The following is a 56,457-nucleotide window of genomic DNA, read 5'->3' as shown; positions in this document are numbered from 1 at the left end:
AAATATGAACACCCGCTTAAGGGGTTCCGGCTCCAGAAGTTTTAAAGTAAACTGTCCCAGCTGCCTGGATGCATCCCATTTTGATTCCCGCTCAATCGCAATTCCATCGTTGGGGTACACATAGTAGAACAGGGGTTTCTGGCTATCGTAGTCAATCCTGAGCTCGCGGAGGTTGGGTTTAGCGAACAGGGTTGTTACCAACTCGTTGGTCCGGATTAGGAACTCCATCCTTGTTGATGCGCTTAAATGGCAATGTAGTTCGATGCTGCGGACATCGTATATAGGATTAGCCAGATCAACCAGTATTCCATGACGGTTTGGGTAACTGATGGTGAGGGCATTCTTTACTTTTGGTAGACCGAATAATCCCTTCGCTTGGCTAACGGTGATACCCAAGCTGGATAGATCGATGCTGTCGATGTAGTAGCGTATCATAGTCCCTTTCCTCTTGTGTCTGAATCAAGTTTTTTGCTTACCTCATCGAATTTTTGCTGTATTGCATTGTGCATGACTGTTAGCATACGTACCGTGTTAAGCGTGTTCTGGGCGGTTTGCGCCTGGTGAATAAGGGCCTGTCTTGCAACGCTGAGGTGCTCTGCAGAGTTAATGCGTAGGGCGTTGAACTGACCGGCAAGAATGGATGCCGTTTCCTCGCTCATCCCCTTGATGGCCCCGCTTAACGAGTTGGCATCGTCGGCCAGTTCGCCAAAGTTGATGCCTGTTATACTTTTAAGCTCTTCAAATGCCTTTGCGGCGCTGCCGGCAATGGTCAAGTAGGCCTCGCGCAACCTTGCTACCTCATCTGCGGTTAGCCCACCCTCCGATAGCTTTGCAAACTCCTTATACCACGCATCGAGAGGTCCTTTAAGGTACTGTATCTTTAGTGCATTGATCACTGCCTGTTTCATGATGTCCTCAAAGGTTTTGGCAAACTCCTCCGCGCTGTACACGCCATCGTCGAATGCCGCAGCGAGTGCATCTACAACACCCTCATAGGTATTACCGGTGAGTATCTCAGCCTGCTTAGCAGCAAGCGCCTCAGCTTGTCGGAGCAGCTCCTCGTACTGAGCCAGCTGCTCCTCCAGGGCCTTGGTATCGCCCCCAATGATACCATCGCCAATCAGCTTCCTAATTCTGGCTATCTCGTCGTAAACCTTTTTGATACTACCGTAGTCAGGTGCCTGCAGCGCTTCCCCCATCAGCTGGTAGAACGAGCTGAAATTGTACTCGCGGTATTTTTTTACCCGTTCTAGCGCATATATATGACCATTTTTAAACCAGCTCGACTCCCAGGTGTAGTAGCTGTTATTTTTGTCGTAGAGCTTCAGCTTCTCGGTGGCTTTTATGTACTCCGTTAAAGTATTTTTGAGCTGCTCTTCTGATTGTGCAAGACCAGCATATATATTGACACCACGTATTTTATCGAGAAGCTCGAGCTGCTTGGTAAGCAGGTCGTTAGCTTCGCGCAGCATCCGGTTGCTGGCTTCCTGCCTTTTTTGGGCTGCCTCCTGCTCCTTTCGGGCGCGCCGATCCTCAATATACTTATTAAGCTGTAATAGCGATGTGGCGAGCTGTATGCCGCCCTGTACGTAGTTACCGGCGGCAAGGCTGGCAAAGGCACTGGCAAGGTTAGAGGCCAGATCGACCGCAACGGCCAGCTCTTCGCTTAGGTACCCGGCAATCTCCCTGGCTTCTCCCAACCGGGCTGCCACATTACCAAACATATTCTCCAGTGCCTGAGCCCTGCGGTACTCGGCATCCCGCATCTCGGTTTCGAGCTTAACGCGCTCGGCCTCGTCCTTTGCCTGCTTGATACGATTCTTAAGTTGGGCAATCCTCTGATTGAGATGGTTAATAGCTATTAATGGTGCCCGAGCAATAAGTGCTTCCTCGGCATCGCTGAGCGCCCTAAGTGCATCAGCCTGTACCTGATCCGATAGGTTGCTATCCTGTATCGTCTCCCTAATTCGGTTGATACGGTCCCTGAGCATTTGGATTGTCATGCTTGTTATGCTATCGTACAGGTAACGGTAGCGCTCAACGTACCTGCCGTAGTGCCGGTCGAGCTCTTCGAGTTCTTGTTGGTGCATCCTGCGCAGCTCATCGAGGTTATCCTCTGTGGTCCTGTTATCGCCTTTCAGCATGGCCAATTTTTGCTGGTACTGGAACTCCAGTGCCATGCGCTTCTGCTGGTACGATTGGGTTTCGCTAAGCAACTCGTCGAGGTACTCGCGGCGCTTGTCGGGCTGCTCCTTTTCCTGGTCAATTTTATACTTTTCCAACTCTTTCCGCTTAGCCAATATTAGCTGGCGTAAGCGGTTCAGCTCCTTATGGTCGTTTATATCGGTTGCCTCCTTGTAGCGGCGCTCCAGCTCCGCAATCTCATCCTCGAGGTTTTTAATGGTACGCATGGCCACTTCAGCCTCAGCAGCTGATGAGGAGGTTAGCTTGAGCAGAGATACCTGGGAGCTTACAATCTCCTCATTAATGGCATCAATGGCCTTACGCGTTGCGCTCAGGGATTCCTCGGCACGCTTTTTCCGGTTCTCGAGCTGCTCTAGATCGGTGTACATGGCAGCCCTACCGGCCAATCCGGACTCACCGCCCGTTACAAGGCCCTCGCTGAGCGCCCTGTTCTGGCCCTCGTAGAGCTTTCGCCTCTTGTTAAGTTCCTGCTCCGCTGCGGCGAGCTCCCTTAACTGGTTGCGCTCGGTTTCGTAGAGAGCGGTGAGCTCCTTTTCAGCAGCCTGCATTTTTATCTTTATCTCGAGCTGCTTTATGTAGCTGGTAATGGCAGCCGTATTCTCGTTTATGAGTTTACCCTCTCTGCTCAGCTCGGCATTGTAGCCGGGCATTATTTCTTTAAGCTTTTTAATGGCATCGGTACGGTCTCGAATTGATAGCTTTTCGTTAGCTGCGGTTGATCGCAGCATTTCAATTTTGGCACGCTGCTCGGCAATGCCTTTTGTTACTTCATCGTTTATACGGGAGAGGGCCTCTTGCTCAATTTTTGCCTCATTGGCTCGGGTACTCATCAGCGCAAGCCCCGAAACAATGGCAGCAATACCAGCGGCAGCCCATGCATAGGGATTTTTGAGTATGGTGGCGTTAAGTATGCGCTGAGCCTTCTCAACTGTAACCAACCAGGTGTAGTGCAGCGATTCGGCTATGGTTAATCCATTTTTGGCTATCGCAGTGGCTGCCAACGCAGCGCGGTAAGTGCCATAGCTGATGGCTAATACCTTTAGCGCATCGATAACCCTTTGGTAGTTCTCTATCAGGTGGGTAATTGCGCTAATACCACCGGCCAACAGGCCCTCGTTGCTCTGGCCTATATCGTTAAGCATCCTATCCCAGGCATCGCCCAGGTTGCTAACCATACCGGTGAGCGACTTACTCTGCTTCTCCATGAGATTATAGAACATGCCGCCTTCATTGGTGAGCCGCTCAATTACTTGTCGTACGTCGTTAAACCCTACCTTACCGGATGATACCATCTCGGATATCCTGTTCTCGGCAACGCCAAACTGCTTGGCAAGCTCGGCTATCAATGGAATTCCCGCTTCGGTAAACTGCTTCAGGTCGTCTCCCATAAGGCGCCCCTTTGCCTTAACTTGACCGTACGCCATGATCAGCCTGCCAATGGGTACACCAACACCCGATGCAACATCGCCCAGGCGCTTCATGGTATCGATAACGGTATCCTGGCTCTCCTGGTAGGCGAGTAGCTGCTTAACCCCCTGGCTCACCTCCTGGAGCGAGAAGGGGGTTCTGGCTGCAACGGCAATTATTTGCTCCTGCAGCTTGGTGGCCTTTTCCTTGCTGCCGAGCATGGTCTCCAGTGCGATGCCCAACTGCTGGAACTCTCCACGCACCCTAACTATATCGCTCGTGAGGCTCTTAAGTGCGGTAATTGAAAAGTAGGTCCCAATTGCACCTGCCAGGGAGCGTAGCGCACGGTTGGTTTCATCAACAGATGATTGCGCTTGGGTAGCAATACCTTTAATCTCAGCTTTTATGCGCTGCGTTTCGTGGCTGATGTTTACCCCCTTAAGCACGAATTCAATATCAACGGGGCCCAATTTATCGCTCATAGCTTTAGAAATTTTCTGGCGTCGTCAAGGGTAACCAGATCCTTATTCTTCCTCTTTGTGATGTATCTAGGGGCATCGGCCATCATCAGCTGTAGGGTTGCCCAGCTGATACCCCAAAGTATATGATCAAAGCTCCAACCCGTTTGGGTGGCAATGCTCCATATCACCCCGAACGGGCTATGCAGGCCATCTACATGTCCTGTTAACTCCCGCTCTCTTTCTGGCTCAGAATCGTAGCCCTCATCACGTTCGTCTGGCTCACGAATCTGATAGTACTCAAAAAATCCTGTACGCCCGACAGCACAACTACTAAGGAGAACACCTCTGCCAGCCTGTCGGGGCTAATGCCCCAGGCTATTCGACGGGCTAGACTAACCGCATGGCGCTCAATGGCATGTCTGTTGTTAAGTAACGCTACGGCAATAAATTCCGCAACCCTATCGCCATGTTCGGCAACCACCCTGTATGCCTCCTGAATATTACCTTCGTCCAGCTTGTCGAAATCAACATCTATTCCTGATGCTATTCGGCTCATGGCAATAAGCGTACCCAGTTTTGGGCGGCGTAGTATGTAGCTTTTATGCCTTACGCCGACGATACGGTACCAAAAAGGGGCGGGGAGTTTAACCCTCACGCCCCTATCCAGTAGTACATCGGCAGCGCGCTGCTGTACTTCCGGTTCAACCATACGCTACACCTCCGAGATCATGATGGGCGATACCCCTGCCTTGGTGGGCGTGAGTATCTTCGCGGTGATGTCAACGAGTGCAACTCCGTTCTTGACGATCTTGGCGTTAAGCTTGGCCATGATCTTGGCCCTGGGGATCTCGAACTTCACCCCGCTCTTGCTCACCAGCTCAATCGACTTCTCGATCGATGGGGATGAGGTAGGGGCATTCCACACGTAGGGGCTCAGTTCGGTGCCTGACCCCGTTACCGTTCCGCCCAGCACCTTCACAAGCGTTTGCGGGTTGTAGTCCATGATCGACCACTTCAGGGTTCTAGCTCCCAGGGTCTCGATGCTCTCCACCGGGTCGTCGGATTCCTCGCATTCAATGTCAGTAACCTGTGGGTCTTCCTGGATAAGCTCGCAGCTGTCCTTATAGGTAGATCCCAGCGATGCCAGGGTAGTTCCCATTCCCCCATCGGTCGCAATTTCGCCTATTTTTAGGCTTGCCAGTCCAATGCTTCTCTTTTCTGCCATAATTCTATAATTTATTGGTTAGTGCTTTAATTACTTGAATAAATCTGTATCGTATTATTATGTATAGTAATGCAAGGGGTAACAGCACCAGTAATGTTACCTTGCCCGCTCGCATGTATAATTGTTGAAGGTATGTAAGCTTTTTATCCACATACCGGTATTCTACCCTTGACGTGGTTGTATTGCGATGCTCAAAGCGTTCCTGCCTGCTTGATTTAGCCTTAACGCTTACACTCTTACCGCGTTGCTCAAACTGTAACGATAGCAGTTTGCCTTGCAGCATGGTAACCTCTGAGAGGTACACCCTACCAAGGCTATCGCAGGTAATGTATGCTTGCAGCGATGCTGAATCAATGGCAACCACGGTGTCGCGAATTAATACCAGTGAGTCCTTTTTTTCCACCCGGATTTCATGGGTTGGCACAGCCTGACGGTTACAGGCCATTATTAGGGCTAGTAATAGTATACTAATCAATGCTTTCATTTCCAATATCTTTCTTTAGTTGATTTACAACCATTTCGGCATTATCGGCGTTAATCTTATCGAGTGCACGCAATATCTTATTATTGATAAGCCTTAGCTTACCCACCTCGCACTTCAAGGCCTTATTATCATCGCTTAGGCGTTGAACTTCCTTCTTGAGATCCTCGGCTAGCTCGCGCCATATCTTAATGGCATCTTCAATCACATCAAGTTCACTTGCCTTGGCCTCGGCTTCGGCCTTGCGGGCATCGGCAATGTTTTTTCGGCGGGCTAACAGCCATGTAACCGATGCGGTTATTATGTTAGATGCTAACGAGATGGCAACCTCAATCATGGCAGGTATATGTTCTTTGGTTCGATACCTACGCTTATGAGCCATTCGGGGACGTTGAACGATGGACAGGTTTTAGCGGGGTTAAATTGGTAATGGCCGGCCACCTTGATGTCGGGGAAACGCTTAACCATATCGCGCACATATGCCAGCATGGCTCCTTTTTGTGCAAGCGTTCGGGTGTCGCCACCCTTACCGCCAACATATACGATATGGCGGCTAATAGCATTAATACCTGCTACACCGTTTGTGATTTCCCAGGGGTCAACCCACTCATCATCGTTATTATTAACAAGCCGCTCCACCCTCCCGTCGAGGTGTATCATATCGGTATAGCCTACCTGCTTCCAACCGCGCTCAACAGTATGCCAGTAACGTATCATCTGCGAGGTTATAGGCCTGCCAGCCGGTGTATCGGTACAGTGTATTACCAGGTATTGGAGCTTCTGCCTCATCGTTATTGTTATTACCCGGGGCCGTGGCTAGCCCCGGGAAAGTGTTAGTACTAGGTGGTGGCTGCCTGAACAAGAGCAATTACACCCTTGGCATCGTTGCGGCGAATTCTTCCGCCTGCCCTTACCAGTGCGCTGTAGATACTGCCATAGTAGGTGGGATCCTTCTCGTTTTCAAAGAACTCGTGATCTCCCATTGCCCTGATTACCGAGTTTCGATGCCAAATTAGGCCGCCGGCATTGTAGCTGTCCTGAATGGTAGACCCTGGATCAACGGGCGCAGGGGTGGCATCGTTGGTGTATATGAGCACCGATGTGCGAGGAGCCAGGAAGGTGAAGCCAAAGAGCTGCCCCACAACACCCCTTGATGCATCGTAAGCCTGCGAGAAATCGCGGTACTGCGATGCGGTTAGCTCATCGGTGAACTGGTCGTACAGGTCGGCGTCAAGGGCGATGACCCTACCATCGGCTGGCACTCCCATACGGTCAAGCAGGAGCTTGGCCCTTTTAACATCGGCAACGGTTAGCTTCTTGCGGTTGCCGGTACCCACATGAGCCGCTACCGCATCTCCGGTTGTCCTGATAATGTTTTCTGCCGTAGCTGGTGCCCAGTAGCGGAACATCCACGTTCCAACAAGCTCGCTTAGCGCCTCGCTCTGCTCGCCAATCACACTGGCACGCTTGTCGTAGCTAAGCTCGTAATCATCCGCATTGGGGATGAGTATAGGATCGGTGGTGAACTCATCCAGCGCAAAGGTGATGTCTGCATCACCACGCTGTGTCACCGATGCAGGCAACGATGAGCGATTCCTTTTCACACTGGGTTTGGACCCGGCGTTAGGGATATGCACCACCTTGCCCTGGAGGACAAACTCATCGGCATTTACTGCAAAACCCAAATGGGGGTTGCTGTCAAATAGGTTGGCTACAATATCGTTGAGCCAAATCTCTTTCTGTATAGCCATTTCTTATACGGTTTTATTGGTTTTTACAACATTTACTAGCTTTTGGGTTGCCTGCCAAACTTTTCCTCGAATTTCTGGGCGTAGAGCTCGGGGTAATCCGCTTTGAGCTCACGGAGCTTGCCCTTTCGGTCGAGCTCATCCCAGGTCATGGAGGCGTACCTATCGGCCCTGCTACTGGCATCCTTTGTAAGTGTATCCCTAACGCTTTGGCGCTTGGGCAGAGCAAGTATAGCCTGCTCTGCAACCTCGTAGCTGGTGTCAAACATCATCTCCCAGGCCTGTCGGGCATCGGCATTGATTCGCCCTGTACGGATAGCCTCATCAATCAGCTTCGCTGAGCGTTCCTTGCGCTGCTGCCTCTCACGCTCGGCGTACTGGTTCACCTGCTGCTCCAGCTCAGCATTCCGTTTAAGAAGCTCCTGCACCCTATCTGCCATGGTGCGCTCATCGGCTTCGTCCGATAGATTGAGTAGTTTTGCGATTTCTTTCATACTATACGTTGGTTTTGGTGATTGCACAAGGTTAACGGGGCAGTTGCCATTGCCTGTATTCAGCTCAATGGGATTGCCGTCGTTATCATAGAATGCCAGCGAGATGGCATTATCGTTGGCTCCAATATCTACTAGGGATGCCTCCCTCAACCTCCACTTGGTTACGGTTTCACGGGTCTGCCCTGGCTTAAGGTTTTCGGGTGCGCTGCTGGTTTCCAATACGGTAATTCCAACTGATGCCATGCGGATTATGCCCTTGTCCACCTTTCGCGCTATTGCTGCAGCAAACTCATCATCGGTGTCAATAGCCGCATCGGCGAGTAGCTTGCCATTCTCAATCCGGATGTTATCCCATGTACCAATAGGGAGCACCTCATCGCGGGTGCCACGCCATGATCTGGAGTGCATCCAGAGCATTATGGGGTTACGTCGGAATTGTTCAATATCGGCGCCATCGAGCTTGAGCCAAAACCCATAAGCGTTGACACTCTCATCTGTAAGAAGAAATGTTTTGTTGGCCATTGGACTGTGGATTTTCGTAACAAATCTAAGCCTGTGTCATGGCAAATTGTGTAGGCAATATCTATGATAGGTAGTACTACGAGCTATTATAGGGCAATATACCTGCTATAATGGATCAAGCACACCTCTATGAGCCCTTGTTAATGGTAGATTTGTAGGAGCAATTAATCAGCGAGCATGAAGGCGGATCAACGTAAGGAATTGGCAAAGCTGCTGTATGTGAACGAGCAGCTAACACAACGCGAAATAGCCCAACGGGTTGGCGTTTCCGAGAAAACGTTCTCGCGCTGGGTTAATGAGGGGCAATGGCGTAAGCTGCGCCAGAGCTTACTGGTTACCAAGGAGGAGCAGCTCAGACGCATTTACGATCAGATAGATGAGCTTAATACTGCGATAGCATCGCGCGAGCCGGGTCAGCGCTATGCCAACACGAGGGATGCAGATACCCTGAGCAAGCTAACGTCGGCAGCCAAGAATCTTGAATCGGAGGCTAGCATCTCCGATATTGTGTCGGTGGCAAAGCGCTTTCTGAACTGGCTAAGACCCCTTGACATTGATAAGGCCAAGGAGCTATCATCGCTAATTGATGCATTTATTAAGGATCAACTTAAACGCTAGTGATGAAGTTCACCGACAGGCAGTCGCTACAGCAGTGGGAGGAGTACCGCCAGAACCTCATCCGGTCAACTGCAGTAGACGCAAACGAGTCAGAGGTCGATCGTGCTAGGCGGATAGCGAAGCTGGAAAAAAATCCAGAAATGTGGTTCGCCTACTACTTCCCAAACTACTACAAAAGCAAACCCGCAAAATTTCACATAGACGCTACCCGGAGGCTGCTAAACAATGATCGCTGGTACGAGGTGCGTGCATGGAGCCGTGAGCTTGCAAAATCAGCAAGGTCAATGTTCGAAGTTATCTACCTTGCCCTTACTGGTAAAATACGCAACGTGCTACTTGTTAGTAATAGCGAGGATAATGCCATCAGGTTGCTCACGCCATTTCGTTTAAACCTGGAAAGCAACCAGCGAATAATCAACGATTACGGCAACCAGCAAGCGGTTGGTCAATGGGAGGAGGGGGAATTTGTAACGCGTAACGGGGTATCGTTCCGCGCACTGGGAGCTGGACAATCGCCGCGCGGTACACGCAACGAGGAGAGCAGGGTAGACTTTATCTTGGTCGATGATATAGATACGGATGTAGAATGTCGAAACAAGCGAATAATTGACCAGAAGTGGCAGTGGGTGGAGCAGGCGCTTATGCCCACCGTATCCATAAGCAACAGTTATAGAATACTGTTCAACGGCAACATTATAGCAAAGGATTGCTGCATCACCAGAGCTATGAAAAAAGCCAACCATGTCGACGTGGTTAACATCCGCGACAAATATGGTAGGTCAACATGGCCGGAAAAGAACTCGGAATCAGATATCGATACTTTTCTAAGCATGGTTAGCTACTCATCCGCTCAAAAAGAATTTTTCAACAATCCCATCGTTGAGGGCTCGGTATTTAAGGAACTGATATGGGATAAGGTGCCTCCGCTGAGTAGGTTCCGCTACCTTGTCGCTTATGGCGATCCTTCGCCCAGCAATAATAAGCTGAGCCAAAGCAGCTATAAGTGCGTTGTTCTTGTGGGTGTGCTTGAGGGCACATTCTATATAATAAAATGCTTTTTGGACCATGTAACCAACTCTCAATTCATAGAATGGTTTTACGACATACATGATTACGTGGGTGGCTATACACATCTTTACTGTTTTATTGAAAGCAACTCGCTTCAATCTCCATTTTTTGAACAGGTGCTTTCTCCTTTATCGGTCGAGATAGGTAAGATACGTAAACACTTCCTTTTCATTTCGCCCGATGAGCGCAAAAAGCCCGATAAGTTTACAAGAATAGAGGGTACGCTGGAACCTTTAAATAGGGCAGGGAGGCTGGTATTCAATATAAATGAGCGCTCCAATCCCCACATGCAGCGGCTGGAGGAGCAGTTCAAAGCTGTTGAACCGCAGCTAGGCGCAAGTTTAGATGGCCCCGATGCGGTTGAGGGTGCGGTTTGGATTGCTAACACCAAACAGCTGTCGTCGGCTACCATTCGTATTGGAAAAAAAATTGTGAACCCAAAACGTTATTAAAATATGTTCATAACAAAGTCAGAGCTTAGTAGCCACATGCATATCGAAACGGTTGATGTAATCACCGGTAGCGATGATGCCATTGTTGATGCGGCCATAGATGCCGCTATCAGCGAGGCTAAGGGATACCTTACCGAATTTGACACGGAACATATATTTGGTGCTACCGGGGGCGACCGGCATCCCCTACTGGTGACATTCGTCAAGGATATTGCCGTTTGGCACCTTGTGGTCCTTAGCAACTACAATGCGGATATTGAGCTGCGCGAGAAGCGCTACAACAGGGCAATCGACTGGCTTAAATCTGTTCAGAAGGGTTTGGTGGTTCCCGACCTTCCTCGCCCCGCAGATGATGTGCCAAAAACAATAATTCATGGAAGTAATCCTAAACGAACCCAACACTTTTAGCTATGGCAACCCGAAAAGAAAGGAAACAGCTGGTGGTGAACTCCATCGTTATTAAGCCAAATAGCCGCGGCGTGCTCGACGTGGGGCAGTGGCGCATGGCGCTAAAGCAAGCCGATAGGGGGAAACGGGCTAAGCTGTACGACCTGTACGATGATATAATGCTCGATCCGGTGCTCGGCAACGCAATTGAAAAGCGCATTATGGCCATTACCAACGCCGATCTGGTTTTTAAGGGGAAAAACGAGCAGAGCGTTCCGGAGCTTGACGACCTTATTGACTCGCCCGCCTTTGAATACCTTCTCAAGGAGGTCATGCTCTCCATTTTCTACGGGAAATCTGTCATAGAGCTCGATTTTAGCAATGGATTCAATGCGTATAGCATACCCCGTCAGCATATAAACACCGTAAATGGTGTTATTACACCAAACCCGGGTGACACGACGGGCATCCCCTACACCAACGATGATTTCCTACTCGACGTGGGGCGTAACGATAACCTGGGGCTGCTCCTGAGGGCAGCACCGCTTGCCATTTACAAGCGTGGGGGCTTTGGCGACTGGAGCCAGTTTGTGGAGCTGTTCGGAATGCCCCGCCGCATAGGCAAGTACAGCAGCCACGACGAGGAGTCACGCAAGCTACTTGAAGAGGCCCTTGAGGCAGCCGGTAGCGCATCGTGGATGGTTATCCCGAAGGAAACTGAAGTGGAGACACACGAGGCATCAGCATCGCATTCAAGCTCATCCATCTACAACGAGTTTCGCCAGGCATGCAACGAGGAGCTGCTTATTACAATATTAGGTCAGACAATGACCACACAAAACGGCAGCTCACGTTCACAGAGCGAAACGCATAAGGAGGTGGAGGAGTCCATCAATAAGGCCGACCGCCGCTTTGTGCAGCGTGTGCTTAACACCCAGCTATTGCCTCGTCTGGCCAAACGTGGCTACCCGGTTGACGGTGGCTACTTCTACTTTGCCGAGGCTGGCGAGAGCCTAAGCCTCAAGGATCAGCTCGATATGGACGTGCGGCTGGTTAACGAGCTGGGGATAGCCCTCGACGATGACTACTTCTATGAGACTTACGGCAGGCCTAAGCCAAAATCGACCAAAAAACCTGTGGCTGGCGTAACGGATCAGGCCGACTCAACGGAGAACTGGTGGACGCGTTTGGTACGTTTTTTCGTGGGAGCCCCCGAAACGGGGGCAATTCACAACCGTCAAATCTGCCGGGATTGTGGTGGCACCCACCATATTAACCTTGCCGATATTGGCGAGTTTGATACCGATGCGCTTCTGCATCGTATAGCCAATGGTGATAGCCCTTATTTCGATGCGGAGCTCTTTCGCTACACCTCGGACGCCCTTATTCGGGCACTCCATGCTGGCTTTGCTACCCAAAACTTTGCCGATTTTGAGTACGGCTTTGAGCCAGACGCACTAAAAACGGCCATGGAAACCAACCTCTACCATTTTAGCGCCGCTAAAACGCTAAAGGAGGTGCAGGTTCTAAACCAGCTATTCAGGGATTCGTCTGGCTTTGATGATTTCCGCAAGCGTGCCGAAAGCGTTACAAACGTGTTTAACCGTACCTGGCTCAGAACCGAGTTCGATACGGCATATCATGTTGCCGAATCAAGCGCAACCTACTACCGTTTACTTGCTAATGTCGAATTATTTCCATTCTGGGAGTACCGTACCATTGGTGATGATAAGGTCAGGGAGGAACATGCCAGGTTACATGGTACAGTGTTCCCTGTCTTTGAGAGAGGGTCATCGGTATGGGATAATATCTACCCGCCAAATGGGTGGAACTGTCGTTGCTACGTAGTTCCCAGAATGAAGCATGAGGTAAGCAGAGAACAGATTGATGCGAGCCGCAAGCGCCTGAATGTATTTTTAAAATCAACAGAATGGCAGCGTAACGTTAAACAGGGGTTTGGCATTAACAGAGCAAAAGAAGGTTTAGTTTTCTCCGCCAATCAATCGTATATAAACAAATATTATGGTAATGAAAGCAAGTATCTAAATAAAATATATTACTTAGATTATGGACTTGAGCCAGCCGCCGGGATTGTTGCCACGCAAGCTAATGTATTAATGCCCTACAACGGTTCTGCTGTTGATTGGGCTAATATGCATCGGGTTAATACCTCAATTACCCTTTACGATTTTAGAAATCGTGCAGTAACTATTGAAGATGATAATTTCAATTTCCATACCACCAGGAAAAAATCGAATAGGACACTATTGCTTAATGCACTTGAGGAAGCGATAAAAACCCCTGATGAGGTCTGGATTAACGATTATAATGCAAGAGCAAACAAATTTGATAATTATATTCTAATAAAGTATTACAAGGATACCGTATTTGTAGCAGTAAGTCAGCTTATCGCCGGGAAATTAATGCTTAAATCATGGTTCACGTTGAATTCACTCGACCTGGAAAATATCTACAGACGGGGCCTGCTAATAAAAAAGTAGCACTTACGTGCTACTCTGGCGTATCGAGCTGGCTCGCGCTGGAGTATTCCTCAGGCACCGCTGCGGGCGCTACGCCTGCGTGGCATTGGCTTATCCGCGGCCAGCACTTAAAGCAAATATAATAAATAAAATGGCAACATTCAACGATTTATATAAATTTTTCGACCGGCTCGACCAGAATTTTTTACAGGTTGTGGTACCCCGCATTATTGCCGAAAAGGCAACGGAGTTCTACAAGCAGCGCTTCACGGTTAAGGCCGATGTAAATAATCGTCCCTGGCCACCGGCAAAGAATCCCCCTACCCGCGGATCGTTGCTGGTGCGCAGCGGCAACCTAATGGCGAGCGTTAGGCCCTCAAGGGTTACGCCACAACGTGTGGTTATATCGGCAGGTAGCCAGCAGGTACCCTATGCAGCTGTGCACAATGAGGGGGCTACCCTTACTGTGCCGGTAACCAGAGACATGCGCAAGTTCGCATGGGCCATGAAGTATAAAACCGGCGACGACCGCTGGAAAGGGCTTGCGCTAACAAAGAAAAGGTACCTGAGAATTAACATCCCCAAGCGGCAATTCATGGGACATTCAATAGTGCTAAGAAAGCTGCTTATCGATTCAATCAGGGCGGCCTATTCGAATTTCATCAAACATTAAATACAGTTTAAATAGCCATGAAAGAGCTTTACAACACCGTTTTGGCACGCCTGACCGACCGGGTTCCGGCGATACGTATGATAGATTTTGATATGGGGCAACTAGAGGCCTTGGCCAGCGACCTTAGGCCCGCCGTGGCGTTCCCATGCTGCCTTATAGACATGGAGCTGTCGTGCGAGGATAACGACCTTAACGGCCAGCTGGTTACCGCGCGGGTAATCCTGACGTTGGCATTTGAGCAGCCCCTGCCCACCGATAGCCTATCGCCGGCCATCAAGCGCAACCAGGCGCTACAACTATTCGATGTGATAGATCAGGTGCACGTTGCCATGCAGGGCTACTCAACGAACATGTTCTCGGCGTTCAGCCGGCGATCGCTCTCTCCCGATAGGCGATTTGCGGGCATACGGGTGTACAGCTGCGTATACGAGACCACCTTTACCGACGATGTGTAGCTACCAGGTATAAAATGGGTAGGCGCGCCTTAGGCGCGTAGCCGTAGGCCGACTCGCAAACAGCTCATCGACGAGTTGCTGGTTGGCGCGTAGCCTGTCCACCACCACTCGCTCGCACAAATCGAACTCCTCCGATAGCACCTTAAGGGTGTCGCTGTAGCTTAGCCCCCGGAGCTGGGCGTGGTAGTAGAACCGGTAGGCCAGCTTCTGGTCGCGCCGCTGCAGCAGGTCGGGGTTGCGCCCCTTCTGCCCGGTTCTGGTGTTCTGCTTGCTGCTAAAGTACTTCTGTAGGCTCATGTGCACAATATATGCGCTGTTTTTAAAAAAAAACTCCCCCGAAGGGGAGTTTTTTCAACACGGGCGGTTAATTATGGTATTTAATTACCTCGTGTATCTCAAGGGTATCGCGCCCGTGAAACGTCTTGATGGACTTATACCGGCTGAACACTTCAACGTGTACGCTGTCGCCAATCGCAATCAGGTCCAGCTGCCAGTCGGAGCTGTACTCGTTGTAAATGCCAAATCCGTTCCGAACGGTTACCGTGTCGCGCCATACGCCCTTGTTATCGCGGTAGCTCACCTTGTAGGTCTCCTGGTTGCCCGTAATGATTACCGAAAAGGTATGATTCCCCTCGTAGCAGGAGGTTAATACCAGGGCCATCAGCAAACTAATTAGTACTATTTTTTTCATTGCGTTTAAAATTTTACTGTTCAAATATAGTTAACTAAAATGGGATTTCATACAGCATCCCGTTATGAATTGCGTATAGGGTGCATCGCCTGCCCCTTTTCAGGCTTGTTTTAATGTAGAAGTTCAGGTCGTGACGTGTGGCTGCGTATATGGGTTTACGACCCGGAGAGGTTAACAGGTAGCCATCGCTGAGCCCCATAACGGAAAATGGGAGCATACGCCCCACGATGTACGTTCCTATTACCCCTAGCAGTACGATCAGGCATACCGCCAAGATGAGATTAATAACTGATATGTACTCCTCCATAGGTTAATGTGTTTAGGATTGCAATACCTTTTCATACATGTTTAGCTCTACCGGCTGCCCCTGTCGGATCATCTCGGCGAGCTTTATAATCTCTGCATCGCGCTGGTTTGTAGAGCGCTTTTTGGTGGCCAGCCAGGCCTCGTAGAGTATGCTGTTGCGAAGCATGATTTTTGATACCCGTTCCAGGTAACCGTTACGCTCGCGCAACGCATCGACTTCGCTTTGTAACGTGCTGCATTCAGCAGCGATACGTTTCGATTCGCTTTGATTCTGCTCCATAACGGCAAGCTTTCGGGTTGATTCAATTAGCTTCTGATGCGTATCGGCAAGGATACGCTCCGTTTCGTCAATCTTACGCGTAAGTTCGTTGTGCCTAACCTGCAGCTCCGTGTAGGACTGCTCGCGGCGGTGCAGCTTATCAATCAGCTCGTTGATACGCTGCTGCGCCTGCCGCTCAGCCTGGCTATCGTGCTGCTCCGCATTGATCTGACCGAGAGAGTACGTAATAAGACCGGTAAATAGAGCTAGGAACACTGTGAGCCAAAACCTTACGGGATTATCGAGCAGCTCATCGGCATAGCGTAAATTAAATCCACATAGCACGAGCGCCACATCGAACAGGGGGAAAACCACCTTGAGCCAGCCCCGCCTGCTGAGCCGCATGATGAGCACCGTTACCATGCTAAAGGCCACCGCACCGATAACCCCGAACAGCATATCGATAACGGCAAGCCCCTGCACCAGGTAGTGCAGGCTCTTGGAATTGATGTACGTAAGCTCCAGCACGAGTAGCGCCAACGCCCATCCCACGCCGTAGCGTTGCAGCAGCTTATCAATCATGGTGTACCTCCTCCAGCTCCTTACCCGATAGCAATCGGTATAGCTGATTTAAATCATCCAGGCTACATGCGCGGGTGGGCACCTCAATGCCATCGGCGATCAGCTCAATGCGGCTTGTTGTAAGGAACCATAGCCCATTGTCGTTAAATTGATAGGTATAGGTAACGGTAATGGTGCTAACACTATCAATTTGCATCTCAAAGCACACGTACCTTCGGGTAGCGTCCTCATCGATCTGTGTGCGCCTAAATCCGTAGCCCATGAGCGTTGCATCCTGTATGTAGAACCGTTCCATTGCTATTTAATTATGAGATTGCTAGTTAGTACGCCCATTAGTCCACCCAGCATGGCGCCGGTGGCGTATACTACTCGCTCAACATGGGTGCCCGCGCTTATACGACGGACGTTGAGCGTCCATAGATAGCTTATGCCGAATCCACAGGCCGCTATGCCCAACCAGGCAATACGGCTTATAAAATAGGTGTTAGCGCTCACCAGGAACACCTGTAAAAATGCTGTAACAAACAGCTTTAACAGGTTGCTGCGGGGTGCGGTAAGCATGCGTACGGGCTTGCTATTCTCCATTATAATACTGTCCAATGTCTTGTTCATGATTCATAATTTAGCCGGTAATCCGGTGGGCAAACATTATACAGCACTCATGCTAAGGGCCAGCCACTGCTTGCGCCCATACTCATCAACGTACCGCGCCTTTACGTAGGTGCTGGTGCGCGTGGGGCGGTAGGCGTCACGTATGAGCTCAACGGCCTCAATAAGCTCCGGGTCGCCTAGTTCGCTGGCCTTTTTGCTCAGGTCGAGTATCCGGTTGGCCTTTAGCACCCCGTCCTTGTTTGGCTTTAATAGGTCGCGTATTAACCCAACCAGCACTGCGCTCTCCTCATCCCTGGCCAACCTGGTAAGCCACTGGTTTACCTTTTGGATGCCCACCGATACGGTCTCATCCCAGCTATCGATGACGTTGTGCCCAATGATTATGCTCATACTGCCATCGCTTGTTGTAAATGTATGGCTCTCCTGCTCCAGCATCCTGTCTTCCGTGAGGCCAAACAGCTCCTTTTTCATGGCCAGTATGGCCTCAAAATCCCTAAACACCTTCAGCTTGGCATGCTCCAGCATGCTGCTTATATTCTGCAGCTCCCTAAAGGTTACCCTAACCTGGGCATCCTTTAGCTGCTCATAGGTCTCGCGCTCGCGGCGCTCCTTTTCCTTTTGGGCTTTTTCCTCTGCTTCCAGCTGCGCCTTTAATGTCCGGCGCTGCTCATCGGTTAGATTCTTAATGTCAAGTTCCATAGCTTTAAAAATTAGTGTTCTGCAACAATTCGTTTAACTCCTTTTCAAGTTCAATTACCTGTAGCTCAATGCTCTGTGTGTCCTGCCTGACGGCTTCATAGGTGCTGCGCATGCGGTTTTCTGGGTTCATAAGCCAGCCGTTGCGCCTTTCAATAAGGCGCTTCAGTGCCTGTATTTCCATTTCTACCACTGCCGGATTCCTTTTTTTCCTAAAGTTCATCATGGCATATTACTATATCTGGTTCGTATACTCTTGGGCGGTAGTGTGTACGGGTTCTCTTTACCCGTTGCTCTAGCGATATGCGTTTGATGAGCATCCGGTTGAGCTGGTCCTTCAGCTTTAGGTACTCCTCAAATGAGGTTACGGTTATCTCCATTTTATGCTTATGCAGCGCTATGCGGGTGTTCAGCTCATCGAGCTGGTACTCCAGACTATTCTTCTCCATACAGCTTAACATTAAATTGTTTATAAATGGCATTGCTTTTGGCATCCAGCAGCTTGAGTACACTGCTACGCGCCCTATTGTTAATCTCATCTATCCACGACTTGTCGAGGTAGGCAAGCACATGACGGGCCTCATCCACGGTCGCCGGATTGAGGTGCTTGAGGTGGTTGCGGATGTCGTCAACGCTCCCCAATTGATTAGCTAATGTTTTCATATTAGTTGAGCTTGGTTAGTTCAAATTCAATTTCGCTTACCAGGTATCTCACGCTTTCGGCGGTGCGATTACGCCTTAAGAACTCATAGTAGATCTCACGCAATCGGGATACCGGTATCTGGTTGATGCTATCGTAGCCGGCAGCCCTACAGGCAACCGCCTTAATGGTTGCGGCGCTTTCGGGGTAGTTGATGCGCCTGAGGTATGCTCCAATTACCGCCATAACCCGTTTGCGCCACCGGTCGGCATCCCCCTCCATACGGGCTATCAGGTCCAGCAGCTGGCTATCGGTTAGCTCCGCGCTGCTCTTCACCCCGTAGCTTTCCTGTATGGCCTTACGTTCATCGGGGCCTATGCCCAGCACCCGACACATGGCATGGTACTGGCGAAGTAGTTTGGCGTGTGTGTGTTGTTTTTTTGCTTTCATGGCTATGGTATTGTTGGTGTAACTTTTTCAGCGCCGGATTGCCAGATAATGTAGGGCTCACCCCCTCCGTAGCGGCTCACGGCGTAGGCCCTATATCCTTCAATGTATATCTTTACATTGGCGTCGTATCGCACGCTTCGGGCGGTTCGGCCGGCCGGCTCCTTCCCGTCAGCATGGCTGACGAACACGAATAACCTGGAGCGGAACTCATCGCGCAGCTGCTTGTACTCCCTGTAGTTCATACCGCAGTACTGCAGCGAATCGATGATGATAATGTTGGGCGCCTTGGGCCGCCGAAGCCGCTCCACCAGCTCGTCCATCGGTTCCTTATCGAGCAGCAGCAGGCGCTTAACCCCTACCAATCCATTAATGCGCACATTCCTTTTGAGCGATTCGCTGATGCCCTCCTCAAGTGAGTTGTAGGCTACCCTACCGAATCGGGTTAGATAGCCGGCCAGCTGCAGCGCAAAGCTGGTCTTGCCATTACCGCTGTTGCCCCATATCAGCCAGCTGCCGGCGCGCTCGGGCTGCCCCATAAGCGCCTGCCACTCGCCGTCGAACGGCATGGTGATCAGCCGCTTTGTATCAAGCTGCGTGGGGTTGTAGGCTCGTTTCATCAGGCTACCTGTTTAATTTTTTGTATCTCAATGTACAGGCGCGTAAGCGATCCCTGCGTTTTGTGATATAGCTCCTGCACGTTTACCAGGCCGTTAGCTTTGGCCACAATGGCTATTTGCCGGCGGCGGAATTCCTCCATGGCCTCCCTCCCCTCCGGGGTTACGCGCTGGTACCGCTCGCCAAAGCGCCTGAACAGCTCGGCGTAGCCCACTTTTTTGTTGTGCAGCTGCCGGTCGAACTTGGCGCGTAGCCCGTCGGCGCCCATCAGGTACCAGCCGCACAGGTACTCCGTGGCGTTCCATAGCGCCTTGAGTTCCAGGGTGGCCGAGTAGTCGAGGTCTCCCGCCTCATCCAGCACAATAAGGGGCTTCTCAATGCTGCGCAGATAATATACCAGGTCGGCATATACATCAGCGTACCTACCGGTGTACTCCACGCCAAACTCCCGGGCAATGGTTCTGATGAGCTTCTGCTTGCTCTTGGCCTGGCTGCAATCGATGTACACCGCATGGCGGTGCTGCCTTACATAGTGCCGCGCGGCAAAGGTTTTGCCAATGCCGGCAATGTCGCAGAGCATGGCGCTCAGGCTCCCGTTCTGGCACAGCTCCAGCTGGGCGGTAACAAACTCAAAGGTGGGTGTTATGGCGGCCACTATGGGGTGCGCATTGCCCAGGGCAACGTTGAGACGGCGGGCTATGCTCAGCCAGTTGGCATCGCTCAGCACCATCTCGGTTTCGCCCTTTAGCACCCGGCTAAGCTGCGCCGGGCTAATGCCAAGGGCAACCGCCATTTTTTTTGCCGATGGGTACTTGGACAGCTCGGCCCTTAGCCCATCGGTTATCTGCTGCTTTATGGTTGTGTTTAGCATAAGTTAAGAATTTAGTTAGACTTAAAGGCTATTTATGGCACGTGTTGCAACATCGTCGCTATTATCATCTATTTTGTCCCATTCGGGTTCAGCGGGTTCCACCTCAATGAGTTCCACCCTTATGTTGTCGGGGTCAACCTGTTGTTCGTCCTTTATCAGGGCCACCTTAACATATTTAGCAGCCAGCTGTTCTTTTTCTTTCTTAAAGAAGTGGCTCTGGCGCTTGGCCTGGTTGGTGCGTATGCGCTCGTCGTCGGGGGTACGCTCAGCTTTTGCCGTATTGTAACGCTCATAGGGTAATGCGCGTCCCAGGTAGGTTGCATCCTGGTACAGGTAGGCTTCGGCAATCGTTCCGTTGGCTTCGGGTAACCAGTAGGCCTGTACGCTGTAGTTACCCGGTTTCAGCAGCTTTAACGCATCGAAGCTCTCGATGTAGTAGTCGTTGTACTGCAGGCGTATGTAGTCGTTGTTGCGTATGCTGGTTTCGGTAACGTGGCCTATGTACCGCAGCACCTGCTCGCGCTGCATAAAGGCTTTGGGGTTAACGTTCTCCATGAGTACCTGCCAGCGGGTTTTTCCGGGATACCGCTTCTGGTTGCTGTGCAGGCTGTGGTTGTACTCGTGTATGTACTCCAGCGTGGTGGCAATGAGCTCATCCCTGGCCATCCGCGGCTGCTTCAAATCCTCGTCCTTGGCAATGTTCTTTACCTTGTAGGCATCGTGCTTGGCGTACCAACGTCCAATGGGCTGGTGCCGCTTCATGGTGCCGTGCTTGAGCATACGGATGTAGTTCTCGGCGTGCTTGTCGCGGCTTACCCCCGGCGTGCAGAAGGTCAGGTGCGGGAATAATCCCCTGAACTGCTCCTCCATGTCGCGTATCAGGTGGTTCTCCACCTGTGCCTCCAGCGGCCAGGGTAGCCCGTTAGAGGTAAGGTTGGCGTACATGCTGCGCAGGCAGTCGAGCACCATGGTACGATCGGGCGTGCGGCTATCGAATGCCCAGCCCACTATGGCCTCGCTGGCCACGTCAAAGGCGGTGTAGGCATTAAGCTTGTCGCCCTCGGTGGTGCGTATATTATGCTGCCAGTCGTCGAGCGTTACCATGCTGAGGCTGTACTCGGGCTTGCGGCGGCGGTTGAATGGGGTGGCCTGCGTGATGTGGTCAATCCTTGCCTTGCGCAGGCGGTCAACCACCAGTGCGTTATCGGGCTTGTTCAGCACGTTCCACACCGTGGCTTGGCTTATTATCAGGTAGTTGCCATTCCGGTCGCGGAAATCGTCGCGGTCGAACAGCTCACCCGTTTCGGCATCGGCAATCCTGAGCGTACCCGACAGGAACTGCAGGTAGTAGTCGTGCACCCACTCCCCAAAGGGTAAATTCTCCATGCAGTATATGGAAATGAGCAGGCGCTCAACCTTCTCGTTAACCTTACGGCTGTTACGGTTGCACCAGTTGCCGTGTACCAGCGCCTCGTAGCCGTTTTCCCTGTACTTCTGTACCAGCTCCTTGAGCCGGCGCGGGTTAAGGGGCAGGTCGTGGGGGTAGCGGCTGCGGTCGAGCTCGTCGATCAGGCCTGCCGCATGGGTATATAGCTCACCCTTGCGCATGCCCATGGCCCGGCGACGGGCTCGAGCATCGTTAAGGTAGCGTATCAGGGCGTTGAGTATGCAGGCCTCCGACAGGTACTTCACCCGGGCCTCCTCGCGCAGTGGGCGCCCATCGGGGAGCCTATAGGCGGTGTAGTAGCGAGCGGCATCGGCATCGGGCTTGATGTAGTCCTCCAGCGTGGCGCGCTGGGCCAACCGGGCTACATCGCCAAAATGCCTCTCAATTACAGCCCGCCTGTCGCCCCGCAGGGTGTTGTACTCAATGAGTGCCGGATGCCCTCCGCCACCCGGCCTTATAATGGTCAGGTAGCCACGCCTTTTGTCGTTCTCATATTGATTATAGGTGAGTCCAGACTGGAGCCACTCGTCAACCGATATACATAGTATGCCATTGTGGTACTGGGGCATAAGCTTTGTTTTAAAAAGCCGGTCTGTTCCCGGCTGTCAGGCGCAACTGGGCAGTGTTCCGTGCGCCGCGGCCATCCACCCGCCCTACTGTGCAGCGCCTGCCCATTCGCACCGCACAGCTCCCGGTTCGGGCATCCATCAAGGGTTGTTCCCGCAGCCCCATTCGATAGGGCAGCATCGCGCCAGTTGCGGGATATTTGCCATTGCCATGATGAGTCTGCTATGCATACCCATAGGGTTGTTAAGCTTTTGAAATTGTAGTTGATTGCGTTTTTAGTATCTCGGCCTCCATCCTATTGCTGATGCCCTTTCGGCGGCACTCCACCAACTTCTCAATGGCCTCAAGCACCATGGGGTGTAGGGTTCTATCGCCCTTGATCATGGCCCGAACCGTATGGTTGCTGTACCCCGTGGCACGGGCTATAATGGCCGCATCGCCGCGCTTTAGAAATCCTTTTAGCTGTTTTAATTTGACCTCTGTATTCATTTGTATTATCTTTGTTGTTGTCTGTGCAAATATACTTAATATATATTAAGCATGCAAGAAATTACTAAAAATAATTTTAGTATAAATCAAAGAATAATCCAATTTATTGATTATCTAGGGATTAGTAGATACAAGTTTTCTCGCGAAACTGGTATCTCCGAGGTCAACATACTTAATATATATAAAGGTAAAAATAAGCCAAGTATTGATTTTATAGAAAAAATACTTAATACATATAAAGCATTAAATGCTACTTGGCTGATAACTGGAGAAGGCCCAATGCTAAAGGATAGAGAATCCAACGGACATGTCGAAGCATCCGAGCACATAACAAGATTTCCCGTCAAAACTGATAGGCCTATGACCAGCGTACGTATACCCCTGTACAGCGTTGATGCCATTGCCGGTGTGGTTGAGGTGTACGAGCAAATATCAGACAATGATCCCATTGCGTACCTCGAGATACCCAACCTGCCCAAGTGCGACGGGGCCATATACGTGGTGGGCGATAGCATGTATCCGCTCCTTAAGAGTGGGGACATTATTATATATAAGGTACTGAACAACATCCAAAACATTCTTTGGGGCGAGATGTACCTTTTATCCATTGTTCAGGATGGTGATGCCTTCATTACTGTTAAGTACGTGAAACAATCGGCTACTACCGGGTGGGTCACCCTAATCAGCTACAATGAGCACCATCAGCCCAAGGATTTTCCAATTGAATCGATACGATTTGCAGCACACGTTAAGGCATCAGTTCGCATTAACTCCATGGGGTAACGATCCACACGCACACATTTTACATCCATACACCATATATTACACTGATATAGTGCATTTTATATACTATTACTTTATATGCGTTTACGGAATTATCCCCCCCTCTATTTTACTTTTTATCCGTTTTTTTTCCTATTTTCTGGAATTATCCCTCTTTTATCGCCCTTTTTTTTTCCCACTTTTGACCGCCCAGCTGACTGCCCAGCTGACCGCCCAGCTGCCCCCTAACCCATTTTTTTTCAATTTTCAACCCCATTTAAATGCAACAAAAAAACCCCTTTTAGAAAGGGGCTTAAAATGTCATCCATTCCTTATAATTTCTTGTATTTTAAAGAGCCAATGTTTAACCTTAATGTCGCTTTTTAGTGTTAATTTAACCGCATATATTAACCCAGTTTTAACCCATTTGGTACATTTTGTTTTAAGTGAGAATTTCGTATGTATCTAATTATCAGCCATGTGTATTTTCAAAAATTGTACATTTTATTTTGGGGGCCATACAGTGGGTATACTCACCATAAGGTACTTTTTCAAGAACTCCATACTCTTTTTAATGGGAGCAGCAACTGTTACTTGGGGAGTTCTAATTGATGTTATGGTTAACCTAAAGTACATCTATCCGGAAATTTTTCCTGCATACATAACTACACCTGTAGTTATTATTGTAGGTGTTTGGGTTATGTGGTACATTGCCCGTAAGGTTCGTAAACCTTTAGATCAGGCAATTGATGATATTCAAAGAATAAGTGAGGGTGATTTAACAGTTCAGGTTAACCCTGAGTTTGTTAAGCACGACGATGAACTGGGGAGGTTAAGTAAATCGGTAGGCAATCTTTCCGATAAGTTACGTGAGGTGATCGATGGCATTTCGCAGGCTGCAGGAGAGCTGGAATCATCGGCAAGCCAGTTGAGCATGAGTGCCACCAGCCTATCGGAGATTACCTCGGAGCAGGCCTCGTCGTTGGAGGAGATATCCAGCGCCATGGAGGAGATCCTGGCCAGTATACAGCAGAACTCGGAGAATGCCATTCAAACAGAGCGCATTGCCTCATCCACGTCAAAGAAGCTGGAGGAGGGTGTTGAGTCCACCAATGTGGCGCTGGACTCCATGAACGAGATAGCGCAGAAGATTGGAATCATCAATGATATTGCATTCCAAACCAACCTACTGGCGTTAAACGCAGCCGTTGAGGCTGCCCGTGCGGGTGAGCATGGGAAGGGCTTTGCCGTGGTGGCAGCCGAGGTAAGGCGCTTGGCCGAGCGTAGCCGTCAGGCAGCCAATGAGATTATCGCTGTATCGCAGCGGGGAGCGGAGATATCGGGCAAGGCCAAGGATATTATGAACCAGAACGTGCACGAGATAATACGAACCACTGATTTAATCAGGGAGATAACCGCAGCCACCCACGAGCAGCGCACTGGAACGGAGCAGGTGAACACCTCGGTGCAGGAACTTAACAACACCACCCAGCAGAACGCCTCGCTCTCGGAGGAAGTTGCAGCCAGCGCTGAGGAACTCAATGCCAGAGCTAAAGCACTTACCGATTTGATTGGGTATTTCCAGATAAAGAAGTAAAACTAATTTCATTCATCAATCAAAAACGACCATTCGTCAAAATAGTATTAATGGATTTTTAATAGAGAACAGCCGAAAATAAAGAGTTTAGCTGTATCTGCTATGTATTTAGTTGCCTTGTTTCTACATGTTAAGAATCATTCTAAATTAATGACATCACATTGATGCCAAAACAATTGTTCTGAATGTTTATAACCAATGGGCAAGTAATGCATACACAGGGTAAAATCTTTCATGTTTTTAATGGCTCATAAAACTTTATAATTAAGAATCAATGTTGTTTAGTTAAGGTTATTTGTCATATTACGCGCAAGCGAAACATTACGCTGTCGTTCTGAGTCCCGATTTATAGGGATATAGACTTCGCCGAAGCATCTCATTGCTCTTTTCTCTTCAATCCTTTGAAGAGATCCCTCGACTTTGCTCGGGATGACAAAAACCCTATCTTCCTTTCTGCTCCCTTGTCATGCTGAGCTAGCCGAAGCATCTCTTTACACTTTCATTCCCTCTATTAATGAAATTCCTCAACCAACAGGAATGCCATATGCAGTGGCATAAAAGCCAGACCCAAGAATGGGTCGGGGGTGGAACGTTGCGGAGGGCTTAGTAAGCGATACCAGATGAGTCACGCCGCAGGCGTGGCGAATAGTATCGCGTGGCAGTTCCACCCACGGGGCACCCATCGGGTCGGGCTTTTCAGCCTTGATTTTCTTTGGTTCTTTCTTGTATCAAGACAAGAAAGAACGTGAAACTCACTCTTTGTAATGTTTTTCCTTTGCGATGCAAAGCCTCACCCTTGTTCTTTGGCATATGCATTATGTGCATCGCAATACATGTGGGAGTAGCCATGGAGTTACAAATATTTCGCCCCTACGGGGCTGGAAGCGTTGCTCGTTGTTCGTGAAACTAATGTCATGCTGAGTTTGTCGAAGCATCTCTTTGTGTCTTCATCCCTTATTTAATGAGATTCCTCGACTAACTCGGAATGACAATGGAGTTATAAATACTTAGCCCCTACAGGGCTGGGATCGTTGTTCGTTGTTCGTAAATCGTTGAACGTGTAACTATTGTTATGTTGAGCTAAGCGAAACGTCTCATGGGGTTGATTAGAGATCCATTGCTGCGCTCAGGATGACAGGCATGTATATTTTTGTTAACTTAACGACATTGAATTAAGACCGAAGAATTAATATCAATTTATCAAAAAACAATTGACAAGTAATGTTTAAAAATATAACTTGTGTTCTTTAAACTTATAAACCAAAAACTATACAAAGATGAAATGTTTAAGAAAGGCAATGGTGGTACTACTGGTGCTATTAGGCTATGGAATTAACGCACAGGTACCCCAACGGATAGCCTATCAGGCAGTACTGCGGAATGCCGATGGAACCGTAATGGCAAACCAGCAGGTTGAGCTACAGGTTTTGCTGCATAGAACAACCGCCACCGGCGACGTTGTATACTCCGAGACCCATACCAAAACCACCACCAATCAGGGTTTGGTTTCCTTTGAGATTGGTGCAGGCACGGTTAACGCGGGCACTTTCAGCGGTATCAGCTGGAGCGATCCCATCTTCCTGGAGCTGAAGGTTAAAAAGCAGGGTCAACAGAGCTTTACTGACCTGGGGACAAGCCAGATTGTTGCTGTACCCTATGCCTTTCTGGCGGAAAAATCGTTGAACGCCAGCAACGGTATTTCCAGCCTGGGGCCATTGGGGAATACCGTATTTTCCAATGGAGTGGAATGGGCGCCCACCGCAAGGGTAAGCGTTCTGGACAGTACGGTAATAGTATCACCCGGAGAAGGACATGACCCCGACAAGCCGATTTTTGCGGTTACCAACTCGCAGGGTCAGGTTGTAATGGCGGTTTACGAAACCGGGGTACGATTTAATGTTGAGGGAAGCAGCGGCAAGGGGGCCAAGGGTGGATTTGCCGTGGGCGGACTAACCAACGGTAAAGCCCCAGTACCCACCTACTTCCAGCTGGAACCCTCCTATGCCCAGTTCCTGTTTGACCAGACAAATATCATAAAGGGAGCCAAGGGCGGCTTTGCCGTGGGTGGCCTAACCAATGGCAAGGGCGATACACTCACCTACATGACCATACACCCCGACAGCACAAGGTTCTTTATCGATGACAGCCCAGTGGTAAAGGGGGCCAAGGGAGGCTTTGCGGTTGGCGGTCTCACCAACGGGAAGTCGGGAACCAATGTTTACATGTCGTTACTACCCGACAGCATCCGGTTTGCCTTTGACGACAGCAACACCAAGGGAGCCAAGGGCGGCTTTGCTGTAGGGGGGTTAACAAACGCTAAGTCCAGCGCTGCGAATTACTTAGAGGTAACCCCGGATAGCACATACATTGTAAACACCATGGTATCGTACAGCGATATGGTGGTTGCAGGTAATGTGACAACCAATGTTGGATTGCCAGAGCCCCCGGTTGCCGATGCCGACGGTAATACCTACCAAACGGTTAAGATAGGCACGCAGGTATGGATGGCCGAAAACCTAAAAACCACCAAGTACTCCGATGGTACACCAATAGAACCTAGTAATATTTATGTATTGCCTACTCCTGATTCCACCACTGTCTTTGGAAACTACTATTCTGATGGCGCAATATTACTTAGCGGTAAAAATGTTTGCCCCGACGGTTGGCATGTACCAACAAAGCCTGAATGGGAGGCCATGTTTACTTTTGTATCGGGTGCTGAATGGGCAATTGATTCTTTAATAAATGGGAAAAAGCTAATTGAACCCCTTAGAGATGTATTTCCTGAAATTTTCAATTGGTATTATGATCTGCATGGTCCTCTTTCAGTTGTAATTGCAACCAATGAGACAGGATTTTCAGCCCGTGGTGCTGGAAGAGCTAGTTGGGATACATCTTGGTCTGCCACCGATGTTGGCGAGTATGCCTATTTTTGGGTAAATACAATACCAGGAAGCGTTCAGATTGTAACAATTGACAGTTATTCAGGAAATGTTTCAATTGGTGAAGGGTCTCCTGGTACAGCATACTCTGTTCGCTGCGTTAAGAATTAGTTTTTATGGTATTTGGGAAATACTTGCATATTTCCCAAATACCTATACTTTTGCGGGTAATCAACCCTGTTAACCATGGAAAAGAAGGTATTATACGTTGATGATGAGGTAATTAACCTTGAGCTATTTAAGATTAACTTCCGGAACGATTTTACCATACTTGTAGCCGATTCGGCTCAAAAGGGGCTCGATATCCTTAAGAACGAAAATATCAATGTGATTATATCGGATCTGAAAATGCCCCACATGAACGGCATTGATTTTATTGAGAGGATTAAACATGAGAATCCTGAAAAGGTTTGCATTCTTCTTACTGCTTTTATGGAATCGGAAGTCATGCTTAGGGCAATAAATGAGGAGTTGGTGTACCGCTACATCATGAAGCCCTGGAAGAAGGATGAGCTTCGTGAGATAATTGAGTCAGCTTTTAAAAGGTTTGAAAATAGTTGAGAAACTATATTTACTCGCAAGCTGTTAGTGTTACTGTAAACTCAGCCCCTTGATTTGGTGCTGAGTTTACTTTTATATCGCCATTTAATGACTTTATAATATTGTAGGTGATGTAAAGCCCCAAACCAGTTCCTTTACCAGCATCCTTAGTGGTGAAGAACGGGTCGAAGATCTTTTCCTGGATATCGCTTGGGATTCCTGCGCCAGTATCTTTTATACGAATGGTAACGTTGTTATCGGAGCTGGAGAACTGGCCGCTTATGTAAATTTTTCCTTCGCCCGGTATGGCATCAATGGCATTGGCTACCAAATTCATAACAACCTGATGTAGCTGGTTAGGGTAACATTTGACTTTGGGAAGGTCCTGGTCGTAGTGCTGAATAATCTCAATCCTATCCTTATAGTTACCCCGCAGCATGTTGAGCACATCGGCAATGGTTTCGGGTATTGAAACCGGAACGTACTCTTTACTATCGGACCGAACGAAGGCTTTTAGGCTCCTGATAATACCAGTAGTTCTCTCAATACCAATTTCAATATTCCGAAGCATTAGCTTTATGGAGCTGTAAAGTTCCTCTACCTGAATGCTATTATTGGTTTCAAGTTCATTGGTAATGTTTTGGGGCGAGTACTTTAGGGCATTTTCGCGGTATATGTTCAGGCTATTCCAAAGCTCATCGAGCAGCGATTCAATAGCCTGTTGGCTACCGCTAATGAAGTTAATGGGGTTGTTGATTTCATGCGCAATACCAGCGGTGAGCATACCAAGTGAGGCCATTTTTTCCTGCTGTACAAGTTGTTTTTGGGCATCTTCCAGTAAATGGATGGTTTGTTCTAACTCCTCGGTTTTAAGCAGTAGCTCTTCATTTGACTTTTGGAGCATTTTGTTTAGCTGGATTATCTGTTGGGTGCGTTCTTGAACAATTTCCTCCAGATGATCACGGTGTTGGGTTAACTCTTTCTCGTATTGCTTAAGCTTTGTTATGTCAGTAATTGATAGCAACACTCTGGAGTAATCGTGGGAGTATCCGGGTAGAACTATCCATTTTAAAACCACAAAAAGCTTCCTGCCTTCCTTTGTATTCCTTATACTTTCGTATTCGCTGAACTGCCTTCGTTCTATTAATGCTTTGTAAATTTCCCGAAGGGTCTCAAGCGATTCTTCGGAGTAGGTTCTTATGTAATTTTCAATAGCATCATCTTTACTTTCAAACCCAAGCAGCTTTAATGCTGCATTATTCACATTTACAACTTGTATGTACTTTAGGCCCTCACGTACTTTTGCAATGGAGAAACTACGATCAACTTCGTACATCGAATCCAGAGGAATTCCGATAGAAGTTACGAAGTTTAAAAGGAGCGACAGGTCAAGCTCAAGCATAGCTACAGGTGAATTTTCGAAAAGCCTTTGGTAGTGTTGCCGGCTTATGTTTAACTCGTTTGTTCTGATCTCTACCTGTTTTTCAAGTTTGATATTGAGTTTTCGTTTAATGCTGTAAGCCCAAAACGCAAATACCAGAGTAAATGAAATTCCTACAAGGGCAATAAGCATAATAAAGAATCGTCTTTGCTGCTTAAGAATGATACTCTCCTTTTCTGATATAACTATGTCCTGCTCCTCAATCTCCTTCTGTTTCTGGTCTAAAACTTTTTGGGTTTGAACAATTTGTTTGTTCAGTGAGTCCAGTTGGCTACGCGAGGAGTTTATCAATGCCACCTGTTTATTAATGGCAGTCTGTAGTTTTTGACTCTCTGCAACTTTTTCGGCAAGCTCCTTTGTTGCAATTAGGAGCAGGCTATCTTTTTGCTTAAGTGAAACACTTGCATTGGAATACTGCTTCTCAAGAACTGCAGTATTTTGATTTAATCTATTAACCCTTTCGTTTAGCGTTCTGATCTCGCTTTCGTATTCTGTTTTTTCTTGCTGGTAGCGGGTTAGGTCGGTTTGTAGTTGCTGCAGCTTTTTATTCTCTTCAATTAATTGGTGGTAGGTTTTTAGGTAAAGCTCTTTAATATCAATAAAGCTCCCACCAAGGGCAACAAGTTTTGGGCTGAGGGTAAATCCATTCTCTTCAAGGGTATGCCGGTTAATCTCGAATGACACATTTTGTTTTTCCTGGCTGAGAAAAAGGTTTACCATGGTAAGTAGCCGTTCAGTTCCTTCATCGGTAACAATGAGCACACCTTTACCAACTATTTGCTGGTAAATTGAGTTAACTAAAGGGCTGTAGCTGTGGCTTAGGTAAATAATTGAATACTCTGTTGGCATTCTTATTGGAAGCGTCGAAAGATTTACTCTTATGGGTTTCCCTTTAAGCTTATAGCTGGGTTCAACACTTCTGATTTCATTGAATATAAGTGTATCGCTGTCAACAATTAGTATTCCGAATTCTTTAATGTTCCTTTCGTTTGGCCATTCAATGTTACTGGCAATGTTAAGTATAAGGGCTGCTTTAATTTTATATTCAGGAATTTGTGATAAAGGTTTTACCTCATCAATTTTTGTTGACTTGTTATTTGTGAAATTTGCAAGATACTGTGCATGAACCGCACTATTGAATGCAAAAAGCAGTACAAGATATTTTGTAATGGTTGTTATGAAAGGCTTTAAGCGAACCATTGCAGTATCAAAATTTTTGGTAATATATGAAATGCCATTTACAAAGTCAAAACATATTTGCCAAAACTCATTTTTTTGGATGTAAAGAAATTGAACTATTTTTGTGAGTTACTGGAAATTCATTTGAAGCATTTATGACACAGGAGGAACTTTTCAAAAAGCTGATTGCACATAGCAAGGAGTATGGATTTGTATTCCCATCGAGTGAGATTTACGACGGGCTTAGCGCTGTTTACGATTACGGGCAGAACGGTGTTGAACTGAAGAATAACATACGCCGTTACTGGTGGGAGGCCATGACACGCCTGAACGAAAACATTGTTGGTATTGATGCGGCTATCTTTATGCACCCTACAACATGGGTGGCATCGGGGCATGTGGGCGCTTTCAATGACCCTCTTATCGACAACAAGGATAGTAAGAAACGTTACCGTGCCGATGTACTCATTGAGGAATGGATGGAAAAGCAGCGCGAAAAGATAGATAAAGAGGTTGAAAAAGCCCGCAAGCGTTTTGGCGATGCTTTTAATGAGGAGCTTTTCCGCCAAACCAACCCAAGGGTAGTTGAACTTTCCGAAAGTATTACCACCGTTAACCATAGGATGGTTGAGGCTCTGGAACAGAACAACCTGGCTGAGGTTAAAAAGATAATTGAGGATTGCGAGATAGTTTGCCCTATTTCCGGTACCCGCAACTGGACTGAGGTACGCCAGTTTAACCTGATGTTTGAAACCAAGCTAGGCTCGGTTAGCGATGAGGCAAACACAATCTACCTTAGGCCCGAAACCGCTCAGGGTATTTTTGTTAACTACATCAACGTTCAGAAAACCGGGCGTATGAAAATTCCTTTTGGAATTGCCCAGGTGGGAAAGGCTTTCCGCAACGAGATTGTTGCCCGGCAGTTTATATTCCGCATGCGTGAGTTTGAACAAATGGAAATGCAGTATTTTGTTCGCCCTGGCGAGGAAATGAAATGGTATGAGTTCTGGATGGAGAAACGCATGCGTTGGCATCGTGCCATGGGGTTTGGCGACAACAAGTACCGCTTCCATAAGCACGAGAAACTTGCCCATTATGCCAATGCCGCTTCCGATATCGAGTTTGAATTCCCATTCGGGTTTAAGGAGGTGGAGGGGATTCATTCCCGCACCGATTTCGATTTGGCTAACCACCAAAAGCACTCGGGTAAAAAGCTGCAGTACTTTGATCCCGACATCAACCAAAGCTATATTCCTTACGTAATTGAAACATCAATTGGCTTAGACCGTACTTTCCTGCTTGTTCTTTCGGCTGCTTATGCTGAGGAAAAAGTGGCTAAGGAGGATGGTACCAGCGATGAGCGCGTAGTGCTTCGCATACCGCCAGCCCTGGCTCCTGTTAAGCTTGCTGTATTCCCACTGGTTAAAAAGGATGGATTACCCGAAATGGCCCGCAAAATAATGGACGACCTAAAATTCGATTTTGCATGCCAGTACGAGGAAAAGGATACTATTGGCAAGCGTTACCGCCGCCACGATGCAATTGGTACTCCATTCTGTATCACCGTCGACCACCAAACGCTCGACGATGAAACGGTAACCATTCGCTACCGCGATACCATGGAGCAAGAGCGTGTTCCCGCATCGCGCCTGCGCGAGATAATGAACGATAAGGTTTCGCTAACTAACCTACTACGTCAAATATAAATAAAACACTTGCCGGCATGAATTCAAAATTTAGTAAGATAAAGCCTCATATAGTAGCCTTGCTGCTTTTCATGGCCATTCCGTTAGCTTATTTCTACCCGCAGTTACAGGGTAAAAGGCTGGCTCAGCACGATATTGCTATGTGGAAAGGCTCAGCGAAAGAAATTTTGGATTACAAGGCAAAAACAGGCGAGGAGTCGCTTTGGACAAACAGTATGTTTGGAGGAATGCCGGCATATCTCATTTCGGCTAACTACAAGGGAAACCTGCTAAAGCATGTCGATAGCTTCCTAAATGTGGTGGGACGGCCTGCCAGCTATATCTTCCTAACCATGTTAGGATTTTATATTCTACTTCTTGTTTTTGGGGTAAACCCGTGGCTTGCCATTGTGGGTTCAATTGCCTATGGCCTATCAACCTATTTCCTCATAGTTATTGGAGCAGGGCATAACGCTAAGATTCATGCCATAGCTTATGTTGCCCCAACAATTGCTGGAATGATTTTGGCTTTACGTGGACAGCTTTTTGCTGGTTTGGCAGTTTTTGGACTAGCTTTTGGACTCAATCTCAATGCAGGGCACCCGCAAATCACCTACTACGGTGCACTTGTAATGGCCTCTGTCTATCTCTACTATCTTGTTGAGGCATTTAAGGCTAAAGCCTTAAGGTTGTTTGCCAAAGCTACCGGGATTTTGCTTCTGGCAGCAGTTCTGGCTTTTGGCGCTAACTTTACCTACCTATGGTTCACTAACGATTATGGCAAGGATACAATCAGAGGCAAATCTGAGTTAACCCATGATAGGGATAATAGAACTTCGGGGCTGGACAAGGACTATGCAACCCAGTGGAGTTACGGAATAGCTGAAACTTTTAACCTGCTTATCCCTAATTTGATGGGCGGCTCAAGCACCATGGATGTTGGCGAAAAATCGGAAACATTCCGTTTTCTCAGGCAGAATGGTGTTCCCTATGGTCAAGCTAGTTCCATAGCACAAAACCTACCCACATACTGGGGCCCACAGCCATCAACCTCTGGTCCTGTTTACCTTGGTGCAATTGTAGTTTTTCTTTTTGTATTCGGGATGTTTATCCTTAAAGGGAGATTTAAGTGGTTTTTGTTTGGGGTTACTGTTCTGGCAATAATGCTCTCGTGGGGTAAAAATTTTAACTTTCTTACCGATTTATTCCTGAATTATTTCCCCTTTTACAACAAGTTCCGAACGGTATCGATGATACTGGTTATAGCTGAGTTAACCATTCCTTTGCTTGGAATACTTGCCCTTAAGGAAATAGTTGAAGGCAAGGTTACAAAGGACGATTTTTGGAAAGCATTTAAATGGTCAGTGGGATTGGTTGGAGGAATTTGCCTGCTGTTCCTGCTGCTTGGCAAGGGAATGTTATCCTTTAGCGGTTCAATTGACAATCAGCTGGGTTGGCCCAAGGAGATTGTTGAGGTAATGCGCAAGGATAGGCAAGCGCTGATGTGGAACGACGCTTTCCGCTCACTATTCTTTGTACTTGCCGGTGCAGTTACCGTTGCGCTTTACTACATGAAAAAGTTGAAGCCAACACTATTCTTTGCCTTGCTGGGCCTGCTCATTACTGTGGATTTGTGGGTAGTAAACAAGCGCTTTATGGATAACAAGAACTTTGAGTTACCCCAGCAGGTTGAAGCCCCCTTTACCCCAACCGATGCCGACAAGCAGATACTAGCCGATAACGATCCAAATTTCCGAGTGTTTAACCTTACCGTTAGCCCATTCAACGATGCATCCACATCCTATTTCCATAAATCAATTGGCGGATACCATGGAGCCAAGCTGCGTCGCTATCAGGATTTAATTGATTTTCATCTATCCAAGGGTAATATTGCTGTGTTTAACATGTTAAACACAAAGTATATTATACAACCCGGCAAGGAAGGTCCCGTTGCAGTTTACAACCCCGATGCACTTGGCCATGCATGGTTTGTGGATTCAGTTAAAGTTGTTAATAATGCCGATGAGGAGATTGAGGCCCTGAATGGCTTCAACCCAAAATCAATAGCAGTAGTCGATAAACGATTTGAGCAATACCTTAGAGGTTTTGAGCAGGGTAAATCGGGTCAGGGTAAGATTGAACTTACTGAATACCGTCCTAATAGGCTGAAGTACAGGAGCGATTCGCCAGTTTCTCAGCTAGCTGTTTTCTCCGAGATTTACTATCCCAAAGGTTGGCAAGCGTATCTCGATGGCAAACCAGCCGATCATTTCAGGGTAAATTACGTGTTAAGAGCCATGCAAATACCTGCTGGTAACCATGAAATTGAGTTTGTGTTTGACCCGCCTATGTGGAAGAAAGGAATGTATATCGATTTGGCTTCATCGTTGCTTTTAATACTTACCTTTGTTGGTTGGGTAAGCTTTAGTTTGTATAAAATATTTAAGGAGTAAATGGCTAATTCAGTAAACAGGGCAACTAAAGGGAGGTTGAGGAGTTCCTATATCTCATCAATAATAAGCATCTCCTTAGTGCTTTTCACCTTGGGTTTGCTCGGGGTTTTGGTTATTAGCGCAAAGAAACTTTCAGCGTACGTTAAGGAAAACATTGGGTTCGATATTTACCTGAACGAGGGAGTTTCCGATGCCGATGCCCTTTACCTGAAAAAGCAGCTCGATGCAAGTATCTACATAAAATCAACCCAGTACTACACACAGCAGGATGCCGCTAAAATGATGGCTAATGAGCTTGGCGAGGATTTTATTGCCTACCTGGGATACAACCCATTAAATGCATACATTGAGGCAAGGCTTAAAGCCGATTACGCCAATAACGATAGTATTGCACGTATTGAGGGGTGGTTAAAGCGTTTCCCCCAGGTAAAGGAGGTTGACTACCAGCGCTCACTCATCAATCTGGTTAACGATAATGTTAGCAGAATTAGCTTGGTGATACTGACTTTTGCAGGATTGATGCTTTTCATTTCCCTTGTGCTTATTAACAATACTATTAGGTTGTCCGTTTACTCCAAGCGATTTATCATTAACACCATGAAATTAGTTGGGGCAAGCTGGGGTTTTATACGACGACCTTTCCTGCTGAAAAGCATTTTACATGCCCTATACGCTTCCTTTATAGCCATTGCTTTGTTAATTGGATTGTTGTACGCCATTAACAAGGAGGTTGCCGATTTGCTTGCTATCCTCGATCCGCCAAGCATTGTGCTTGTATTTGCAGCAATTACTGCAATTGGAATAGTTATTAACTTTTTGGCAACCCTGATGGCAGTGAATAAATTTTTACGTTCAAGCACCGATGATCTTTACTATTAACCCGATAAAATTAACTGTTATGTCTGCAAAAAATACCCCCAAAAAGGAGATACAGGAAAAAGAGAATCTTTTTCCCTTAAGCTGGATGAACTATAAGCTGATGATAATTGGCTTTGCCATAATAGTTCTGGGTTTCATTCTCATGGCAGGCGGTGGATCAACTGACCCCAATGTGTTCAACCCCGACATTTTCAGCTTCCGACGTATTACGCTTGCCCCCGTTGTTGTGCTGTTTGGGTTCGCATTTGTGGGTTACGCCATAATGAAACGCGAGAAAAAGGATAGCTAAATTTTTATCATTAAAAAGTATTTGAAATGACCATTTTTGAGGCCATAATTATTGGCATTATACAGGGTTTAACCGAGTTCTTACCTGTTAGTAGTAGCGGACACATTGAACTATCAAAGGCTCTGCTTGGAGTTCAACTGGAAAACAACCTGGAGTTTAGCATTGCAGTTCATGTGGCTACGGTTTTAAGCACCCTGCTAGTTTTCCGTAAGGAGATAATCGATTTATTTTCTGGATTCTTCAGCTTCAAGCTGAACAGCCAAACCCATTACGTATTTAAGCTTCTAATATCAGCGGTTCCTGTTGGTATTGTAGGCGTTTTTTTCAAGGACCAAATTGAGACTCTTTTTGAGGGAAATTTATTGGTAGTGGGTTCCATGTTGCTTGCTACAGCCATTCTTCTTGCTTTAACCCGAGTAGTACAACCCAAAAACACAAAGCCAGTAGGATATTTCGACTCTGTTGTCATTGGTCTAGCCCAGGCTGTTGCCGTTATGCCCGGTTTAAGTCGTTCTGGCGCTACCATCTCTACCGGACTTTTACTTGGCAAGGACCGCGATGAGGTAGCTCGTTTTTCATTCCTTATGGTTATTATTCCCGTGCTTGGAGCTGCTTTTCTCGATATTATTAAAGGTGATATTTCAAACACCATTACTGCGCCCGTTGTTGCAGGATTTGTTGCTGCATTTGTATCGGGCTTTTTGGCCTGCTCATTCATGCTTCGCATTGTTCGGAAAGGGAATCTTTACTGGTTTGCACTTTACTGTGCACTGGTTGGAATAGTTGCACTGTTTTTAGCCTAGCCCATGGAGGTAAACCGTTTCGAGAGCATTAAGGAGGGTACCATATTACTTATCGATAAGCCATACGATTGGACTTCGTTCGATGTTGTGGGGAAGTTACGATCGTTGATTAAGAAATACACTGGCGACAAATCAACTAAAATTGGCCATGCAGGAACCCTTGACCCATTGGCTACGGGCCTATTGGTAATTTGTACCGGAAAAGCTACCAAAAGGGTTATGGAGCTTACGGCCGACAATAAGGAGTATATTGCTAAAATCAAGCTTGGCGAAACAACCCCCTCGTTCGACCTGGAGACCGATGTTGATGCTGTTTACCCCTTTGACCACGTGAATCGTGAGTTGGTTGAAACTGTTTTAAGGACATTTTCAGGATGGCAGTTGCAGGAACCCCCTGCGTTCTCAGCAAAATATGTCAACGGAAAACGTGCCTACGAGTATGCTCGTAAGGGTGTTGATCCTAAGCTTGAGCCGGTTCCAATCGAGATTCAGAGCATTGAGCTTATAGGTTTTGATTTACCGTTTCTAACTCTAAAAATAGTTTGTAGCAAGGGTACCTACATCAGAGCTTTAGCCCGCGATATTGGTAAGGCCCTAAGCACAGGAGCACATCTGGTTGAGTTACGACGTACGCGTAGTGGTATTTTCACAATTGAGCAGGCTTTATCAATTGCTGAGGTAGAAAAAAAACTTTCCGATTTGGGTAACCAAAGCTAAATATTGCCGTATAAGGTGCACATGCTCTAAAATAATAGATTATCTTTGCAAATTCCTATAAATTAAGGGTAAAACTGTTGACAACGCCTGGTGGCAAGTTATATCTTTGTGTAAATTGAAGTAAAACTATACATATGAAGCTATCGCAATTTAAGTACAATCTGCCAAAAGATTTAATTGCAAAATTTCCTGTTGAGAACAGGGATGAATCGAGGCTAATGGTGTTGAACAGGAAAACCGGGAAAATTGAACATCGGATTTTTAAGGATATTATTGAGTATCTGAACGAACACGACGTTTTAGTATTCAACAACACAAAGGTTTTTCCCGCACGCCTATACGGCAATAAGGAAAAGACTGGGGCTGAAATAGAGGTGTTCCTTCTCCGTGAGCTGAACCGGGAGCAAAGGCTATGGGATGTTTTAGTTGACCCTGCCCGTAAAATCCGAATAGGCAATAAGCTCTATTTTGGCGAAGATGATGTTCTGGTAGCTGAGGTTATTGACAATACCACCAGCCGTGGACGTACCCTGCGTTTCCTTTTCGATGGTTCCTATGAGGAGTTTAAGGAAACCCTTTACAGGTTAGGCGAGATGCCCGTTCCAAAGCATATCCTACAGCGCGAGGCTGTACCCGAAGATCGTGAGCGTTACCAAACCGTTTATGCCAAGCACGAGGGTGCAGTTGCAGCTCCCACCGCAGGTCTGCATTTCAGCAAGCATCTGCTCAAACGGCTTGAGATTAAAGGAATAAACTTTGCCGAGATTACCCTTCATGTTGGTTTAGGCAACTTCAGAACTGTTGATGTTGAGGATTTGACCAAGCACAAAATGGATTCGGAGCAGATTTGGATTAGCGACGATGCCGCCAACATCATTAACAAGGCCAAACGCGAGCAGCACAACGTTTGCGCAGTTGGTACAACCGTACTACGTACCCTTGAGAGCTCCGTGACAACCGATGGCTTCCTAAAGCCATACAGCGGATGGACTAACAAGTTTATCTTCCCGCCATACGAGGTTGCTGTACCAAACATGCTGGTTACAAACTTCCACTTGCCTTTATCAACCCTCCTAATGATGGTTTGTGCCTTTGGCGGGTACGATCAGGTTATGGATGCTTACAAGGTTGCCATTAAGGAGAAATACCGCTTTGGCACTTACGGCGATGCTATGCTGATCATTTAATTAAAATGAAAAATACTTAAATAAAAAGGCCCAGTTATCGGGCCTTTTTTATTTCGAAAGCCTTAAGGAACTACTTAATCTGCTTGTAAAAGTCGTTTCCTTTGTCATCAACCAGTATAAATGCCGGGAAATCAACCACCTCAATTCGGTACACCGCCTCCATTCCCAGTTCAGGGAACTCAATTAGTTCAACCTTTTTAATGTTTTCCTGGGCCAGTATGGCTGCAGGACCGCCAATGCTCCCGAGGTAGAAACCTCCATATTTCTTGCAGGCATCGGTTACAGCCTGGCTGCGGTTACCCTTGGCAATCATCACCAGGCTTGCACCCTGCGATTGGAATGTGTCAACATATGAATCCATTCGCCCTGCAGTAGTTGGACCAAACGAACCCGAGGGCATTCCCGCTGGTGTTTTTGCTGGACCAGCATAGTAAATAGGGTGATTTTTAACGTATTCGGGTAACCCCTCACCCTTATCTAAACGCTCTTTTAGCTTTGCATGGGCAATATCGCGGGCTACAATTATTGGCCCGGTGAGCGAAAGCCTTGTGCCTACAGGGTACTTGGTGAGTTCCGAAAGAATTGCTTGCATGGGTTGATTCAAATCGATTTCTACAGCATCGTTTTCTTCAGGCTTACGCCATTGTTCGGGGATATATTTGCCCGGATTCTTCTCCAGCTTTTCAATCCAAATCCCTTGGCTGTTAATTTTTGCCTTTATGTTTCTATCGGCAATACACGATACCCCTATTCCTACCGGACATGATGCGCCATGCCTGGGAAGGCGTATAATTCGAATGTCAAGGGCAAGGTATTTACCGCCAAACTGAGCACCAATTCCAATACTGTTGGTGGCTTTTAGAATTTTCTCTTCCAGCTCTTTATCCCTGAATGCTCTACCGTGAATGTTCCCGGAGGTTGGCAGATTATCGAGGTATTTTGCCGAAGCCAACTTTACTGTCTTCAGTGTATCCTCGGCCGATGTTCCTCCAATTACTATGGCAATATGGTAGGGTGGACAAGCGGCTGTACCCAAATTCTTAATTTTTTCAACTAAAAATGCTTCCAGCTTTTCGGGGTTCAAAAGCGCCTTGGTTTCCTGGAAAAGCATACTTTTATTGGCGGAACCTCCCCCTTTTGCTATAAAGAGGAACTCGTACTCATTGCCGAGAGTTGAGTAAATATCGATTTGGGCAGGTAGGTTTGTCCCCGAGTTCTTCTCGGTATACATGTCAAGGGGTACGGTTTGCGAGTAACGCAAATTTTCCTCGGTGTAGGTTTTGTAGATACCACGCGAAAGTGCCTCGTAGTCGTTGGCGCCAGTCCAAACCCTCTGCCCCTTTTTGGCAAACACAGTAGCAGTACCTGTATCCTGGCATAGCGGTAAAACCCCTTTGGCTGCAATCTCGGCGTTGCGGAGCAAGACCAATGCTACAAACTTATCGTTTTTACTGGCTTCCGGATCTTCCAGAATTGCAGCAATTTGCTTTACATGTTCAGCCCTGTAAAAGAAAGAGATGTCGTGCATTGCGATGCGGGCAAGAAATGCCAAACCCTCCGGGTCGACCTTTAATACCTCTTCGCTCTCAAACTTTGCTGATGAAACAAAATCCTTTGTTAGGAGATAGTATTCAGCATCATCCTTCTCCAAAGGAAATCTTTCCTGGTAAAAGAATTCCGGTGTTGCCATGGTATTTAGTTTTAGGTTGGTTACTGAAGCAGAAACACCTGGGTAACAAACACTTTGCCGTTTACTGACTGGTATACTCCAATTCCCGTTAGGTTGTAATTCCCCTCTATAATATCGCGCTGGCTAGTGCTGCTCATCCAGGCATCAAATAGTTCCTTGGGTTTGAGGTAATCATATCCAATAAGTTCTACCATTTTTGATGCTTTATATCGACGCATTAGCGATTTTATTGGATTGTCGAAACTCGGTGGGCCAATAGGAACTTTACCTGCAGCCATTTGCTGGGAGTACCCGAGTGCCTCGGTATGAATACCTTCGTCGTTTTTTATGGCAGGTAGCCCAAGACTCTTTCGGTGGTTATTTATCAGCTGTAAAAGTTCTGCCTCGTACTCTCTGGGTACAACCTTAGGTTTCTCGGCACTTTTTACAAATATCTGGGTATAAAAGTATGAGCCATTTGGGGCTTTGGCTATTCCTATTCCTGTAAGGTTAAAATCATCTTCAATATTTTTTCTATGGGGAGGACTAGCAAGCCAACCACTAACAATGTGTTTTGCATTAAATGGGCCATTTGCAATGTTTTCGGCTCCAGTAGTAATTTCCAGAAAACCGCTTAGCCGATTAAATCGCTCATCGAATCCCTTGTGGCTAAATGTTACCTTGCCCGATGCCATGTTCTGGGAATGAATGTATGCTTCTTTGCGAACATAATCGTTAAACACCAATTCCGATTTACCAATCGATTTCCTATGCTCGTTCACCATTTTAAGAATTTCATTCTCCATGCTTACCAAATCGGCATTTTGCGAAAATGCTGTTGGGGAGAATAATAGCGGTGTAAGTGCGGCTAAAATTAAATTTCCTAATTTCATGGCTATGAAAGTTTATAAAACTTTATCGATATTTTCTACAGGTATACCTATTACTGCTTTATATTTACCAATCACAACTGGGCGTTTTAAAAGCTTTGGATTTTGAGTAAGTATCTCAACCCATTCCTCCTCGTTAAAGTTTTTGGCTTTCAGAAATTTCTTGTAGTATTCCTCCTGTGTCCTTACCAGTTCAATGGGTTTTAGGTTTGATTTAAGCAGAATCTCTTTCACAATATCGCGGCTTAGGCCGGTGGACAAATAGTTTATTACCTCAAAATTGATATTTTTTGAGTTCAGGTACTCCAGCCCCTTCCGGCTGGTTGCGCATCGTGGATTATGTAACACTCTTATCATTGCCATTATAACATCCTGTAAGTTACTATTTATCAAATTTAAAAGCAAAATTACTTTCTAATTATCGCTACCTAATATACACCATTTATCAAAAACAATTACATTTAAAATCCGTTAGCATTAAACATTTCATGAACAAGCCGTACCATACGTTAGGTTTCCTTTTGTTGGTAGCAATTCTTTACACATTACTATCCATAATTGTGCCAGGTAGCACCTTTAGGGTAGATGATTTTTTGTTTCGTTTTCCAAAACCCTTTGAGCAATTAGCTGGTGACAATATAAAAAGAGCATCCAGCAAAACCGATTCCATTCAACCCGATGTAAATTCAAAAGTAGAGACAATAGCAGAAAAGTCAATCCCGGATTTGGATTCATTGTATGTAGAACCTGTAAAAGCGAGTATCGATTCAGTAGTAGCTCCCCCAAAAAGTATTGTTACAGCCGGAACCTTACACTTTGAAATGCCAAAGGGTATTAATGCGTTAGGTTCCTTTATTAGCGCTATATATAGGAATAGCGATGAAGTTACAACGGTGCGAGTTCTGCATTATGGCGATTCGCAAATTGAGGGCGATAGGATCACCAGCCAGTTGAGAGCTGCCCTTCAGGAAAAGTTTGGTGGTAAGGGTTTGGGTCTAATTCCAATTTGGAATACTGAGTATTTGCCGTACGGCTTTAGGGTTAGCTTATCAGAGCATGTAAATGTAAATTCAGCGGTTAATGCCAAACCAACAAAAAAGCCCGATTGTGTGCTTGGGTCAATTGCTGAGGTTGCCCCGTCGGAATCGTATCGCGAGATTGTTTCCATAAAGGTTAACTTTAAGCAAATCTTTAATACCTTAAGCATAGTTTCAGGCAACTCTGATTCTTCCTATGCATTTAAAATTATAGTTGATGGAACCGATACCCTAGAGACGCAGGTTGTGCCCTACAGCAAGGTGAAATTGGTAAAAGTAAACCTCCCCAGCCGTTTTGAGAGAATCTCAATTCATTTAAGGAATCCATCTACCGTTAAACTTTATGGCTTACTGGCCGAATCGGGCAGCGGTGTTAGTGTTTGCAATATTGCATTAAGAGGAACATCCGGTAACTTTTTTAACCATTTCGATTCAGAGGTTGCCTCGGAAATTTACAGAATACTAAATGTCCGATTGGTTATAATGCAGTTTGGAATCAATGTGGTTCCCTCGAACCTATCAAGCTATGCCTACTACCAAAAGCTTATGGAGCAACAAATAAAAGCAGTTAAGCGTTTTGCTCCACAAGCCGATATTTTAGTTGTTGGGGTTACCGATATGGCCAACCGGTTCGATGGCGAGCTGAAATCGAACCCAAGTGTTGAAAAAGTGCTGCAGGCGCAAAGATCTGCGGCTTTAGGTAATGGAACTTTGTTTTGGGATGGGTATTCCGCTATGGGTGGGGAAGGATCAATAATTGAATGGGTTAACTCTAAACCTCCCCTTGCAACAAAGGATTATACCCACTTTACAAATTATGGGGCTAAGCGCTTTGGCCAGAAAATGGCTAATGCATTGCTAATGGCCTTAGGTAATAATAATTTGAGTAATAATAACCAGACCACTGTTTTCCCCGATTCAGTAAGCTATGAATAGGTTAGTAATACATATAACCGGCATTGCCATTTTTTTAATCTTGACACTCTTGCCATATCAGGTAAGCCTACTGGTACAAACAAAATCACCTGCCATTTTATTGTTCAATCATTCCGCTAACACAATAAAAAATTTCTTTGGCCAAAAAATAGTAGTTAAACCCAGTAAGCCACTAACAATTGTTCATATTGGCGATTCACATGTGCAGGCTGGAATATTATCGAGAACAGTAAAAATGCTTCTTGCACGCGAGTTCCAAAGCCAGTATGTTTCGCCCGGATTGGTTTTCCCTTACTCAGTAATGTGTTCAAATAATCCTGTTGAGTACACCTCATATCATACTGGCCGATGGGAGTACCAAAAGGTAAACGGAGCCAATACTCCAGTTGATGCAGGTATTTTTGGGGTTTCAGCTAAAACCACCGATAGCCTTGCAACCCTATCGTTTAAAGTAAAGCCTAACGCCCTCTTCAAAACACAGGTAAACCGGGTAAGTGTATTCTACCAATCTGCTTCACCCTACTTGACTCCTATTCTGGTTGAACCCAAAAATGTAAATCCTATTTTACATGAAAATATTGCTGAGTTTGAACTTGAGAGTGAAGTTGATAGTGTTGTAATAGGGTTTAGGGCAAAAAATGATTTTGAGTGTATAGTTTATGGTGTGAATCTTTGGAACACAAAATCGAAATTCTCTCTAAGTTCTGTAGGTTTAAATGGTGCAACCGTCCACGGATTTTCATTGGCAAAACAATTGCTCCCCAATATCAAATTGGTTAAACCCGATATAGTAATAGTTTCGCTTGGTACCAATGATGCATATTCAAACTTATTCGATAGTCTCAATTTCGCACGTGATCAGGAAAATTTAATTAACACAATAAAAAGCGCTTTACCTAACCCATTGATAATTTTTACCACGCCAAACGATCATCTTTTAAATCGTAAGTACATGAACATCAGGGTGCAGGTGGCGTCCAATGTTATTAAAGAGATTTCAACCAAACATAAACTTCCGGTGTGGGATTTCTATAGCCTTATGGGTGGCAAGGGAAGCATTCAGGGATGGATTAGGTATGGTCTTGCTGCCCCCGATGGGGTTCATCTTACAGCAAAAGGGTATCAGCTCCAAGGCGAGTTGTTTTACCATGCGCTGTATAATTCAGGTTTTATTGAGTAGCCAATTGTTATGATCAATATTAAGGAAATAGTTCTGAACTTTCTTCACTACACCGAGGGTGACTCCCTGATGTTCACCCAGCTTTCCTTTTGGGTTTTCTTTGGCTTTTTGCTGGCTGGTTACACGTTTGTTTACAACCGTCCAATTATCCGAAGTGCTTACCTTTTGGTATTTAGCCTTTTCTTCTACTTTAAATCAAGCGGGTTATTTTTCTCACTTCTTCTGTTTTCAACGTTGGTCGATTACTCAATTGGATTAGCAATAGCTAAATCGGGTAGCAAAATAAACAGAAAGCTGCTTGTAGCCTTAAGTATTTTGGTAAACCTATTAGTATTGTCGTACTTTAAGTACGCATACTTTATTGTTGATTTGCTTAATAACCTTGTAGGTGTTAACCTAACAGTTGTTAATCATCTTGCCCTTTGGGGCAACGCCCTCCTTAATACTAAATTTGACACTACCACCATTGTGCTTCCTGTTGGAATTTCATTCTATACCTTTCAAACCATAAGCTATACGGTTGATGTTTACCGGGGGAAAGTCGCCCCGGTCAGAAACATTATTGATTTTGCGTTTTACGTTTCGTTTTTCCCTCAGCTGGTTGCAGGCCCAATTGTGCGTGCTGCAGAGTTTATTCCGCAAATTTACCGGCGATATGAATTAAGCAAAAACGAGTTTGGCCATGCTCTTTTTCTAGTTCTTGCCGGGTTGGTAAAAAAAATAGTAATTTCCGATTACCTGTCGGTAAACTTTGTCGATAGGGTTTTTAGTAATCCCCTCGGCTATACTGGTTTTGAAAACCTGCTGGCCACCTATGGCTATGCCATGCAGATTTATTGCGATTTTTCAGGCTACACCGATATTGCAATAGGAGTAGCCCTTTTGCTTGGCTTTAAGCTTCCTATCAATTTTAACTCTCCCTACAAAGCAACCAGCTTAACCGATTTCTGGCACCGGTGGCATATATCGCTATCGTCGTGGTTGAGGGATTACCTTTACATTCCCTTAGGAGGAAACCGAAAGGGAAGGATAAGAACATACATAAACCTATTAATAACCATGCTTCTTGGAGGTTTATGGCATGGCGCACATCTGAAATTTGTTGTTTGGGGTGGAATTCATGGGGTTGGATTGGCAATTGAAAAGTTGCTATCCAACTTAAGATTAGTAAACATTAGTAGCGAGAAACATTCAACCCGATTGGTCTGGGGCATTATCACCTTTAATGTGGTTTGCTTGTCGTGGATTTTTTTCAGGGCAAACGATTTTAATGCGGCAACCGATATGCTAAGCCAAATATTTACCAATTTCGGTATAAAAACTGCCCCGGATGTTGCGCTGGCCTTTTCCGATGTATTCCTGGTTCTTGCGTTGGGCTTTATTGTCCACTTATTGCCCTATAATGCTAAGGAGTATCTGCGGGGTCGGTTTATTGCTATGCCTTTGATTTTAAAGCTTTTTGCAGCTCTGTTGGTAGTAGTTGTTCTCATTCAATTTCAAACCATGGAGCTTAAACCGTTTATCTATTTCCGGTTCTAAAATAAAAAAGCCCCTTATTCAGGGGCTTTGGTTGACCTACCAGGACTCGAACCTAGACTAACAGAACCAAAATCTGCTGTGCTACCATTACACCATAGGTCAATCCTATCGCTTTTTTAAAGCAGTGCAAAATTAATACTAATGTAGTAAACCTCAAAATTTTTTTTAAAAATTTATTTACCTCGCTATACGCAAACCGTTTGCGGTCATAATCCATGTTTTCCCAACCATTTCATCGGGCCAGTAGTTGCTGTAGGGTTGATATTCTTCAAGGATATCGGTTAGCGTTTCGTCAAGGTAAACACCGTATCCTTCAGGCAAATACAGCTTAATGGTTACGCTCTGGTTTTTCCACTTTGTTTTTTCAGGGATAATGTATAGCGGATCCAGAATGGCCAGGGTATCGTTTAATGTTAAGGAGTAAATAATGTCCTTTGCATTATCTGCTGCTGTATAGCTGTTAACCCCTCTTGCTTTGCGTATTACCTCAAATCTTGGCTTCGCTTCAAAGCTCTTGTCAATAATTAGAGTGGGTGAGCCTGCAAGCTGATGTTTCCCTTTTAGTGTAACTATTTTCCAATCGAAAAATTGAACCTTTTCCTCTATCGATGATGTACTATCGGTCAAGTAGTTGTATGATTTACACAGTACAATCTTGGAGTTGCTATTTACTGGCGAAACTTCCAATTCTTTTACCACTTTTTCGCTAACAGAAAGGCCTCGCATCTGGAAGAAAAATGTGAGTGAAAGGGTTACAACAGCAGCGGCCCAAATTACTGTAGCAATAATGCCTATTGTGCCATCTTTAGCCCTGAACCTGAAAAGAATGCGTATTCCAGCATAAATTAATGCAACAATTGGTATGGCTAGGGTTAAAAATAGTGGGATAGTAATCCAGTAGCTACTACTAATATCAAGAACCGATGCAATAATTTCATTGAGTGTCATTCCAACGCCACCAATAACTCCGGAAAAATCAGGACTATACGATGCAAAGAACACAGCGCCAACAAGTGCTATAAAAATAAGTAGCATGCTAACGATTAAAAGAACTCCTATGGTAATAGAAATTACTTTAACAATAACAAGCATGGCTTTTAACAGGTAGAGCATAACCTGTCCGAAAAGGTTTATTAATTTATTAACAGTGTTACCTGCCTTTGAATTTTTTAGATTATCACTTGCATTGCTAATCTCTTTTCGAACACGCCTGCCAATTTCATCAATGTTCTCGGTATCGCCCATCATTTCCATTTTTTGGAATGGGGTCTTTGCTTTTGGCATTGCAATCCATAGTAGAATGTAAAGTAGCAAGCCAAATCCTTTTAGGAATAAAAGAGCAAAAAATAAAATCCTAAAAACTAGGGGGTCGACCCTGAAGTAAGCTGCCAGTCCACCGCAAACGCCAGCAATTATTGAATCGTCGGGGTTACGATATAAACGTTTTGGACGGTACTGTTTATTACTGGTTGAGTCGTTATTTTCACCAATATCTTCAGGTTTACCTATTTGCTCAATTATTGGCGTTACCATATCATTGGTAACCACTTGACCTAAGGTAATTTTCTCGGAAAGCAATTCTGCTATTCGGAATTCAATATCGTTCACAGTTTCCTGGGCTACCTTATCGTTGCCAAGTTTTACCTTAACCGTGTTAAGGTACTCCTGGAGCGTATTGTATGCATTTTCTTCCAGTGTGAATGAGTAGCCTCCAATACTTACATTTACAGTTGTATTCATTTGTTTTTTATTAATGGTAAAAATGGTAATAGTACCTAAAAATTAATCATTTTTCTGATTGCGAATAGCGCTAACCATTTCAACCAGTTCATCCCAGCTATTTAGCAGTTCAGCAAGATACTCTTTGCCTTCTTCGGTTAGCGAATAGTACTTCCTTGGAGGGCCTTGCGGCGACTCTTCCCATCGATAGGTGAGCAAACCAGCATTTTTTTGCCGAGTAAGTAGGGGGTAAATAGTACCTTCAACTACTATCATTTTAGCCTGTTTTAGCTGGTTTATAAGGTCGTTTGCGTAAGCATCTCCTCTCGATAGTACTGTTAAAACACATAGCTCAAGTACGCCCTTTCGCATTTGTGCTTTAGCATTCTCTATTTCCTGATTCATGGCTTCAACTTAGGGTTTTTGTTATGTTGTGCATATTTTCTGATTCAACCCATTCTTTGCTGTAAAAAATGGGTTACATATTGTTAACATTTATTTTTTCACCCTTCATCTCAAGTTTTTGTGTTGGGGTAATGGCGGGTGGAACAACTACCCAAAAAACAATGTAGATTAGTACGCCTAGGCCTCCCCAAAGGGTTAGCAGGAAAAATACCAAACGAAAAAGAACGGGATCAACTTTCCAGTAGTGTCCCATACCCGTGCATATCCCCCCTAAAATTCTATCGTCCACATCGCGGTAAAGTTTTGGGTACACCCTGTCATTTTCGGAAGGCGCCTTAGTGTTTGTGGGGTCAAAGTCGTTAATGTTCCCCATTAAGTGAACTACCCGATTAACCTCTTCAAGGTTTACCACTTGCCCTGGAACCTTTATGAACTCATCGAAGTGTTCGGCAATCCTACTTTCAATATCGCCAACTATTTCCTTTTTGTTTGGGTCGTTTGCAAAGTGAGCCTCCAGACCCTTAAGATATCTATCTAGGGCATAGTAGGCATCATCTTCAAGCATATAGGCTTTACCGTTTAAACTCACTGAAATTGTACGTTTCATAGCTCATGCTGTTTGGTTTGACTTTTTATTTGTTGCAATGCAATAACTAGTATTTATTTATTACAAATATAAGCGATAAAACAATACTATGCAATACATAGTAGTATATTTAACATGGTTTAACATTGCAGTCATTTTGTAGAACCTTAAGCTTTCTTTTTAAATGTTTATCTTTATAATTCATAGTTGAGCTATGTTCTTTATTCTGTGTTTTAGCAATTTCAGCGGGCGAGGATATGTAAAATTCAACTTATTCATTAAAATAAATCTGTCATGAAAGGTGTGCTTACAAAAATGGGGTTCACTAATACTGGCAATGATGTTAGTATTAGTCCAGAGTATTTTCTTGATCTTGATTCAGGTAGGATAAACCTTTCAGAACTAATTGGAAAAGGAATAGGGCTGAAGTACTTAAATATTAATCGCTGTATTCATTGTGGGCGTGAAACAAAGAAACTGTTTGGTCAGGGGTTTTGTTACCCATGTTTTATAAAGGTACCGGAAGCGGAGGAGTGCGTTTTAAGGCCTGAACTATGCAGAGCACACGAGGGTATTGCCCGCGATTTGGAATTTGCCAAGGCAAATTGTCTTGTGCAACACTACGTTTACCTGGCATGGACTGGCGGCTTAAAGGTTGGTGTTACAAGGTATCACCAAATACCCACCCGATGGGTTGATCAGGGAGCAACCTTTGCCGTAAAGATCTGTCATACTCCTAACCGTTATACAGCAGGATTGGTTGAGGTAGAGCTAAAAAAGATTTTTGCCGATAAAACGGCTTGGCAACGTATGCTCACCGATTCAAGCGAGCTACCGTCCGATTTTTTGACCAGTAAAGCAAAAGCGCTTGAATTTATAAATGGTAAAAATTTAAGTTACATTCCTGAAAGCGATGTGGTTTACCGTGTAAGCTATCCAGTAATTCAACTTTCAGATAAGGTAAGATCCGTTAACCTGGAAAAAGTTAATGCAATTGAGGGTAAACTGGTTGGTATAAAAGGACAATACCTGATTTTTGAATCAGGTATTGTAATCAATATTCGGAATCATTCAGGATACTTGGTTGATATTACCTTTTAAATGTTGGTAATATCCGTTGCAATTTTTAGAATTTTCAACAGTTGACCGCTATGGTCAAAAATTGGAGTGTAGGTCTCAAGAAGTAGATGTTCCTGTCCATTAACCCTAATGCGGGTTTTATGCTTACGGATGTTTCCCCTGAGAATATCGCTCCACATCTTATCGTACGAGGCTTTTTCGGTCTCGGACAGTATAAGGTTCTCTGCGTGGTGCAATCCAATTATGTCGTCACGATTGGCTCCAAGGAAGTTGAGGTAACTATCATTGATGTTAATCACGTAACCCTTGGTATCGTACTCCATAACAAAAGCAGCAGCATTCAGGGCATTAACTAACCCTTCGAGTTCAAGGGTTTTACGGGCAGCCTCTTCCTGAGTGGCTTGGAGTTCCTCCATGTTCTGGCGCATCTCTTCCTCCTGGGCAGCCATCATTTCCGCTTGTTCTTTAGATTTCATTAAAAGTTCAGCGGTCAGGGTATTAACCTTTACGGTATGCAGGGTCGATGCAATGCTTTTGGCAATATCCTTGAGGAACTGAACCTCGTGCTCTTTAAGCTCCTGAAGCGAGGCAATTTCAATAACCCCCATAACCTCCTCTTCAAATATCAAGGGAACAACTATTATGTAATTGGGGTTAATACCACCAAGCCCTGAGGTAATCTCTATATAATCCTGTGGAACTTCTTTCAAAATGATAGCATCGCGTTCAGCAGCGCAAGCACCAATAAGACCTTCGGCAAAATGGTAGCTTCGTTGCATAACCCTGTTCCTGTCGTAGGCAAACATGGCAACCATATCGAAGGTTTTATCGCCAGTTTCCTTGTTTTCGCTCAAAACGAATAATCCACCAACCTGAGCGTTCAGGTACCAAACAAGGTTTTTAATAAGTTCCTGGCTTAGCAGGCTAAGGTTATTGTTGTTCTGACGAAGTATTTCACCAAACTTTGCCATTCCCTCATTGGTCCACCGCTTCTTTTCCTCCTCAACTTTTCGTTTTTCTTCTTCATCACGAGCTCTACGGAGATTATCGCGCATTTCAATAAGCGACTTACCTAGCTGATCCTCATCGCTTAGCAGCGCAAGGTCAACATTTAGGTTTCCTGCACCAATCTCACGGGCAAATGAGGTTTTGGAGTTTACACCAGCAAGCGACGCGCTTACCGCCTCAACCATTTGGCTTATTTCATCGTTCGATGAGGTTCTAATGTCAATGCTGCTAACAATCTTTCCCTTTGCAAACTCATTAAGTATTTGGGTGATTTTTTTAATGGGCAACGTAATGTTGTTGGAAACAAAGTAAACCATAAAAATAATTACCAATAAACCTACCAAGGCGATGAAGAGGCTTGTGTTGTAACTCCTGTTTGCTTGAGCCATAATATCGGTTACAGGAACAGCAATTCCAATTGACCAAGGTGTTTGTGTATTACCTATTCGGATAGGCTCAAAAGTGTAGTAAATCCTATCACCTTTGTTATTTTGATGGGTGAAGCTAAAGGCTTTCCCTTTCTGAACCTGAGCTAGTATGTTGTGTTGATTATTAAACTCAGGTAATACTTCGGTTATATTCTTTTTGAAAATTGAGGAATCGGGGTGGGCAATAAAAACACCCTTATATGAAAGTAAAAAGGCGTAGCTATTGGGGTAAGGTTTAATGGTATTTACCAGTTGCTGAAAGCGGGTAAGTATTAGGTCGGCACCAATTAAACCAATAAACTTACCATTTTCGAGAAGTGGCGATGAGAGTGTGGTCATCATTTGTCCCCGTTGGAGCTCCGATGTGTATGGTTCAACAATGATCTCCTTGGCAGCACTTTTCATGCTACCGTAGGTTGGGGGATCGCCGGTTAAGCTGCGCATTTCAGCTTTTGTTTTGTAAACCCCATCTTGCTTATAAACTATGTAGAAGTGCCGGCCATAAGGGAGTGTCCAGTTGGGGTCAAGGTTGCTTAGCTCCCAGCTATCCCAGTAAGCATCTATATGTGGAGTGGTTAGAATAACCCTATTGTACATGGGGTAGATTAACTTTTGCCATTGATCAAAGGGCATCTGCTTGTATTCCATGAATGCGGCAGCAAGCGTCCGGGTTACAGCAAAATCTTGGTTTATCCAACTTTCAATGTTAAGGGCGTACTGTCGGGCATAACTATTGGTTAGCTTAATGGATTGCTCGTATGCTAAACGGCGCGACGATGAACTTATGAAGTAAAAAACTATTGAAAAAATAATAAAAGCACTACCCAGGATGTAGTATAGTATTTTCTGCCGGATGGTAAGTTTTAATCTCATAGCCGTTTTAATTATGCCATTTACGTTTCACAATATTACAAAAAAATGATTGTTTATGCAGATATTAAGGAATTTTATTTAATTTGGCAGTACCATTTTATTCAAAAAATTTCCATGCTAAATTTATTTAAAAAACATAGGGATGATGAGCTCGAAAAAAGGATTGACTGTTTAAGGTCAATTCTTCTTTTCAAGGAGGTTGATCATTCAACTCTTCGTAAAATTGCATCAGTACTTGAGTCTTGTGAGGTTAAAAAAGACGAACGGTTATTCAACAAAGGCGATAGGGACTACTCTTTATACATTGTAGTAAGCGGCAAGGTTAAGGCTCACGATGGCAGTCACACCTTTGCCACCTTTGGCCCAAATCAGTACTTTGGGGAGTATTCACTTCTCGATTCCTCAGCTCGATCCACAGCAGTAACTGCCATGGAGGATTCCGTGTTACTTAGGTTACACCAGGAACAATTCAATAGATTTTTACAAAAAATACCAAGCCTCTCCAGAACTCTTTTACTCGGTTTAGTTTGGCGCTTAAGGGATTACAATGTACTTGAGGCAGAGCTTACGGCTAAAAACCTCGAAATAAAAAAACAAAAGGAGGAAATTGAACAGCAGAGCAAGGAGCTGGAACTGCTGAACCAAATGAAAGACAAGTTCTTTGCAATCATAGCCCATGATCTTAGGAATCCTTTCAGCACAGTACTTTCCCTGTCGGAGTTGTTGGCCAAGGAGTTTGCCAATTTTGATCAAAACAACCTGCAAATGTTCATTGAGCAGATTTACAAGTACTCAAACAAGACATTTAACCTGCTCGAGAACCTTTTACAGTGGTCAATGCTACAAACCGGAAGGTTAACACCTAAACCTCAAATGGCAAACCTAGCCGATGTTATAAACGACACCATTGATTTGCTAAAAGGAACTGCACTTAACAAATCCATAAACCTATACTGGGCCTTACCAACCGATTCATATGCATATTTTGATGTTAATATGATTACCACGGTTGTTCGTAATCTTATTAGCAATGCCATAAAGTTCACCCCTCAAAATGGCGAAGTTGTTGTTCAGGTTGATGCTGAACCTGATCACTATAGAGTCTCAGTAATTGATACTGGGGTCGGAATACCCGATGAGGTTATTCAAAAACTATTCCGCATCGATTCGAACCCAACCACTTTAGGAACTAATGAGGAGAGTGGTACCGGACTAGGGTTAATACTCTGCAAAGAGTTTGTTGAGAAAAACGGAGGTACAATTGGGGTTAGGAGCGTGGTAAGCAAAGGTTCAACATTTTACTTCACTGTGCCGCGCATTGAGGTGAAAAAGCAATGAAAGTAGCTATTTTAGGCACTCGCGGTATTCCCAACCGGTATGGAGGTTTCGAACGATTTGCCGAAGAACTATCGCAGGAACTTAGCAAAAGGGGTTACAGGGTCTATGTAACCAGTCCTGCAGATCATTCCTGTGAGGAACTCAATGCCAATAGCATTTTTAAAGTTAACTTAAGGGTACCAAGATTTCTCACACCAAACCTGGCTACACTTTATTACGATTACATCTCCCTTAAATGGGCAATTAGAAATAATGTTGATGTAGTTATTGAATGCGGGCACTCGTTTGCCCCGTTGCTGCTTTTTATTTCGGCGTCAATACGGGGGAAAATAATTACTAACCCCGATGGGATTGAGCATAAGCGTAAGAAATGGGGCTGGATTGCTAAAAGCTACCTGCGCTTTTCGGAGTATCTAGCCTTTAAGCTATCGGCACAACTTGTTTGCGACAACAGGGCATTAGTCCAGTACTACTCAACCAGGTATAAAAGATGGCTTCACTACATTCCATACGGAGCTCATCCCTTGATGCAAGCCCCTGGCAGACCAGATGTGTTAGAAAAATTGCATATCGACGAATATTACCTGCTAATTACAAGAATTACCCCTGAAAACAACGTTGAAACAGTATTAAGTTATTTTGCCCATAGTGGCCAACCATGCCTGGTTGTTGGCGATTTAACATCAAGCTATGCAAAAAAAATAGTTGGAAAATTCAGTCATTTTAGAAACATTCATCTCCTGGGTGCCATTTATGACCAGCAAATCTTAAATGGCTTGAGATTTTACTGCAAAGCATACATCCATGGGCATTCAGCTGGTGGCACTAACCCTTCGTTGCTTGAGGCTATGGCTTGTGGCTGTTTTATTATTGCACACAATAATCCTTTTAATCGTGATATTATGGGAGAGCAGGGGCTATATTTCAAAAACATAGCCACACTGGGGAGTTGCATTTCCCAATTTGAAAAACTAAACGATGTTGAGGTAAATAGGGTAAAAGAGCAAAACATTCAAGCCATTGAGCGCAATTTCTTATGGGAGAAGGTTGCTTTGGCTTATATAGATGTAATAGAAAGGTTGAAAAAGTAAGGGGCTACATTTTCAGTAGCCCCTTTTCTATTATTCGAGAATTAATTTTCGGATAAGATACTTCTTTGAGTTACCAAACCTGATGTAGTATAGCCCTTTTGGAAGCCTCTCCATATTATCGGTAATATCAGTTTCAGTGTTTTCAATGGTAATATCTCTGTATCTCACTTTATTTCCTATTGCGTTGTAAAACTCCAGCTTGTACCTTCCGGGTTCAAACCCCGTAATCCTAATGCTGAAATTACCAGTCGTGGGATTTGGGTAAATGCTAATGCTATACATCTTATCGGTTGGGAGAGAGTTAGGTAGTGCAATTTTTATTACAGCGGTATCGGTGGCGGCGCAACCAAACTCATTGGTAACAGTTACCCAGAACTTGAAAATACCCTCACCATAGGTTTGACCATCAACCAGCAAGGTTTGTTCAGTAGTTGAATTGTTCCATAGATAACTGGAGAATCCTGTTCCCGCATCGAGGGTGTATTGCTGCGTGGTGTCAATTCTGATTGTATCGTCAGGTAAATCAATCACAGGCAGAGGATTAATAGTGATTGTGAAGTCGCTTGAGGTGGCCTGGCAACCACCAGCAAAGGTAGCAATCACGCTATAAGTACCAGCCTCAGTAGCCAGGTATTGGGGTTGGGTTGCTTGGTCAATATCGTTGCCATCCTTACGCCACTGGTAGGCCGAACCACCTGATGGATTAGCTTGTAAGAGTACATTAACCTCATCGCCCTCGCACCAGTTGGCTGGGTCAGTGGTTTCAATTGTAACAGCTGGGGTGCTAATCACACTTACTTCAATTGTATTGCCTATAGCTGTACAGCCGTTTGTAGTTGCGCTTAAACTATATATACCAGCAGCGCTAACATTCAGGGTTGGATTCGTTTCACCGGAAATCGGATTGCCATTCAACAACCATTGGTAGCTGTCGGCAGTTTCGGCTGTGAAGGTTACGTTAATGGTTGTACCCTCGCACCAAACTGTAGGATCGGAAGTTGATATTGTAGCAGAGGGTAGAGGTTTAACAATAATATCCTTAGCCTCAGAGTTCACACATCCGTTTCCATCGGTGTAGGTGTACGTGATGGTATGTGTGCCAGCACCAGCGGCAGCCGGATCGAATGTACTACCCGAAACGCCGTTACCGGAGTAAACCCCGCCTGTAGGTAAGCCTCCATCGAGGGTGATGGGTGCAGCATCCACGCAAACGGGAGTAAAATCGGCAAGGGTAACGGTTGGCAATGGGTTCACGGTAATGTCCTTGGAGGCCGAGTTCACGCACCCGTTTCCATCGGTGTAG

At 45.7% G+C, this 56,457-nt stretch carries 58 protein-coding genes, 1 tRNA gene and 1 pseudogene (1 of these 60 only partly in view); 24 read left to right on the top strand and 36 right to left on the bottom strand.

Features of this window, described 5'->3' with window-relative positions; genetic code table 11:
- The 10 genes in view from WHS63_RS07240 to WHS63_RS07195 are tightly spaced (at most 50 nt apart) and all read right to left on the bottom strand, a layout consistent with a single transcriptional unit that may run on beyond the window.
- Nucleotides 1–435: the 5' portion of a phage tail domain-containing protein gene (locus tag WHS63_RS07240; RefSeq protein WP_369491081.1), read on the bottom strand. Its footprint begins 234 nt before the window's first position; the window shows 435 of its 669 coding nt (coding positions 1–435); the start codon lies at nucleotides 433–435; the stop codon falls past the left edge of the window.
- Nucleotides 432–4,094 (bottom strand): tape measure protein, encoded by a 3,663-nt coding sequence (locus WHS63_RS07235; RefSeq protein ID WP_445204517.1) that lies wholly within the window; start codon nucleotides 4,092–4,094, stop codon nucleotides 432–434. Before WHS63_RS07235 ends, WHS63_RS07240 begins: the two co-directional genes overlap by 4 nt.
- Nucleotides 4,091–4,261, bottom strand: a complete 171-nt coding sequence (locus tag WHS63_RS07230) for a hypothetical protein (protein WP_369491083.1) — start codon at nucleotides 4,259–4,261, stop codon at nucleotides 4,091–4,093. The genes WHS63_RS07235 and WHS63_RS07230 overlap by 4 nt, the downstream gene beginning before the upstream one ends.
- Nucleotides 4,262–4,296: 35 nt before the next feature.
- Entirely contained in the window at nucleotides 4,297–4,782 is a 486-nt protein-coding gene (locus WHS63_RS07225) for a hypothetical protein (protein WP_445204516.1), read from the bottom strand.
- 3 nt (nucleotides 4,783–4,785) lie between these two features.
- Nucleotides 4,786–5,298 (bottom strand): hypothetical protein, encoded by a 513-nt coding sequence (locus WHS63_RS07220; protein WP_445204515.1) that lies wholly within the window; start codon nucleotides 5,296–5,298, stop codon nucleotides 4,786–4,788.
- Between the two features lie 4 nt (nucleotides 5,299–5,302).
- On the bottom strand, nucleotides 5,303–5,782 hold the full coding sequence (locus WHS63_RS07215; RefSeq protein WP_445204514.1) for a hypothetical protein: 480 nt from the start codon (nucleotides 5,780–5,782) through the stop codon (nucleotides 5,303–5,305).
- Nucleotides 5,766–6,116, bottom strand: a complete 351-nt coding sequence (locus WHS63_RS07210) for a hypothetical protein (RefSeq protein ID WP_445204513.1) — start codon at nucleotides 6,114–6,116, stop codon at nucleotides 5,766–5,768. The genes WHS63_RS07215 and WHS63_RS07210 overlap by 17 nt, the downstream gene beginning before the upstream one ends.
- The gene (locus WHS63_RS07205) at nucleotides 6,113–6,568 is read right to left on the bottom strand and encodes an N-acetylmuramoyl-L-alanine amidase (protein WP_445204512.1); all 456 of its coding nucleotides are present in this window, start codon (nucleotides 6,566–6,568) and stop codon (nucleotides 6,113–6,115) included. The genes WHS63_RS07210 and WHS63_RS07205 overlap by 4 nt, the downstream gene beginning before the upstream one ends.
- A 50-nt stretch (nucleotides 6,569–6,618) precedes the next feature.
- Entirely contained in the window at nucleotides 6,619–7,530 is a 912-nt protein-coding gene (locus WHS63_RS07200) for a phage capsid protein (RefSeq protein ID WP_445204511.1), read from the bottom strand.
- A 35-nt stretch (nucleotides 7,531–7,565) separates the two neighbouring features.
- On the bottom strand, nucleotides 7,566–8,543 hold the full coding sequence (locus WHS63_RS07195) for a hypothetical protein (RefSeq protein ID WP_369491092.1): 978 nt from the start codon (nucleotides 8,541–8,543) through the stop codon (nucleotides 7,566–7,568).
- Nucleotides 8,544–8,720: 177 nt separating this feature from the next.
- Here WHS63_RS07195 and WHS63_RS07190 point away from each other — a divergent pair, with 177 nt between their 5' ends.
- Genes WHS63_RS07190 through WHS63_RS07165 form a run of 6 tightly spaced genes read left to right on the top strand, consistent with a single transcriptional unit; the run spans nucleotide 8,721 to nucleotide 14,676 of the window.
- The gene (locus WHS63_RS07190) at nucleotides 8,721–9,161 is read left to right on the top strand and encodes a helix-turn-helix domain-containing protein (protein ID WP_369491094.1); all 441 of its coding nucleotides are present in this window, start codon (nucleotides 8,721–8,723) and stop codon (nucleotides 9,159–9,161) included.
- Between the two features lie 2 nt (nucleotides 9,162–9,163).
- Entirely contained in the window at nucleotides 9,164–10,681 is a 1,518-nt protein-coding gene (locus WHS63_RS07185) for a hypothetical protein (protein ID WP_369491095.1), read from the top strand.
- Nucleotides 10,682–10,684: 3 nt separating this feature from the next.
- Complete coding sequence (locus WHS63_RS07180) at nucleotides 10,685–11,089, top strand: phage protein Gp36 family protein (protein ID WP_369491097.1); 405 nt, start codon at nucleotides 10,685–10,687, stop codon at nucleotides 11,087–11,089.
- Between the two features lie 2 nt (nucleotides 11,090–11,091).
- Complete coding sequence (locus WHS63_RS07175) at nucleotides 11,092–13,569, top strand: phage portal protein family protein (protein WP_369491099.1); 2,478 nt, start codon at nucleotides 11,092–11,094, stop codon at nucleotides 13,567–13,569.
- Between the two features lie 7 nt (nucleotides 13,570–13,576).
- Complete coding sequence (locus tag WHS63_RS07170) at nucleotides 13,577–14,221, top strand: phage virion morphogenesis protein (protein WP_445204510.1); 645 nt, start codon at nucleotides 13,577–13,579, stop codon at nucleotides 14,219–14,221.
- A gap of 17 nt (nucleotides 14,222–14,238) precedes the next feature.
- Nucleotides 14,239–14,676, top strand: coding sequence for a hypothetical protein (locus WHS63_RS07165; protein ID WP_369491103.1), 438 nt, complete (start codon nucleotides 14,239–14,241; stop codon nucleotides 14,674–14,676).
- Here WHS63_RS07165 and WHS63_RS07160 read toward each other — a convergent pair whose 3' ends face one another.
- The 15 genes from WHS63_RS07160 to WHS63_RS07090 form a co-directional block, all read right to left on the bottom strand.
- A complete protein-coding gene (locus tag WHS63_RS07160) occupies nucleotides 14,677–14,973 on the bottom strand; it encodes a hypothetical protein (RefSeq protein ID WP_369491105.1) in 297 nt (98 codons plus the stop codon).
- Nucleotides 14,974–15,040: 67 nt separating this feature from the next.
- Nucleotides 15,041–15,367 carry a hypothetical protein gene (locus WHS63_RS07155; RefSeq protein ID WP_369491106.1) on the bottom strand — a complete coding sequence of 109 codons (327 nt, stop codon included), beginning with the start codon at nucleotides 15,365–15,367 and terminating at the stop codon, nucleotides 15,041–15,043.
- Nucleotides 15,368–15,401: 34 nt separating this feature from the next.
- Nucleotides 15,402–15,584: a hypothetical protein gene (locus WHS63_RS07150; RefSeq protein ID WP_369491107.1), complete on the bottom strand. Its 183-nt coding sequence runs from the start codon at nucleotides 15,582–15,584 to the stop codon at nucleotides 15,402–15,404.
- Between the two features lie 102 nt (nucleotides 15,585–15,686).
- Entirely contained in the window at nucleotides 15,687–16,514 is an 828-nt protein-coding gene (locus WHS63_RS07145) for a hypothetical protein (RefSeq protein ID WP_369491108.1), read from the bottom strand.
- Nucleotides 16,507–16,809, bottom strand: a complete 303-nt coding sequence (locus WHS63_RS07140) for a hypothetical protein (RefSeq protein WP_445204509.1) — start codon at nucleotides 16,807–16,809, stop codon at nucleotides 16,507–16,509. Before WHS63_RS07140 ends, WHS63_RS07145 begins: the two co-directional genes overlap by 8 nt.
- A gap of 2 nt (nucleotides 16,810–16,811) precedes the next feature.
- Nucleotides 16,812–17,126 (bottom strand): hypothetical protein, encoded by a 315-nt coding sequence (locus WHS63_RS07135; protein ID WP_369491111.1) that lies wholly within the window; start codon nucleotides 17,124–17,126, stop codon nucleotides 16,812–16,814.
- Between the two features lie 36 nt (nucleotides 17,127–17,162).
- A complete protein-coding gene (locus WHS63_RS07130) occupies nucleotides 17,163–17,825 on the bottom strand; it encodes a DUF3164 family protein (protein ID WP_445204508.1) in 663 nt (220 codons plus the stop codon).
- A 4-nt stretch (nucleotides 17,826–17,829) separates the two neighbouring features.
- On the bottom strand, nucleotides 17,830–18,045 hold the full coding sequence (locus WHS63_RS07125) for a hypothetical protein (RefSeq protein ID WP_445204507.1): 216 nt from the start codon (nucleotides 18,043–18,045) through the stop codon (nucleotides 17,830–17,832).
- Nucleotides 18,035–18,271, bottom strand: coding sequence for a hypothetical protein (locus WHS63_RS07120; RefSeq protein ID WP_369491115.1), 237 nt, complete (start codon nucleotides 18,269–18,271; stop codon nucleotides 18,035–18,037). The genes WHS63_RS07125 and WHS63_RS07120 overlap by 11 nt, the downstream gene beginning before the upstream one ends.
- On the bottom strand, nucleotides 18,258–18,485 hold the full coding sequence (locus WHS63_RS07115; RefSeq protein ID WP_369491116.1) for a hypothetical protein: 228 nt from the start codon (nucleotides 18,483–18,485) through the stop codon (nucleotides 18,258–18,260). Before WHS63_RS07115 ends, WHS63_RS07120 begins: the two co-directional genes overlap by 14 nt.
- Nucleotide 18,486: 1 nt before the next feature.
- Nucleotides 18,487–18,912, bottom strand: a complete 426-nt coding sequence (locus tag WHS63_RS07110) for a hypothetical protein (protein ID WP_369491117.1) — start codon at nucleotides 18,910–18,912, stop codon at nucleotides 18,487–18,489.
- 2 nt (nucleotides 18,913–18,914) lie between these two features.
- Nucleotides 18,915–19,529, bottom strand: coding sequence for a hypothetical protein (locus WHS63_RS07105; RefSeq protein WP_369491118.1), 615 nt, complete (start codon nucleotides 19,527–19,529; stop codon nucleotides 18,915–18,917).
- On the bottom strand, nucleotides 19,529–20,398 hold the full coding sequence (locus WHS63_RS07100) for an AAA family ATPase (protein ID WP_369491119.1): 870 nt from the start codon (nucleotides 20,396–20,398) through the stop codon (nucleotides 19,529–19,531). The genes WHS63_RS07105 and WHS63_RS07100 overlap by 1 nt, the downstream gene beginning before the upstream one ends.
- Before the next feature lie 21 nt (nucleotides 20,399–20,419).
- Complete coding sequence (locus WHS63_RS07095; protein WP_445204506.1) at nucleotides 20,420–22,414, bottom strand: hypothetical protein; 1,995 nt, start codon at nucleotides 22,412–22,414, stop codon at nucleotides 20,420–20,422.
- Between the two features lie 241 nt (nucleotides 22,415–22,655).
- Nucleotides 22,656–22,901: a hypothetical protein gene (locus WHS63_RS07090; RefSeq protein WP_445204505.1), complete on the bottom strand. Its 246-nt coding sequence runs from the start codon at nucleotides 22,899–22,901 to the stop codon at nucleotides 22,656–22,658.
- Nucleotides 22,902–23,261: 360 nt separating this feature from the next.
- On the opposite strand from WHS63_RS07090, the gene WHS63_RS07085 reads away from it, so the two are divergent.
- The 3 genes and pseudogenes from WHS63_RS07085 to WHS63_RS07075 all read left to right on the top strand — a co-directional run bounded on the left by WHS63_RS07085 (nucleotide 23,262) and on the right by WHS63_RS07075 (nucleotide 25,260).
- On the top strand, nucleotides 23,262–23,684 hold the full coding sequence (locus WHS63_RS07085) for a S24 family peptidase (protein ID WP_445204504.1): 423 nt from the start codon (nucleotides 23,262–23,264) through the stop codon (nucleotides 23,682–23,684).
- 457 nt (nucleotides 23,685–24,141) lie between these two features.
- A pseudogene (locus WHS63_RS07080) lies at nucleotides 24,142–24,525 on the top strand (HAMP domain-containing protein); the annotation flags it as partial.
- A 72-nt stretch (nucleotides 24,526–24,597) separates the two neighbouring features.
- Nucleotides 24,598–25,260, top strand: coding sequence for a methyl-accepting chemotaxis protein (locus tag WHS63_RS07075; protein ID WP_445204522.1), 663 nt, complete (start codon nucleotides 24,598–24,600; stop codon nucleotides 25,258–25,260).
- Between the two features lie 524 nt (nucleotides 25,261–25,784).
- On the opposite strand, the gene WHS63_RS07070 is transcribed toward WHS63_RS07075, so the two are convergent.
- Complete coding sequence (locus WHS63_RS07070; RefSeq protein WP_445204503.1) at nucleotides 25,785–25,943, bottom strand: hypothetical protein; 159 nt, start codon at nucleotides 25,941–25,943, stop codon at nucleotides 25,785–25,787.
- Between the two features lie 594 nt (nucleotides 25,944–26,537).
- On the opposite strand from WHS63_RS07070, the gene WHS63_RS07065 reads away from it, so the two are divergent.
- On the top strand, nucleotides 26,538–28,313 hold the full coding sequence (locus tag WHS63_RS07065; protein WP_445204502.1) for a fibrobacter succinogenes major paralogous domain-containing protein: 1,776 nt from the start codon (nucleotides 26,538–26,540) through the stop codon (nucleotides 28,311–28,313).
- A gap of 75 nt (nucleotides 28,314–28,388) precedes the next feature.
- Nucleotides 28,389–28,763: a response regulator gene (locus WHS63_RS07060; RefSeq protein WP_445200613.1), complete on the top strand. Its 375-nt coding sequence runs from the start codon at nucleotides 28,389–28,391 to the stop codon at nucleotides 28,761–28,763.
- A 10-nt stretch (nucleotides 28,764–28,773) separates the two neighbouring features.
- Here WHS63_RS07060 and WHS63_RS07055 read toward each other — a convergent pair whose 3' ends face one another.
- Complete coding sequence (locus WHS63_RS07055; protein ID WP_445204501.1) at nucleotides 28,774–31,383, bottom strand: YfiR/HmsC family protein; 2,610 nt, start codon at nucleotides 31,381–31,383, stop codon at nucleotides 28,774–28,776.
- Between the two features lie 134 nt (nucleotides 31,384–31,517).
- On the opposite strand from WHS63_RS07055, the gene WHS63_RS07050 reads away from it, so the two are divergent.
- From WHS63_RS07050 to queA, 7 genes are all read left to right on the top strand, one after another.
- On the top strand, nucleotides 31,518–33,068 hold the full coding sequence (locus WHS63_RS07050) for a glycine--tRNA ligase (protein WP_445200615.1): 1,551 nt from the start codon (nucleotides 31,518–31,520) through the stop codon (nucleotides 33,066–33,068).
- Between the two features lie 17 nt (nucleotides 33,069–33,085).
- Nucleotides 33,086–35,500, top strand: coding sequence for a YfhO family protein (locus tag WHS63_RS07045; RefSeq protein ID WP_445204500.1), 2,415 nt, complete (start codon nucleotides 33,086–33,088; stop codon nucleotides 35,498–35,500).
- Complete coding sequence (locus tag WHS63_RS07040) at nucleotides 35,501–36,379, top strand: cell division protein FtsX (protein WP_445204499.1); 879 nt, start codon at nucleotides 35,501–35,503, stop codon at nucleotides 36,377–36,379.
- Between the two features lie 19 nt (nucleotides 36,380–36,398).
- Complete coding sequence (locus WHS63_RS07035; protein ID WP_369488903.1) at nucleotides 36,399–36,668, top strand: DUF3098 domain-containing protein; 270 nt, start codon at nucleotides 36,399–36,401, stop codon at nucleotides 36,666–36,668.
- Between the two features lie 26 nt (nucleotides 36,669–36,694).
- Nucleotides 36,695–37,471 (top strand): undecaprenyl-diphosphate phosphatase, encoded by a 777-nt coding sequence (locus WHS63_RS07030; protein ID WP_445204498.1) that lies wholly within the window; start codon nucleotides 36,695–36,697, stop codon nucleotides 37,469–37,471.
- Nucleotides 37,472–37,474: 3 nt separating this feature from the next.
- Nucleotides 37,475–38,188 (top strand): tRNA pseudouridine(55) synthase TruB, encoded by a 714-nt coding sequence (gene truB, locus WHS63_RS07025; RefSeq protein WP_445204497.1) that lies wholly within the window; start codon nucleotides 37,475–37,477, stop codon nucleotides 38,186–38,188.
- Between the two features lie 134 nt (nucleotides 38,189–38,322).
- Nucleotides 38,323–39,375, top strand: coding sequence for a tRNA preQ1(34) S-adenosylmethionine ribosyltransferase-isomerase QueA (gene queA / locus WHS63_RS07020; RefSeq protein WP_445202053.1), 1,053 nt, complete (start codon nucleotides 38,323–38,325; stop codon nucleotides 39,373–39,375).
- A 70-nt stretch (nucleotides 39,376–39,445) separates the two neighbouring features.
- Here queA and WHS63_RS07015 read toward each other — a convergent pair whose 3' ends face one another.
- From WHS63_RS07015 to WHS63_RS07005, 3 genes are read right to left on the bottom strand one after another with little or no spacing between them, the layout of a single operon-like run.
- Nucleotides 39,446–41,065 (bottom strand): fumarate hydratase, encoded by a 1,620-nt coding sequence (locus WHS63_RS07015; protein ID WP_445204496.1) that lies wholly within the window; start codon nucleotides 41,063–41,065, stop codon nucleotides 39,446–39,448.
- A gap of 20 nt (nucleotides 41,066–41,085) precedes the next feature.
- Nucleotides 41,086–41,937 (bottom strand): CAP domain-containing protein, encoded by an 852-nt coding sequence (locus tag WHS63_RS07010; protein ID WP_445204495.1) that lies wholly within the window; start codon nucleotides 41,935–41,937, stop codon nucleotides 41,086–41,088.
- A gap of 12 nt (nucleotides 41,938–41,949) precedes the next feature.
- On the bottom strand, nucleotides 41,950–42,297 hold the full coding sequence (locus WHS63_RS07005; RefSeq protein ID WP_445204494.1) for an ArsC/Spx/MgsR family protein: 348 nt from the start codon (nucleotides 42,295–42,297) through the stop codon (nucleotides 41,950–41,952).
- A gap of 125 nt (nucleotides 42,298–42,422) precedes the next feature.
- On the opposite strand from WHS63_RS07005, the gene WHS63_RS07000 reads away from it, so the two are divergent.
- Genes WHS63_RS07000 through WHS63_RS06990 form a run of 3 tightly spaced genes read left to right on the top strand, consistent with a single transcriptional unit; the run spans nucleotide 42,423 to nucleotide 46,626 of the window.
- Entirely contained in the window at nucleotides 42,423–43,907 is a 1,485-nt protein-coding gene (locus WHS63_RS07000; protein ID WP_445204493.1) for a hypothetical protein, read from the top strand.
- Nucleotides 43,900–45,087, top strand: a complete 1,188-nt coding sequence (locus WHS63_RS06995; RefSeq protein WP_445204492.1) for a GDSL-type esterase/lipase family protein — start codon at nucleotides 43,900–43,902, stop codon at nucleotides 45,085–45,087. Before WHS63_RS07000 ends, WHS63_RS06995 begins: the two co-directional genes overlap by 8 nt.
- Before the next feature lie 9 nt (nucleotides 45,088–45,096).
- Entirely contained in the window at nucleotides 45,097–46,626 is a 1,530-nt protein-coding gene (locus WHS63_RS06990; RefSeq protein WP_445204491.1) for an MBOAT family O-acyltransferase, read from the top strand.
- A gap of 28 nt (nucleotides 46,627–46,654) precedes the next feature.
- Here WHS63_RS06990 and WHS63_RS06985 read toward each other — a convergent pair.
- The 4 genes from WHS63_RS06985 to WHS63_RS06970 form a co-directional block, all read right to left on the bottom strand.
- Nucleotides 46,655–46,728: transfer RNA gene (locus WHS63_RS06985), tRNA-Gln, on the bottom strand.
- 75 nt (nucleotides 46,729–46,803) lie between these two features.
- Nucleotides 46,804–48,366: a PspC domain-containing protein gene (locus WHS63_RS06980; protein ID WP_445204490.1), complete on the bottom strand. Its 1,563-nt coding sequence runs from the start codon at nucleotides 48,364–48,366 to the stop codon at nucleotides 46,804–46,806.
- Nucleotides 48,367–48,408: 42 nt separating this feature from the next.
- Nucleotides 48,409–48,750 carry a PadR family transcriptional regulator gene (locus WHS63_RS06975; RefSeq protein WP_369488882.1) on the bottom strand — a complete coding sequence of 114 codons (342 nt, stop codon included), beginning with the start codon at nucleotides 48,748–48,750 and terminating at the stop codon, nucleotides 48,409–48,411.
- 73 nt (nucleotides 48,751–48,823) lie between these two features.
- Nucleotides 48,824–49,357 (bottom strand): PspC domain-containing protein, encoded by a 534-nt coding sequence (locus WHS63_RS06970; protein ID WP_445204489.1) that lies wholly within the window; start codon nucleotides 49,355–49,357, stop codon nucleotides 48,824–48,826.
- Between the two features lie 273 nt (nucleotides 49,358–49,630).
- On the opposite strand from WHS63_RS06970, the gene WHS63_RS06965 reads away from it, so the two are divergent.
- Entirely contained in the window at nucleotides 49,631–50,437 is an 807-nt protein-coding gene (locus tag WHS63_RS06965; protein WP_445204488.1) for a DUF2797 domain-containing protein, read from the top strand.
- Here WHS63_RS06965 and WHS63_RS06960 read toward each other — a convergent pair.
- Nucleotides 50,434–52,725, bottom strand: coding sequence for a GAF domain-containing protein (locus WHS63_RS06960; RefSeq protein WP_445204487.1), 2,292 nt, complete (start codon nucleotides 52,723–52,725; stop codon nucleotides 50,434–50,436). The two genes, WHS63_RS06965 and WHS63_RS06960, sit on opposite strands and share 4 nt — an antisense overlap.
- 114 nt (nucleotides 52,726–52,839) lie before the next feature.
- Here WHS63_RS06960 and WHS63_RS06955 point away from each other — a divergent pair, with 114 nt between their 5' ends.
- Nucleotides 52,840–54,063, top strand: a complete 1,224-nt coding sequence (locus WHS63_RS06955) for an ATP-binding protein (protein WP_445204486.1) — start codon at nucleotides 52,840–52,842, stop codon at nucleotides 54,061–54,063.
- Nucleotides 54,060–55,154, top strand: coding sequence for a DUF1972 domain-containing protein (locus tag WHS63_RS06950; protein WP_445204485.1), 1,095 nt, complete (start codon nucleotides 54,060–54,062; stop codon nucleotides 55,152–55,154). The genes WHS63_RS06955 and WHS63_RS06950 overlap by 4 nt, the downstream gene beginning before the upstream one ends.
- A 30-nt stretch (nucleotides 55,155–55,184) precedes the next feature.
- Here WHS63_RS06950 and WHS63_RS06945 read toward each other — a convergent pair.
- Nucleotides 55,185–56,457 (bottom strand): T9SS type A sorting domain-containing protein (locus WHS63_RS06945; protein ID WP_445204484.1); only part of this gene is annotated, 1,273 nt, incomplete at its 5' end.

It is taken from the genome of Tenuifilum sp. (assembly GCF_037481895.1).
Taxonomy (GTDB): domain Bacteria; phylum Bacteroidota; class Bacteroidia; order Bacteroidales; family Tenuifilaceae; genus Tenuifilum; species Tenuifilum osseticum.
Note: the sequence above shows the minus strand (reverse complement) of the source record. Positions and strands in the feature narration are given on the sequence as shown.

What these genes read in the sequence shown, in the direction of transcription:
- WHS63_RS07235 (WP_445204517.1), bottom strand. Translation starts at nt 4,094, where the DNA reads ATGAGCGATAAATTGGGCCCCGTTGATATTGAATTCGTGCTTAAGGGG.
- WHS63_RS07225 (WP_445204516.1), bottom strand. Translation starts at nt 4,782, where the DNA reads ATGGTTGAACCGGAAGTACAGCAGCGCGCTGCCGATGTACTACTGGAT.
- WHS63_RS07220 (WP_445204515.1), bottom strand. Translation starts at nt 5,298, where the DNA reads ATGGCAGAAAAGAGAAGCATTGGACTGGCAAGCCTAAAAATAGGCGAA.
- WHS63_RS07215 (WP_445204514.1), bottom strand. Translation starts at nt 5,782, where the DNA reads ATGAAAGCATTGATTAGTATACTATTACTAGCCCTAATAATGGCCTGT.
- WHS63_RS07210 (WP_445204513.1), bottom strand. Translation starts at nt 6,116, where the DNA reads ATGATTGAGGTTGCCATCTCGTTAGCATCTAACATAATAACCGCATCG.
- WHS63_RS07205 (WP_445204512.1), bottom strand. Translation starts at nt 6,568, where the DNA reads ATGAGGCAGAAGCTCCAATACCTGGTAATACACTGTACCGATACACCG.
- WHS63_RS07200 (WP_445204511.1), bottom strand. Translation starts at nt 7,530, where the DNA reads ATGGCTATACAGAAAGAGATTTGGCTCAACGATATTGTAGCCAACCTA.
- WHS63_RS07195 (WP_369491092.1), bottom strand. Translation starts at nt 8,543, where the DNA reads ATGGCCAACAAAACATTTCTTCTTACAGATGAGAGTGTCAACGCTTAT.
- WHS63_RS07190 (WP_369491094.1), top strand. Translation starts at nt 8,721, where the DNA reads ATGAAGGCGGATCAACGTAAGGAATTGGCAAAGCTGCTGTATGTGAAC.
- WHS63_RS07185 (WP_369491095.1), top strand. Translation starts at nt 9,164, where the DNA reads ATGAAGTTCACCGACAGGCAGTCGCTACAGCAGTGGGAGGAGTACCGC.
- WHS63_RS07180 (WP_369491097.1), top strand. Translation starts at nt 10,685, where the DNA reads ATGTTCATAACAAAGTCAGAGCTTAGTAGCCACATGCATATCGAAACG.
- WHS63_RS07175 (WP_369491099.1), top strand. Translation starts at nt 11,092, where the DNA reads ATGGCAACCCGAAAAGAAAGGAAACAGCTGGTGGTGAACTCCATCGTT.
- WHS63_RS07165 (WP_369491103.1), top strand. Translation starts at nt 14,239, where the DNA reads ATGAAAGAGCTTTACAACACCGTTTTGGCACGCCTGACCGACCGGGTT.
- WHS63_RS07160 (WP_369491105.1), bottom strand. Translation starts at nt 14,973, where the DNA reads ATGAGCCTACAGAAGTACTTTAGCAGCAAGCAGAACACCAGAACCGGG.
- WHS63_RS07155 (WP_369491106.1), bottom strand. Translation starts at nt 15,367, where the DNA reads ATGAAAAAAATAGTACTAATTAGTTTGCTGATGGCCCTGGTATTAACC.
- WHS63_RS07150 (WP_369491107.1), bottom strand. Translation starts at nt 15,584, where the DNA reads ATGCTCCCATTTTCCGTTATGGGGCTCAGCGATGGCTACCTGTTAACC.
- WHS63_RS07145 (WP_369491108.1), bottom strand. Translation starts at nt 16,514, where the DNA reads ATGATTGATAAGCTGCTGCAACGCTACGGCGTGGGATGGGCGTTGGCG.
- WHS63_RS07140 (WP_445204509.1), bottom strand. Translation starts at nt 16,809, where the DNA reads ATGGAACGGTTCTACATACAGGATGCAACGCTCATGGGCTACGGATTT.
- WHS63_RS07135 (WP_369491111.1), bottom strand. Translation starts at nt 17,126, where the DNA reads ATGAACAAGACATTGGACAGTATTATAATGGAGAATAGCAAGCCCGTA.
- WHS63_RS07130 (WP_445204508.1), bottom strand. Translation starts at nt 17,825, where the DNA reads ATGGAACTTGACATTAAGAATCTAACCGATGAGCAGCGCCGGACATTA.
- WHS63_RS07125 (WP_445204507.1), bottom strand. Translation starts at nt 18,045, where the DNA reads ATGAACTTTAGGAAAAAAAGGAATCCGGCAGTGGTAGAAATGGAAATA.
- WHS63_RS07120 (WP_369491115.1), bottom strand. Translation starts at nt 18,271, where the DNA reads ATGGAGAAGAATAGTCTGGAGTACCAGCTCGATGAGCTGAACACCCGC.
- WHS63_RS07115 (WP_369491116.1), bottom strand. Translation starts at nt 18,485, where the DNA reads ATGAAAACATTAGCTAATCAATTGGGGAGCGTTGACGACATCCGCAAC.
- WHS63_RS07110 (WP_369491117.1), bottom strand. Translation starts at nt 18,912, where the DNA reads ATGAAAGCAAAAAAACAACACACACACGCCAAACTACTTCGCCAGTAC.
- WHS63_RS07105 (WP_369491118.1), bottom strand. Translation starts at nt 19,529, where the DNA reads ATGAAACGAGCCTACAACCCCACGCAGCTTGATACAAAGCGGCTGATC.
- WHS63_RS07100 (WP_369491119.1), bottom strand. Translation starts at nt 20,398, where the DNA reads ATGCTAAACACAACCATAAAGCAGCAGATAACCGATGGGCTAAGGGCC.
- WHS63_RS07095 (WP_445204506.1), bottom strand. Translation starts at nt 22,414, where the DNA reads ATGCCCCAGTACCACAATGGCATACTATGTATATCGGTTGACGAGTGG.
- WHS63_RS07090 (WP_445204505.1), bottom strand. Translation starts at nt 22,901, where the DNA reads ATGAATACAGAGGTCAAATTAAAACAGCTAAAAGGATTTCTAAAGCGC.
- WHS63_RS07085 (WP_445204504.1), top strand. Translation starts at nt 23,262, where the DNA reads ATGACCAGCGTACGTATACCCCTGTACAGCGTTGATGCCATTGCCGGT.
- WHS63_RS07075 (WP_445204522.1), top strand. Translation starts at nt 24,598, where the DNA reads ATGAGTGCCACCAGCCTATCGGAGATTACCTCGGAGCAGGCCTCGTCG.
- WHS63_RS07070 (WP_445204503.1), bottom strand. Translation starts at nt 25,943, where the DNA reads ATGGGTGCCCCGTGGGTGGAACTGCCACGCGATACTATTCGCCACGCC.
- WHS63_RS07065 (WP_445204502.1), top strand. Translation starts at nt 26,538, where the DNA reads ATGAAATGTTTAAGAAAGGCAATGGTGGTACTACTGGTGCTATTAGGC.
- WHS63_RS07060 (WP_445200613.1), top strand. Translation starts at nt 28,389, where the DNA reads ATGGAAAAGAAGGTATTATACGTTGATGATGAGGTAATTAACCTTGAG.
- WHS63_RS07055 (WP_445204501.1), bottom strand. Translation starts at nt 31,383, where the DNA reads ATGGTTCGCTTAAAGCCTTTCATAACAACCATTACAAAATATCTTGTA.
- WHS63_RS07050 (WP_445200615.1), top strand. Translation starts at nt 31,518, where the DNA reads ATGACACAGGAGGAACTTTTCAAAAAGCTGATTGCACATAGCAAGGAG.
- WHS63_RS07045 (WP_445204500.1), top strand. Translation starts at nt 33,086, where the DNA reads ATGAATTCAAAATTTAGTAAGATAAAGCCTCATATAGTAGCCTTGCTG.
- WHS63_RS07040 (WP_445204499.1), top strand. Translation starts at nt 35,501, where the DNA reads ATGGCTAATTCAGTAAACAGGGCAACTAAAGGGAGGTTGAGGAGTTCC.
- WHS63_RS07035 (WP_369488903.1), top strand. Translation starts at nt 36,399, where the DNA reads ATGTCTGCAAAAAATACCCCCAAAAAGGAGATACAGGAAAAAGAGAAT.
- WHS63_RS07030 (WP_445204498.1), top strand. Translation starts at nt 36,695, where the DNA reads ATGACCATTTTTGAGGCCATAATTATTGGCATTATACAGGGTTTAACC.
- truB (WP_445204497.1), top strand. Translation starts at nt 37,475, where the DNA reads ATGGAGGTAAACCGTTTCGAGAGCATTAAGGAGGGTACCATATTACTT.
- queA (WP_445202053.1), top strand. Translation starts at nt 38,323, where the DNA reads ATGAAGCTATCGCAATTTAAGTACAATCTGCCAAAAGATTTAATTGCA.
- WHS63_RS07015 (WP_445204496.1), bottom strand. Translation starts at nt 41,065, where the DNA reads ATGGCAACACCGGAATTCTTTTACCAGGAAAGATTTCCTTTGGAGAAG.
- WHS63_RS07010 (WP_445204495.1), bottom strand. Translation starts at nt 41,937, where the DNA reads ATGAAATTAGGAAATTTAATTTTAGCCGCACTTACACCGCTATTATTC.
- WHS63_RS07005 (WP_445204494.1), bottom strand. Translation starts at nt 42,297, where the DNA reads ATGGCAATGATAAGAGTGTTACATAATCCACGATGCGCAACCAGCCGG.
- WHS63_RS07000 (WP_445204493.1), top strand. Translation starts at nt 42,423, where the DNA reads ATGAACAAGCCGTACCATACGTTAGGTTTCCTTTTGTTGGTAGCAATT.
- WHS63_RS06995 (WP_445204492.1), top strand. Translation starts at nt 43,900, where the DNA reads ATGAATAGGTTAGTAATACATATAACCGGCATTGCCATTTTTTTAATC.
- WHS63_RS06990 (WP_445204491.1), top strand. Translation starts at nt 45,097, where the DNA reads ATGATCAATATTAAGGAAATAGTTCTGAACTTTCTTCACTACACCGAG.
- WHS63_RS06980 (WP_445204490.1), bottom strand. Translation starts at nt 48,366, where the DNA reads ATGAATACAACTGTAAATGTAAGTATTGGAGGCTACTCATTCACACTG.
- WHS63_RS06975 (WP_369488882.1), bottom strand. Translation starts at nt 48,750, where the DNA reads ATGAATCAGGAAATAGAGAATGCTAAAGCACAAATGCGAAAGGGCGTA.
- WHS63_RS06970 (WP_445204489.1), bottom strand. Translation starts at nt 49,357, where the DNA reads ATGAAACGTACAATTTCAGTGAGTTTAAACGGTAAAGCCTATATGCTT.
- WHS63_RS06965 (WP_445204488.1), top strand. Translation starts at nt 49,631, where the DNA reads ATGAAAGGTGTGCTTACAAAAATGGGGTTCACTAATACTGGCAATGAT.
- WHS63_RS06960 (WP_445204487.1), bottom strand. Translation starts at nt 52,725, where the DNA reads ATGAGATTAAAACTTACCATCCGGCAGAAAATACTATACTACATCCTG.
- WHS63_RS06955 (WP_445204486.1), top strand. Translation starts at nt 52,840, where the DNA reads ATGCTAAATTTATTTAAAAAACATAGGGATGATGAGCTCGAAAAAAGG.
- WHS63_RS06950 (WP_445204485.1), top strand. Translation starts at nt 54,060, where the DNA reads ATGAAAGTAGCTATTTTAGGCACTCGCGGTATTCCCAACCGGTATGGA.